The organism is Grimontia sedimenti (assembly GCF_011045095.1).
Classification (GTDB): Bacteria; Pseudomonadota; Gammaproteobacteria; order Enterobacterales; family Vibrionaceae; genus Enterovibrio; species Enterovibrio sedimenti.
On record NZ_JAALDL010000005.1, the window covers coordinates 173,015 to 230,685 of the forward strand.

47 protein-coding genes, 1 tRNA gene, 2 other RNA genes and 2 pseudogenes (1 of these 52 cut by a window edge) are annotated in these 57,671 nt (G+C 47.7%); 19 read left to right on the forward strand and 33 right to left on the reverse strand.

Annotated features, from left to right (window positions below; translation table 11 throughout):
- Nucleotides 1-364, forward strand: partial view of a DHH family phosphoesterase gene (locus G5S52_RS09385; protein WP_165013006.1) — the 3' portion only. 569 nt of this gene lie to the left of the window's left edge; 364 of the gene's 933 nt are visible here — the last part of the coding sequence; its start codon lies beyond the left edge, outside the window; the stop codon is at nt 362-364.
- 40 nt (nt 365-404) lie between these two features.
- Here G5S52_RS09385 and G5S52_RS09390 read toward each other — a convergent pair whose 3' ends face one another.
- A complete protein-coding gene (locus G5S52_RS09390; RefSeq protein WP_046304130.1) occupies nt 405-764 on the reverse strand; it encodes a HopJ type III effector protein in 360 nt (119 codons plus the stop codon).
- 355 nt (nt 765-1,119) lie between these two features.
- On the opposite strand from G5S52_RS09390, the gene G5S52_RS09395 reads away from it, so the two are divergent.
- From G5S52_RS09395 to G5S52_RS09405, 3 genes are all read left to right on the forward strand, one after another.
- Nucleotides 1,120-1,210, forward strand: a tRNA-Ser gene (locus G5S52_RS09395).
- Between the two features lie 44 nt (nt 1,211-1,254).
- A non-coding RNA gene (locus tag G5S52_RS09400) (RtT sRNA) lies at nt 1,255-1,401 on the forward strand.
- A gap of 44 nt (nt 1,402-1,445) precedes the next feature.
- A non-coding RNA gene (locus G5S52_RS09405) (RtT sRNA) lies at nt 1,446-1,599 on the forward strand.
- Nucleotides 1,600-1,811: 212 nt separating this feature from the next.
- On the opposite strand, the gene G5S52_RS09410 is transcribed toward G5S52_RS09405, so the two are convergent.
- The 7 genes and pseudogenes from G5S52_RS09410 to G5S52_RS09435 form a co-directional block, all read right to left on the reverse strand.
- Nucleotides 1,812-2,585, reverse strand: a complete 774-nt coding sequence (locus tag G5S52_RS09410; RefSeq protein WP_165013008.1) for an AraC family transcriptional regulator — start codon at nt 2,583-2,585, stop codon at nt 1,812-1,814.
- Nucleotides 2,586-2,594: 9 nt separating this feature from the next.
- A complete protein-coding gene (locus G5S52_RS09415) occupies nt 2,595-3,125 on the reverse strand; it encodes a YbhB/YbcL family Raf kinase inhibitor-like protein (protein WP_165013113.1) in 531 nt (176 codons plus the stop codon).
- A gap of 134 nt (nt 3,126-3,259) precedes the next feature.
- Nucleotides 3,260-4,216 carry a magnesium/cobalt transporter CorA gene (corA, locus tag G5S52_RS09420; RefSeq protein ID WP_002541617.1) on the reverse strand — a complete coding sequence of 319 codons (957 nt, stop codon included), beginning with the start codon at nt 4,214-4,216 and terminating at the stop codon, nt 3,260-3,262.
- 197 nt (nt 4,217-4,413) lie between these two features.
- A complete protein-coding gene (locus tag G5S52_RS23900) occupies nt 4,414-4,659 on the reverse strand; it encodes a ribosomal protein L7/L12 (protein WP_235956157.1) in 246 nt (81 codons plus the stop codon).
- A pseudogene (locus G5S52_RS09425) lies at nt 4,642-5,397 on the reverse strand (transporter substrate-binding domain-containing protein); the annotation flags it as partial. The pseudogene G5S52_RS09425 and the gene G5S52_RS23900, both read right to left, overlap by 18 nt.
- A 341-nt stretch (nt 5,398-5,738) precedes the next feature.
- Entirely contained in the window at nt 5,739-6,308 is a 570-nt protein-coding gene (locus G5S52_RS09430) for a hypothetical protein (protein WP_165013012.1), read from the reverse strand.
- A gap of 8 nt (nt 6,309-6,316) precedes the next feature.
- Nucleotides 6,317-7,321 (reverse strand): DUF4747 family protein, encoded by a 1,005-nt coding sequence (locus tag G5S52_RS09435; RefSeq protein ID WP_165013014.1) that lies wholly within the window; start codon nt 7,319-7,321, stop codon nt 6,317-6,319.
- Between the two features lie 274 nt (nt 7,322-7,595).
- Between G5S52_RS09435 and G5S52_RS09440 the strand changes: the two genes are divergently transcribed.
- Nucleotides 7,596-7,889 (forward strand): hypothetical protein, encoded by a 294-nt coding sequence (locus G5S52_RS09440; protein ID WP_165013016.1) that lies wholly within the window; start codon nt 7,596-7,598, stop codon nt 7,887-7,889.
- Between the two features lie 20 nt (nt 7,890-7,909).
- Here G5S52_RS09440 and G5S52_RS09445 read toward each other — a convergent pair whose 3' ends face one another.
- Nucleotides 7,910-8,392 carry an Lrp/AsnC family transcriptional regulator gene (locus tag G5S52_RS09445; protein ID WP_165013018.1) on the reverse strand — a complete coding sequence of 161 codons (483 nt, stop codon included), beginning with the start codon at nt 8,390-8,392 and terminating at the stop codon, nt 7,910-7,912.
- A 401-nt stretch (nt 8,393-8,793) separates the two neighbouring features.
- On the opposite strand from G5S52_RS09445, the gene G5S52_RS09450 reads away from it, so the two are divergent.
- A complete protein-coding gene (locus G5S52_RS09450; protein WP_165013020.1) occupies nt 8,794-9,390 on the forward strand; it encodes an OsmC family protein in 597 nt (198 codons plus the stop codon).
- A gap of 114 nt (nt 9,391-9,504) precedes the next feature.
- Here G5S52_RS09450 and G5S52_RS09455 read toward each other — a convergent pair whose 3' ends face one another.
- From G5S52_RS09455 to G5S52_RS09465, 3 genes are all read right to left on the reverse strand, one after another.
- Nucleotides 9,505-10,290 (reverse strand): suppressor of fused domain protein, encoded by a 786-nt coding sequence (locus G5S52_RS09455; protein ID WP_165013022.1) that lies wholly within the window; start codon nt 10,288-10,290, stop codon nt 9,505-9,507.
- Nucleotides 10,291-10,707: 417 nt separating this feature from the next.
- Nucleotides 10,708-11,163 carry a RidA family protein gene (locus G5S52_RS09460; protein WP_165013024.1) on the reverse strand — a complete coding sequence of 152 codons (456 nt, stop codon included), beginning with the start codon at nt 11,161-11,163 and terminating at the stop codon, nt 10,708-10,710.
- A gap of 43 nt (nt 11,164-11,206) precedes the next feature.
- Nucleotides 11,207-11,428 carry a hypothetical protein gene (locus tag G5S52_RS09465; protein ID WP_165013026.1) on the reverse strand — a complete coding sequence of 74 codons (222 nt, stop codon included), beginning with the start codon at nt 11,426-11,428 and terminating at the stop codon, nt 11,207-11,209.
- 431 nt (nt 11,429-11,859) lie between these two features.
- On the opposite strand from G5S52_RS09465, the gene G5S52_RS09470 reads away from it, so the two are divergent.
- The 5 genes from G5S52_RS09470 (at nt 11,860) to G5S52_RS09490 (ending at nt 15,575) form a co-directional block, all read left to right on the forward strand.
- Nucleotides 11,860-12,885 (forward strand): calcium-binding protein, encoded by a 1,026-nt coding sequence (locus G5S52_RS09470; protein ID WP_062660971.1) that lies wholly within the window; start codon nt 11,860-11,862, stop codon nt 12,883-12,885.
- A gap of 86 nt (nt 12,886-12,971) precedes the next feature.
- Complete coding sequence (locus tag G5S52_RS09475; RefSeq protein WP_235956151.1) at nt 12,972-13,724, forward strand: Crp/Fnr family transcriptional regulator; 753 nt, start codon at nt 12,972-12,974, stop codon at nt 13,722-13,724.
- 71 nt (nt 13,725-13,795) lie between these two features.
- On the forward strand, nt 13,796-14,422 hold the full coding sequence (locus G5S52_RS09480) for a nitroreductase family protein (protein ID WP_165013028.1): 627 nt from the start codon (nt 13,796-13,798) through the stop codon (nt 14,420-14,422).
- Nucleotides 14,419-14,889: a DMT family transporter gene (locus G5S52_RS09485; RefSeq protein ID WP_165013030.1), complete on the forward strand. Its 471-nt coding sequence runs from the start codon at nt 14,419-14,421 to the stop codon at nt 14,887-14,889. Before G5S52_RS09480 ends, G5S52_RS09485 begins: the two co-directional genes overlap by 4 nt.
- A complete protein-coding gene (locus G5S52_RS09490) occupies nt 14,886-15,575 on the forward strand; it encodes a GNAT family N-acetyltransferase (RefSeq protein ID WP_165013032.1) in 690 nt (229 codons plus the stop codon). The genes G5S52_RS09485 and G5S52_RS09490 overlap by 4 nt, the downstream gene beginning before the upstream one ends.
- A gap of 56 nt (nt 15,576-15,631) precedes the next feature.
- On the opposite strand, the gene gnd is transcribed toward G5S52_RS09490, so the two are convergent.
- The 3 genes from gnd to zwf are packed head-to-tail and all read right to left on the reverse strand — an operon-like array spanning nt 15,632 to nt 19,311.
- The gene (gene gnd / locus G5S52_RS09495) at nt 15,632-17,080 is read right to left on the reverse strand and encodes a decarboxylating NADP(+)-dependent phosphogluconate dehydrogenase (RefSeq protein WP_165013034.1); all 1,449 of its coding nucleotides are present in this window, start codon (nt 17,078-17,080) and stop codon (nt 15,632-15,634) included.
- 13 nt (nt 17,081-17,093) lie between these two features.
- Nucleotides 17,094-17,813 carry a 6-phosphogluconolactonase gene (gene pgl, locus G5S52_RS09500; protein WP_165013035.1) on the reverse strand — a complete coding sequence of 240 codons (720 nt, stop codon included), beginning with the start codon at nt 17,811-17,813 and terminating at the stop codon, nt 17,094-17,096.
- A 1-nt stretch (nt 17,814) separates the two neighbouring features.
- Nucleotides 17,815-19,311: a glucose-6-phosphate dehydrogenase gene (gene zwf, locus G5S52_RS09505; RefSeq protein ID WP_165013037.1), complete on the reverse strand. Its 1,497-nt coding sequence runs from the start codon at nt 19,309-19,311 to the stop codon at nt 17,815-17,817.
- Nucleotides 19,312-19,673: 362 nt separating this feature from the next.
- On the opposite strand from zwf, the gene G5S52_RS09510 reads away from it, so the two are divergent.
- Nucleotides 19,674-20,315, forward strand: a complete 642-nt coding sequence (locus G5S52_RS09510) for a glycine-rich domain-containing protein (RefSeq protein WP_235956152.1) — start codon at nt 19,674-19,676, stop codon at nt 20,313-20,315.
- Between the two features lie 205 nt (nt 20,316-20,520).
- The gene (locus G5S52_RS09515; protein WP_165013039.1) at nt 20,521-21,681 is read left to right on the forward strand and encodes a CHRD domain-containing protein; all 1,161 of its coding nucleotides are present in this window, start codon (nt 20,521-20,523) and stop codon (nt 21,679-21,681) included.
- Between the two features lie 288 nt (nt 21,682-21,969).
- Here G5S52_RS09515 and G5S52_RS09520 read toward each other — a convergent pair whose 3' ends face one another.
- From G5S52_RS09520 to G5S52_RS09560, 9 genes are all read right to left on the reverse strand, one after another.
- On the reverse strand, nt 21,970-23,790 hold the full coding sequence (locus tag G5S52_RS09520; protein ID WP_165013041.1) for a hypothetical protein: 1,821 nt from the start codon (nt 23,788-23,790) through the stop codon (nt 21,970-21,972).
- Nucleotides 23,791-23,990: 200 nt separating this feature from the next.
- Nucleotides 23,991-27,293: a calcium-binding protein gene (locus G5S52_RS09525; RefSeq protein WP_165013043.1), complete on the reverse strand. Its 3,303-nt coding sequence runs from the start codon at nt 27,291-27,293 to the stop codon at nt 23,991-23,993.
- Nucleotides 27,294-27,628: 335 nt separating this feature from the next.
- The gene (locus G5S52_RS09530) at nt 27,629-28,621 is read right to left on the reverse strand and encodes a hypothetical protein (protein WP_165013045.1); all 993 of its coding nucleotides are present in this window, start codon (nt 28,619-28,621) and stop codon (nt 27,629-27,631) included.
- Nucleotides 28,554-28,847, reverse strand: a complete 294-nt coding sequence (locus tag G5S52_RS09535) for a hypothetical protein (protein WP_165013047.1) — start codon at nt 28,845-28,847, stop codon at nt 28,554-28,556. Before G5S52_RS09535 ends, G5S52_RS09530 begins: the two co-directional genes overlap by 68 nt.
- A gap of 64 nt (nt 28,848-28,911) precedes the next feature.
- On the reverse strand, nt 28,912-30,279 hold the full coding sequence (locus G5S52_RS09540) for a calcium-binding protein (RefSeq protein ID WP_165013049.1): 1,368 nt from the start codon (nt 30,277-30,279) through the stop codon (nt 28,912-28,914).
- A 577-nt stretch (nt 30,280-30,856) separates the two neighbouring features.
- Nucleotides 30,857-31,342, reverse strand: coding sequence for an acyl-CoA thioesterase (locus tag G5S52_RS09545; protein WP_165013051.1), 486 nt, complete (start codon nt 31,340-31,342; stop codon nt 30,857-30,859).
- A gap of 104 nt (nt 31,343-31,446) precedes the next feature.
- On the reverse strand, nt 31,447-32,697 hold the full coding sequence (locus G5S52_RS09550) for an ABC transporter substrate-binding protein (protein WP_165013053.1): 1,251 nt from the start codon (nt 32,695-32,697) through the stop codon (nt 31,447-31,449).
- Nucleotides 32,698-32,699: 2 nt separating this feature from the next.
- Entirely contained in the window at nt 32,700-34,214 is a 1,515-nt protein-coding gene (locus tag G5S52_RS09555) for an ATP-binding protein (protein WP_165013055.1), read from the reverse strand.
- Complete coding sequence (locus G5S52_RS09560; RefSeq protein ID WP_165013057.1) at nt 34,204-34,911, reverse strand: response regulator; 708 nt, start codon at nt 34,909-34,911, stop codon at nt 34,204-34,206. Before G5S52_RS09560 ends, G5S52_RS09555 begins: the two co-directional genes overlap by 11 nt.
- Before the next feature lie 238 nt (nt 34,912-35,149).
- On the opposite strand from G5S52_RS09560, the gene ptsG reads away from it, so the two are divergent.
- From ptsG to G5S52_RS09575, 3 genes and pseudogenes are all read left to right on the forward strand, one after another.
- Entirely contained in the window at nt 35,150-36,616 is a 1,467-nt protein-coding gene (gene ptsG, locus G5S52_RS09565) for a glucose-specific PTS transporter subunit IIBC (RefSeq protein ID WP_165013059.1), read from the forward strand.
- Between the two features lie 168 nt (nt 36,617-36,784).
- Nucleotides 36,785-37,665, forward strand: a pseudogene (locus G5S52_RS09570) (DMT family transporter).
- A 128-nt stretch (nt 37,666-37,793) separates the two neighbouring features.
- Nucleotides 37,794-38,330, forward strand: a complete 537-nt coding sequence (locus tag G5S52_RS09575) for a hypothetical protein (protein WP_165013061.1) — start codon at nt 37,794-37,796, stop codon at nt 38,328-38,330.
- A 58-nt stretch (nt 38,331-38,388) separates the two neighbouring features.
- Here the strand turns inward: G5S52_RS09575 and G5S52_RS09580 are convergent, their stop codons facing one another.
- Together G5S52_RS09580 and G5S52_RS09585 are read right to left on the reverse strand one after the other, a co-directional pair.
- The gene (locus G5S52_RS09580; RefSeq protein ID WP_165013062.1) at nt 38,389-39,819 is read right to left on the reverse strand and encodes an ArnT family glycosyltransferase; all 1,431 of its coding nucleotides are present in this window, start codon (nt 39,817-39,819) and stop codon (nt 38,389-38,391) included.
- Complete coding sequence (locus G5S52_RS09585) at nt 39,816-40,829, reverse strand: glycosyltransferase family 2 protein (protein ID WP_165013064.1); 1,014 nt, start codon at nt 40,827-40,829, stop codon at nt 39,816-39,818. Before G5S52_RS09585 ends, G5S52_RS09580 begins: the two co-directional genes overlap by 4 nt.
- A 124-nt stretch (nt 40,830-40,953) precedes the next feature.
- Here G5S52_RS09585 and G5S52_RS09590 point away from each other — a divergent pair, with 124 nt between their 5' ends.
- Together G5S52_RS09590 and G5S52_RS24350 are read left to right on the forward strand one after the other, a co-directional pair.
- Complete coding sequence (locus G5S52_RS09590) at nt 40,954-41,640, forward strand: response regulator transcription factor (RefSeq protein ID WP_165013066.1); 687 nt, start codon at nt 40,954-40,956, stop codon at nt 41,638-41,640.
- On the forward strand, nt 41,637-42,896 hold the full coding sequence (locus G5S52_RS24350) for a sensor histidine kinase (RefSeq protein ID WP_165013068.1): 1,260 nt from the start codon (nt 41,637-41,639) through the stop codon (nt 42,894-42,896). The genes G5S52_RS09590 and G5S52_RS24350 overlap by 4 nt, the downstream gene beginning before the upstream one ends.
- Before the next feature lie 12 nt (nt 42,897-42,908).
- Here the strand turns inward: G5S52_RS24350 and G5S52_RS09600 are convergent, their stop codons facing one another.
- The 3 genes from G5S52_RS09600 to G5S52_RS09610 form a co-directional block, all read right to left on the reverse strand.
- Nucleotides 42,909-43,850, reverse strand: coding sequence for a DMT family transporter (locus tag G5S52_RS09600; RefSeq protein WP_165013070.1), 942 nt, complete (start codon nt 43,848-43,850; stop codon nt 42,909-42,911).
- A gap of 103 nt (nt 43,851-43,953) precedes the next feature.
- Nucleotides 43,954-44,670 carry an AraC family transcriptional regulator gene (locus G5S52_RS09605; RefSeq protein WP_165013072.1) on the reverse strand — a complete coding sequence of 239 codons (717 nt, stop codon included), beginning with the start codon at nt 44,668-44,670 and terminating at the stop codon, nt 43,954-43,956.
- Nucleotides 44,671-44,829: 159 nt separating this feature from the next.
- Nucleotides 44,830-45,855, reverse strand: coding sequence for a calcium-binding protein (locus G5S52_RS09610; RefSeq protein ID WP_165013074.1), 1,026 nt, complete (start codon nt 45,853-45,855; stop codon nt 44,830-44,832).
- Nucleotides 45,856-46,326: 471 nt separating this feature from the next.
- Between G5S52_RS09610 and trpB the strand changes: the two genes are divergently transcribed.
- Nucleotides 46,327-47,550 carry a tryptophan synthase subunit beta gene (trpB, locus tag G5S52_RS09615; protein WP_165013076.1) on the forward strand — a complete coding sequence of 408 codons (1,224 nt, stop codon included), beginning with the start codon at nt 46,327-46,329 and terminating at the stop codon, nt 47,548-47,550.
- 361 nt (nt 47,551-47,911) lie between these two features.
- On the opposite strand, the gene G5S52_RS09620 is transcribed toward trpB, so the two are convergent.
- The 4 genes from G5S52_RS09620 to G5S52_RS09635 form a co-directional block, all read right to left on the reverse strand.
- Complete coding sequence (locus tag G5S52_RS09620) at nt 47,912-50,578, reverse strand: DEAD/DEAH box helicase family protein (RefSeq protein WP_165013078.1); 2,667 nt, start codon at nt 50,576-50,578, stop codon at nt 47,912-47,914.
- A 160-nt stretch (nt 50,579-50,738) separates the two neighbouring features.
- The gene (locus tag G5S52_RS09625) at nt 50,739-53,963 is read right to left on the reverse strand and encodes a glycoside hydrolase family 3 protein (protein WP_165013080.1); all 3,225 of its coding nucleotides are present in this window, start codon (nt 53,961-53,963) and stop codon (nt 50,739-50,741) included.
- A gap of 359 nt (nt 53,964-54,322) precedes the next feature.
- Nucleotides 54,323-55,510: a mannose-6-phosphate isomerase, class I gene (gene manA, locus G5S52_RS09630; protein WP_165013082.1), complete on the reverse strand. Its 1,188-nt coding sequence runs from the start codon at nt 55,508-55,510 to the stop codon at nt 54,323-54,325.
- A gap of 113 nt (nt 55,511-55,623) precedes the next feature.
- A complete protein-coding gene (locus tag G5S52_RS09635) occupies nt 55,624-57,531 on the reverse strand; it encodes a PTS fructose transporter subunit IIABC (RefSeq protein WP_165013084.1) in 1,908 nt (635 codons plus the stop codon).
- Between the last annotated feature and the right edge of the window lie 140 nt (nt 57,532-57,671).

The window sequence follows — 57,671 nt, forward strand, 5'->3', positions numbered from 1 at the left end:
CTATTTCAGCCATCGCGAGAAGTTTCAGGAGCAAATCAGGCGTTGTGCTTCAGTGTGTGGGAATCTAGTGGTTCTGGATCTACGAAGAGAAGACACAATATGGGCAGGGAATCGCTTTGAAATCTATGCCCTTTACCCACAATGCAATATCTCCGTGCATGTGTTGTGGGGCTTCCAGAAGCAAAACACCGTGTTTGCGTGTGGCAAATCTATCTTTGATAAGTCATCACAGACAAATATTGGCGAGTTGATGCTGAAATATGGCGGTGGTGGCCACGAAAATGCCGGCACCTGTCAGGTGCCAAATGAAATGGCCGCACAGATTGAAGATGAACTCATCGTCCAAATCAACAAAGATGGGTAGCCATAAAGAATGACAAAGCCCCTCAGTAGGGGCTTTCTTTTTAACTGTCACTTGGCTCTTTCGGGGATAGTGGTAGCCTGTCGAAAGACACGCCTTTCCAACCGGAATGGATGAAGTTGCGAATGTTGAGATGATCTTTACCGCTTGGGTGCGCAAGAACATCTTCCCTGTAATACCTGCCAAAGCAAGCTAATACTGCGCGCTCATCCAGTCCATGAAGCTTACCAAAGGCAAATATCTTACATGAACCTGCGTTTTGACCTGCCTTGTTGGTCAAGTCACCGTTTATAAATTCGGCCGGTGAGTAATGGTAAAACCGGTCAATCACCGAGATGGTGTCTTCAAATTCAACAAGTTCAGGGGTGTTAGATAGCTTGAGTAAGAAATTACTGAGTTGCATGATAGTCCTAACTGCTGATTGCTTAATGAACTGGCTTCTACTGCGAACCTATTCAGCTAGGTATCAGATTATTCGCGTAAAAACCTCGTTAAAGCATTTCCATAACGAAGTGTTTTAACAGGATGATACATTAAAGTGAAGTATCAATTCTGTTTCCTTATTATGTTCGAAAACTTATGGCGGGTTGTCTTTAAAGTAAGGCAAAAATGAATCTGTTTCACTGTTGTTTTGTAAGATTGCGCTTGCTTTGGCATAGATTTAAAGCAGATTGATTTCAAAATCGTCAAACGGACTTTCTCAACGAAAAAAGGTGTTTACAGCTTTCGGAACTGTAGCTAATATTCGCCGCACTTACGGAGAGATGGCTGAGTGGTTGAAAGCACCGGTCTTGAAAACCGGCATACGTTAATAGCGTATCTAGGGTTCAAATCCCTATCTCTCCGCCACATTAGAAAAGGCCGCTGAATTATCAGCGGCCTTTTTGCATTTTTAACCCTCGCAAGAGATAGGGTGCAGAACCCTAGACTCTCTGGGTTCAGCCGAGCGAAGCGAGACAACGTTGTCCGGCGAAGCCGAGTAGGCAACGGCCCGAAGGGCAAGGGAGCTTGCGACCGAGTAAATCCCTATCTCTCCGCCACATTAGAAAAGGCCGCTGAATTATCAGCGGCCTTTTTGCATTTTTAACCCTCGCAAGAGATAGGGTACAGAACTCTAGACCCTATGGGTTCAGCCGAGCGAAGCGAGACAACGTTGTCCGGCGAAGCCGAGTAGGCAATAGGCAACGGCCCGAAGGGCAAGGGAGCTTGCGACCGAGTAAATCCCTATCTATCCGCCATATTCTGGAAGTTGGGCTGTAAAGCTGGATTTCATCAAGAATTGGAGCGGTAGTTCAGTTGGTTAGAATACCGGCCTGTCACGCCGGGGGCGCAGGTTCGAGTCCCGCTGGAGCGCCAGCCCGGCCGTTCCGCCAACGATTGAAGCCCTAGTCGAGAGACCGGTGCTTTTTTCTTATAGGCACCCCGGGAAGTGCTGCGCACGTGGGTTTTCCTACAATGTCTGAACATACTCTTTGGGTGTCAGCCCGAAGACTTCCTTAAACCTTTGCGAAAATCGCGCTTCAGATTGATAGCCACAGGCAAGCGCAATATTAAGCTGTGAGCGGGAATTCTGCATGAGTGAGAGGGCATAAACCATCCGGACGTTGGTCAGGATATGGCGAAACGACGTGTTTTCTGCAGCCAGCTTTCTCTTCAACGTCGCCGAGCTCATTGAAAAGTCGGCAGCAACGGATTCAACACTATGCACATTGCCCGGGTTCAGGCTCAGATAGCTCGCAAGTTTTTCGCTCAGAGATTTATCACTTCCGGGGAAGAGAAGGTGCAAAGCTTTGGCTTCCCGAAGTTCAGCGTAAAATGCCAACAGAAAGTGTTTTTGGGTTTCTTCAGACAGTGATTTTCCCGCCATTTCATACAAGATATCAAAACAGTACGCCAACTGCGGTGTGACAGAAAGACGCGGTTCTTCGGCTATTGGTGTTACCGAAGCATTGTTCTCGAGCCACTCGTTAGGCGGAGGCTCTAGAAAGGTCAGCGTTCTGGAAAAGAAATCGGTTTGTGAAGGTTCGTTGACGAACGTAAGGGTATGACTGGCCGGAACAACCAACCAGTCTTGTGAGGAATACTGACGAGAGCTATCTTGCCACCAAAGCTGTTTCAATCCTCGGTTTACCCAGATAACGGTAGGGGCATAGACAAGTACGTTTCGAAGAGGCTGTTTTGTTACGCCACGAAATTGCCCGTTTTTCACCAGTGCTCTCGTCATCTCGATTCCTTATTCGTTCACATAGGTAGCGGTTAGCGTTGCTTTACCCAATGCAGAAGCATTCAACATGTATCCAATCAGCGCGTTGGAAGGGTTCTCCGGCAACGCCAGCTTTTCAGAAGGCAGTGCCCAAACCGTAAATTGATAGCGGTGCATACCATGACCTTTTGGTGGGCAGGCACCACCAAAGCCGACAGCGCCATAGTCATTTTCCATCTCGCGTGCTTGTTTCAACTTGCCTGATGCACCTTGATTTAGCTGGGTGTTTGAAGCGGGAATATCGAGTGCCAGCCAGTGCCACCATCCACTGCCAGTTGGTGCATCTGGGTCGTATACCGTAATCGCAAAGCTTTTGGTTCCTTCCGGTGCGTCTTTCCAGCTCAGTTGTGGTGAGAGGTTATCGCCTGAACAGCCGAAACCTTGGAATACAAAAGTATCTGCCATTCTTGAGCCTTCTTGAATGTCGCTACTGCTCAGGGTAAATGCTTGGCTATTAAACGCAGCGGCGGCCAAAAGTGGGGCGATAAGTGTCAGTTTCATCATGATTCTCCTTGTCAATAAGTGGAACCATGATGCGGATTCTAGATAGGACTTTATTTACATTAAAGCTCAATATTCGAAACTTAGATAGGAATATTGAGCTTATTGGTGATTTCTGGGCGCTTTTAGAATGCTCACAACCATCCCTTCTTCTTGAAATAAACCAAAGGCGCAACACCAGAGGCGATCATCAATCCGATCGCAAAGGGGAAGCCATATTTCCATTCCAGCTCCGGCATAAAGTGGAAATTCATCCCATATATACTGGCGACCACCGTCGGTGGCAGGAAAACAACCGCTGCAATTGAGAAGATCTTGATGATCTGGTTTTGCTCGATGTTGATAAAACCCTGCGTCGAGTCCATCAGGAAGTTGATTTTGTCGAACAGGAAGGTGGTGTGGGACATCAAAGCGTCAATATCCCGGCCGATTTCGTGTAACGTTTCTCTGTGCTCGTTTCTGCTTTGCAGATGGCGAAGCAGGAAGGAAATCGCACGTTGGTTATCCATCAAACAAAGGCGCACTTTTCCGTTACTGTCTTCAAGCTTTGCCAATTGCTCAATGCTTTCTTCCAAATCGGAATCGTCATCTTCAAGCACAGCATGGCTGACTTTTTCCAACTCACGGTGCAAGTCTTCCAGCGTATCCGCATGGTTTTCGACTTTCTGCTCCAGCAAAGTCACTAAAAGGGTTTCTACATCTTTGCATCGAACTTGTCGCCGTCTTGCGCGAAGCCTGAGTAAGCGAAAATCGGCAACGTCGCCATCACGAATGGTTATCAGACGTTCGCTCTGCAAAATACAGGCGACGGTGACTGTGGTGTGCCGTCCTTCACTTTTTGATAGAAACAGAGAGTGAACATGCAGGCCACTCTTGTCAGCGAAGTATCTGGCAGAAGTCTCAATCTCCTCAACATCATCCGATTCAGGTAAATCGATGCGCAGCAGAGAGCTGACGAGTTCGCGTTCCGTATCGGTGGGATCGTGTGCATCTATCCATTTGGCCTGTTCCACCAACTGTTTGAGGTCAGCGTTTTCCCCAACAGGAATTTCCGTAATCGCGCCAGATTCAATCGTAAACAAACGCAGCATAATGACCCCTTAGCAATGCGGCAAATAAGAAAAAAGTGCAGGGCTGTGTTTTAATTCTGTGTTCAGATGGTGCTGACATTCAAGGTAAGGCGTGGGTATTGGCGTATACGTCACAGTAGAAAGACAGTTTGAATCGGGTGTTACTGAGGTGATTTTCAGGCTGGCGGAGCCGCCAGCCTTACTGATTGGTTTACGTTTTATTGAACCGGTTTGATGTCGATAGTGGCGCCTGCTGCTTCCAGCGCTTTTTCTAATTTCTCGGCCTCGCTTTTTGGTAGCTTCTCTTTGAGCACTGCAGGAAGGCTTTCTACCACAGATTTGGATTCAATCAGGCTCAGGCCTGTCGCGTCTTTGACTGCCTGAATGATGTCGACTTTCTTTCCATCTGCAGCGGTTAGCACTACGTTGAACTTCTGCTCTGCAATTAGCTGGTTTTTCTGCATCAGTTGTTTATCGATGCCCTTAAGCTTCATTTCATCAATCGCGAAGTTGACGGCATTCAGCAGGCCTTGTTCGCCTTTGGGAATCAGGTAGCCAAACTGGCTGCGGGTGAATGGCTCTTCGCACCGAGCCGCTTCCAATTTGTCGTTGGTGACTTCGTAGAAAAGCCCTTCAGGGGTTTCAGTCACCATGACATCCACGTCACCCGCAGCGACGGCTTTTGGCACATCCAGATTGTTTTCAAACTTGGTAAAACTCGCATTAGGTAAGTTCTTATCAGCAAACTTCTCGTTAGTGCCGCCAATGTTCACGCCGACGCGAACAGAAGGCAGGTTCACTTTTTCCAGAGAGTCATATTTTCCAGAATTGCCTTTCGCGACGAGGAAACACTTACCAAAAACCATGTAACCCTGAGTTTGTTCAGCGTTCAGCTGGCGTTGCATCCGGCGGGTAATACCGCCCATGGCAATGTCGTACTTGTCTTCTTTCAAGCCATCAAGTAGGCCTTTCCAGGTTGTCGATACAAACTCTACTTTTACGCCGAGTTGGCCTCCCAAATATTGTGCAACATCGATGTCATAGCCTGAGTAGTTTTGGCCATCATAGAAAGAGAAAGGTTTGTAATCGCCGGTGGTGCCTACGCGAATGACGCCAGCTTCGAGGATATCGTCCAGTTGATCTGCGACTGCAAAGCTGGAAAGGGTCAGAGCCACTGACGCGATGATGTGTGATGCTTTCATAGTGATACGTCTTTTTGGTTATTGGACGTTCTAATCTAGCAATCCTTTCAAAACGATAGGGTCTAACTAATGAGTATGCAACGCTTTTGCATTTTGAAATAACTAGCCTCTTATCCATTAACAAAGCATCAAGAATTGAACAGCACAGAGAATCTGATCGTGACGCCCGTGTTTAGGGCTTGGAAAGAGCGGAGGTTGTTGGAATAGATAATAAACGCCCGCCTGAAAAGGCGGGCGGGGCGGTATGAGATGCGAGAGGCTTTGCCGAAAAAATTAATAAATCCTTTTAGCTTTAGGTCTTGGCTTTTCATGCCGAGCTAAAGGAGGGATATCACTACTTCTTATTTTTGAATCATTTTTGAAGTCAGAAACAAAAATGACACCAACTCAATCGTCATCGCTAGTCCGTAAAACAATGCCCAATAGCTGGCAATTTTTAACCAGATCGTATCTGGAAATACCTTACATATTGAAGCAATCAGCATAACAAGAACATAAGTTATTAGTGGATAGCCCATATCTACAGGCACAATCTCAGGACCAATTGGTGAGCCTTCAGACTTCTTCTCTCTCAAAAATGTGAGAAAATCACTTGGCATGATAAACATGAGCGCATAAACACCTATTCCAAAACCTAGGATACTGGGAAATGCGCCGAGAATAGTGTCTGCAGGGATCCAAGTTGATGTGGCAATACTTTCGTCAGTTATAAAGTCTAACATCAAGACAAAAACTAGAACGCAAAAAGCTTTTTTAAAAATCCGGCTCCACCACTGACTCAGGCTTGCAATATGAATCTGTGCTTGGGGAGCGCCTCTTTGAGCGTAAGCGTTAGCGATGGCAAAAACCGCTCCTAGCACTGGAGTGCTAGTGAGTGTTCGATGCATTAAGCTGGGTTTTTGCTTAGCCATTAATCTACCTACTGTGTACTGCTGTTATCGTTTGATTCCAGCATTGATTTGTTCTGAGTGAGTATCTCTTTGGATACACGTGTACGCTCTTTTGCAATAGGAATCAATCCTAAGATACCGAGTGAATGATTTAGTGCGCCATCTGGTTGAGGAGGCAAAGATTCGCGTACCGGATGATCTTCCATGTGGTAGTGCTTTTTCGCTCCATCTTCAGCAATGTAGCGTGCTTCAGCGTTGCCGTATAATGTCGCGAGCATCATTTGAATTTTTGCCATTCTTGGCAAGTCGCTCATTAGGCTGTCTTTGAAGGATTTATACTTAGTCTCCCACTTTCCGACGCTCATATCCTTTAGTTCTTGTTCGGTTTGTTTGGCCTCGGGAAGTAGCGCATCGTTGATCAGGCTGTCGTAATCATCTGAATTAGAGAAAGTTACACGACCAGAATAAGACGAAATACCTTTCTTAGGTTCTTCGAAAAACTTTTGTACAGAATCTGCAGCGGTAAGCTCTTCGATCTCGAGGTTATGCTTCGGGAACAATCTGGTTGCATGTCCATCTAGCAAATCCATAAGTGCTTCGATCAACGGATTCTTAGAAGGCAATCCACGTGTATCGTGAATGGCCATGATGTGCCTTGCTGGGTCAAATACAAATTCAAGCGAGAACCTTTTGCTACTAGTATTACCGTGCGATCGATATTCTAACTCACCGCTTTCAGTATCGACTAACTCATTGACATCATCGAACTTTAAAAAGTGCCCGCGTACAAATTTATTAGGCTTATTCTTATCTTCGCTTGGAAAATTTTCAATATTGACTGAGAAAGGAGCAAAGTACATATCTCCTCTCATCTTTGAGGCGATGGAGCTTAGTTTTTCTCCATTTTGGCGAACTTTAGAAATTAGCTCATCCACTGCTACAAATAGCTCACAATAACCCTCAATGCCGACTTCATGATAGTTCTTTGTGTTAACGGGAAGTAATTGAATGTTATAGAATTTGTAAATTGCCACTTGTAAACCTTTTTGGGCATTGATGAATGTGTCAGTAAAATATCACTAACATCCTTTTATGCAAATGAATTTGTATTTCGACACGCTTTAACAATTTGATTTGCGACAAAGGCAGAGATATTTGAAACGAGAATTCTAGGTAATACTTGCTTTCTCATTTAAGGGTTATTCTTACGTTATCGACTCGATTTACGCATCAATAACAATAATTGAAACTTCTACTTCTCTTGCCAATTGATATTCTTAATACATAGATGTGAAGAGGGAAGAAATCATGATGAAAAACACCATTGGTTTAGTGATGATGCTGGTTGCGCTTGGTGCGTTTTTTATCAGTGCCTTTTTAGCAGATTCTGTGCTGATGGGTATCTCTATTATTTTGTTTTTGTTCGGTCTGATTTTCCATTTTGTCTACAACAGATCTGCAGAGGTCGATGACTGTGATACCTCAATACATATTGAAGTTCTAACTGAAAGAGCTGAATTGCATGTTGAAGATGAGTGGAGGAAACGTGACAAGATGAAAGGCTCTGATGCTTTCTCTGCGCCGGATGATTCGCATCACTAACTTGCTATTCCTATATTCGATCAACCTTTCTTAACAGGCTCCGGCAAATTGATCGGCAACGCGGTGGTATGCTTCACTTCATCCAACACAAACAGGGTTTGTGCTTCTCTCACCTCAGGAAAGCTTCTCAGTGTTTTTAACACAAAATGCGAAAGTTCTTTGTTGGTTCTGGCAACAACTTTCATCAGATGGTCGTAGGGGCCGGAAAGGGAATAGCACTCCAGGATCAGCGGGTGATCTTTCACTGCTGATTTGAACAAATCAAACGCCGCCTCGCTTTTCTGGTCGATGCTGACCTGAACAAAAGCCGTCACACCAAATCCTGCTTCTTCGGCATCAAGCATTGCGCCATAGCTTTTAATCACACCTGAATCTTCGAGGCTTTTTGTGCGTCGTAGGCAAGTTGATTCTGACATGTCAGTGGCTTTGGCTAGCTCCACAATCGTCATGCGTCCGTTGTCTTGAAGCTGTGAGAGTATCTTTTTGTCTTGATTGGAGAGCATGACGATTTCCTTCAGTAAAGTGTTATAAATTGAATGATAACACCATAAAACATGGTCTCAAGGATGACTTTGACGGCATTCTCCACCTGTTATTGGGTATGATTTGATCAGCCTCTAGCGCATATACCCAAACGACCCAGAGATACTCGTATTCAGAGGTCATCAATGCGTTCAATTCGAGGCAAATTTCACGAGGAATAGTGGTTCTATTTCCGTGGAATTTAACGAAGAAGTGGGCGCATTGAGGCCCTCCCTTCGGGCGAGTTGACTGACGCCGTGCTCATTGTTGTTCCTTTTTGATGGAGGTGACTACACCTACAAAGGAACGCCGCGATCACAACGCCAGTCAATCTCGCTGAATCCTGCATCTTCAGGTCGTTTGGGTATAGAAGGAGAATACAATGTCGAACGAAAAGTTCTTTCATGTTGGCGAGTTGAGCAGTGAGCAGCCCGCGACTACCCAATATCAACAATCTACTTTCTCGAAAGCCCGTCATCCGGAACCGTATCGCTTTGAAGTTAACTTAAGCGCTGAGGCAGGAGACATGCAGAAAAAGACGGGGGTGGTTTCCGTCAATATTCCGGGCTTCAGCCCTGTAAAACTCTATTGCGATGAACAGCCGCCAGTTGGCAAAGACACGGCGCCACCACCGTTAGCATTCTTTTCAGCGGGTATAGGCTTTTGTTTGATGACGCACCTGACGGACATTCTCACTGCCCGTAAAATTCAGGTAGATTCCTTAAAGCTTGAACAACGCATTGTGTTCAGAACCAACCTCGGTCATATGCGCGAGCATGGCTATATGACGGACGGCGGGTGCGACATTGTCGAAACGCACGTGATTATCGACAGTCCTGAGCCGGAAGAGAGAATTAAAGATCTGCTGGATGAAGCTGAAAATGGCTGCATGGCGCATTTTGCGCTGAGAAACCCTATCCCTTGGTCGACGCGACTGGTCTATAACGGTAAAGAGGCAATCAGCCGTTTGGGCGAGTAGACTTCAACACAAACATTGGGTGGCTTGTTATTCTGTGTTTGAGAGCCAATCATCAGACCTATATTTAGGCTCGTGCAGTTCAGTAATAGAAAACCTTTGAATAAACAACGTTAACTAAGCTACGGGTGGCCTATCTAAATCAGAGAAGGGAAACATAGAGTGTTTCTCCAATAAACCGATGAGCTTCTCAGTACCATTTTTTCTAGCGAACTCCAATTCGCTTTTATGAACTTGAACGATGAGCATCATTCCAAAATCGTGTTGTTGGGACGTGCTGTTTTGCAAACCTAACAAAATTGCCCCATACCAGTGTGGCCCTTCGGCGGACTCAATTGTTTGAAAAGGCTCAAGTTGCGTATTTTGTGCATATGTGGCGACGGTTTGTAAAACAGCAGAAAGCTGTTGATTGGCTTTACCAAAGTCAGAGTCACCAAATTTAATCTCCCCGCTTTCCGGCATTCTATGACGGGTTTGAATGACTAACTCATAGCGACCCATTGCAACAGAATAAGCGCCAGTGCCATCGTCCGTGGATAGTTGTTTTGTTGCAATTGATGTACCTCCTCTACCACTATTTGGGTAATAATACATGCAGTAGTTTCCGCCAGCGCTTGCTGGGATGATTGAGAAATAGTGCAGATGGTTTTCTTCACCAAAGAAACTTGCCATTAGCCTACTTTTTGTTTCAAACCATTCATTGTCACTAGGTTGATCACTGTTTTGGTTTGCTTCGCTTTTTGAATGAAGGTGGCTTTCTTTTTTAGCTGATTGAGAGGAAGGCTTTGTAGCCTTTTGGTTTTTTGGCTCTGATTTGCCTAGCGTATTTGTTGTATTTTCAGAGGTTATGTCTGCGGGCGCTTCTATGTCGGAATAATCTATATCGACCACTTCTTCCAGCAACTTTTTTCGCTTTTCCTCGGTATTACTAACATTTTTGTTGGCCTTTCTTTTCTTAAGAAAATCAAAAAACTCACGTTCAATTCCTAAACTTTATTTCCCTACTAACTATTTAATTACATGGAAGTTTCTGCCTCAAGGTTGATGACGCACCAAAGTTAATATTTTAACTGGATATCGCGTAAATGAGACCGACTGAAATAGCAATCCAGAGTTGAATATATGCAAGTTTGCCGGATGTACAGCTAACGTATTTGCTCAGAGAGCTGATTTAAGTTTTGCCATAACAACCAATACGGAAAGGTGTAAGGAGAGATTCAGTGCTCCTACTAATGAATTGTAAAGTATGAGTTTCCATCTCATTAAACATCCAGAGGGTAACCCATTGACGACCTTCTGGATGTTGGGATTTATTACTAATCAGTCAACAGCAGCAATGCATTCCACTTCGACTTTGGCACCCAAAGCTAATCCGTTTGCGCCAAACGCGCTTCTCGCCGGGTACTTGCCAGAAAAATAGGTTTTATAGACTCCGTTGAATGTCGCCCACTCTGAAATATCAGCCAGCATGACGGAGCATTTCACTAAATCACTCATGCTGTAGCCATTCGCCTCGAGTGACATTTTGATGTTTTCCATTGTTTGTCGAGATTCAGCTTCAATGCCACCGGGAGCCAACTCCAACGTCCCTGGCTTAATGCCAATCTGCCCCGAAAGATAAATGGTGTCATCGACGCGAACGGCCTCTGAAAATGGAAGGTTGGTTGGGAGCACTTTGCCGGAGTTGAGATATTCAATGTCGTCTGATTGTTTAGCGAAAGATGGGAGAGCGAGGAAGCTAAAGCTGGTGGCAACTAACAGCAAGATATTTCGCATACTGGTGTCCTTAGGTTTGATGATTTGGCGATAAGCGTCGTGACTATGAAGGTGAAAGCTGACGCTCGGAAAACGCTATCTCCACAGGAATGTCTAGATAGCGAGTAATGAGACGAGAGAAAATGTCATCCAGATGCGCCAGTTTCTGCAGACAGCTATCCAACGGATGATCACTCCGCATGGTGTGGTTTGAACTTGGGCTATCAACGCCGCTGCAATTTAGTCTGACTTTCTGGTCTTTTCCAGAATCTGACAGAGGAATCACAACATTTCGCCTAGCCAAGACGGTGAGGTGTAAGCAGAGATTCAGTACTCCTACTAATGAATTGTAAAGTATGAGATTTCATGCATTTTAAAACACTGAAAATTTGGTACGCTCTCAGTTTACGCAATTCGCTGTCTTTGCTGTGTGACTATTTGGTCAGTCAGAAATGTCAATTTATTCACATAAAAATCAATTAATTAAAAAACTCATTATTCGCCAATGTTTCAATGGCTTGCTGTTTGTTGGTCTGTATCTAGATTATTTTACTTAGTACTTTTTTCCTTTCGCACTGTCAGATTCCTGTCAATGACCTTCTGGTGATTCATTAGTGAGAACTAATGGAGTGATTCCTCTGATTTAATTGGGTTGTCGATGCCGCTGTTTCGCATCGTCAGCAAATCATTTGGATAACTAGGACCGAGGGAAGAAACATGGCAACAATAGTGGGCACAAATGACAGTGAAACCTTAGACGGAACAGACTCTAATGACTGCATCTACGCGTATGACGGCGATGACACCATCAATACTGGAGACGGTGTAGATTATGTCTATGCAGGTAATGGTAATGATGTGGTATTCGGCGGCGCACACAGCGATATCGTTTATGGCGGCTGGGGCAATGACAACATATATGGCTACGGCGGGAACGACTATCTCTTCGGTGAAGGCGGTAATGACCGCATAAAAGGCGGCGACGGTGATGACTGCATTAATGGCGGCACGGGAGATGATATCCTCTTCGGTGACAACGGCAACGACTACATGGTCGGTGGTGATGGCAACGACAATATGTACGGTGGCGAAGGTCACGACAAGCTCTACGGCGGCGAAGGTGATGACCACATTCAAGGCGGTGGTGGCAACGACTTCATCGATGGCGGAAACGGTAACGACTATATCTGGGGCTTAGAAGACGATGATGTCATCTATGGCGGTTGTGGTGACGATATTGCCTTCGGTCAAGGCGGTAACGACTACATCAAAGGTGGTTACGGTGACGACATGCTGTTCGGACAGGGCGGTAACGACAAGCTAATCGGCGGCTGTGGTAACGACAAACTCGAAGGTGGTGATGGCTGTGACAAGCTCTATGGCGAGCATGGCAATGACGACCTTTGGGCGGGTGCGGGTGACGATTGCCTGTTTGGCGGCAGCGGTAATGACATCCTTGCTGCTTCTGCAGGTAATGACCACCTCTGGGGTGGCAGCGGTAAAGACCTGTTTTTCTTCAATGAAAACTACGGCACCAATACAATTTGGGACTTCTGCTACTGGCAGGATACGATTCAGATTGATGATGGGCTGGCAACGTCTGTCTCTGAGATTAATGTGTCAGTGAACTCACACGGCACAACACTTGGCTTCTCTGATGGCACAGAAGTGCTGCTCAAAAGCTGGTACCACGGCCTGAATCATGTTGATTTGGACTTTGTCAGCGGCCTATATGACGTTTAACGCACTTATACGAACTGATTGAACTGGCTAGGTTCATTTAACCGCTTTTCAATCGTTAAGGCTCTGGGGTTGTATCTCAGAGCCTTTTGTTTTTCCGCATCATGTTAACCCTTCCGCAGAAACAGGGCTTTTTCGTCAATCCCAGTTTCACCCACCGAGTCTTTTCTATATTAAGTCTTTGGATCAGCTGGCTCATTTCAAGCGTTCTTAACTGCGCGTACGTTGCCGAAAAGAAAATGAATAAGGATATTCTTATGCTCCCTTCGTTCGAACACTTACAAAAAACGGTGCGCCGCTATTATGCGATTGATGAAGCGTCAATGCAGGCGCTCATGGCCTGCTGCAAGGTGACAAACATTGGCAAAGGAGTAACGCTTTACGATATCGGGCAAACTCCCACGTATTTTGCTTTTCTTCACAAAGGTCTGATGCGCGCATTTTTGCTGGATGAAGAGGGCAACGAATACAACAAGAACTTCTTTGATGAAGGCAGGTTTCCCGGTTGCATGAGTGCGCTGCTTCAGCAAAAGCCAAGCCGAATTGCCATTCAGGCTTTGGAGCCTTGTGAACTGGTCGAAATCGACTTCCAAAAGTTTCGCACCGCGCTGTTTACGCATCCGGATTTAATGCGTTTTCATATTCACTATTTGGAGAAGCACTGGCTACTGGAAAAGGAGCCGAAGGAAATCAGTTATCTTGAGCATGAAGCCAAAGACAGATATCAGGCGTTTCTGACCGACTTTTCTGCAATTGCCCCCAGATTACCGCAATACCACATCGCAAGTTATCTCGGCATTACTCCCACTCAGCTGAGCCGGATTAGAAAACAAATTTACTAAATCAACATATGTAAAGGCGTCTGGTTTCTGCATTGCGTAATCTCTCTCCATCAACGCAAGGAGAGACAGAGATGAACGTATTAGATGCATTGAATTGGCGCTACGCCGTCAACCAGTTTTCAGAACAAACACTCAGCCAGGAAGCTATCGATGGGCTTATCGAAAGTGTTCGTTTAGCGCCTTCTTCGTACGGCGTTCAACCGTTTAAATTGTTAGTGGTTGAAAACCCAGCGTTGAAACAAGCTTGCTTAACGCACAGTTATGGCCAGCAGAAAGTCATTGATAATTCTCACCTTCTGGTTCTGGCACACAAGACCTCGCTCAATGAGGCAGACATTGAAGACTTCATTGAACAGCTAGCTGCCAATCAGAACCGTCCAGCGTCAGACTTACGCGCTTATCAAGATCAAATTGCCAGCAGCTTGCTGGGACTTAGCCAGCCGCAACAGGCCGCGTGGGACGCACAGCAATGCTTTATCGCATTGGGAACATTGGTCAGCCACGCTGCCGTTGAACAGATTGATGCATGCCCAATGACAGGGTTTGATTCAGCAGGGCTCAACGAAGTGCTGGGTCTGGATAAGCAAGGGCTGAACGCTGTGATTATTTGTCCTGTTGGCGTGCGTTCGGGCACTGACCGCACAGCGAATCGCCCCAAGTTTCGTTTGTCCCGTGACCAACTGGTAGAAACGTTATGAGCAGCTTAACGCTAATGGCACTTGCCGCCGGTGGCTGCATTGCCATTCAGGCGGCGATGAATGCGCAATTGGGTCAAATGCTTGGTAACAGCTGGATCGCAACCAGCTATGCCTTCCTGACCAGTTTTGTTCTCGTGAGCCTCGCTGTTGCGGTGCTTTACAACGCGGGTGGGATTTCGGCCTCAAACACAGGTCTGGATTGGGAAAAGCTGACCCAGATCCCTTGGTATCTATGGTTGTCCTGTGTATTCAGTGTGATAGGTGTGGGTAGCTTGTATTTTCTTATCCCTAAAATGGGGGTAGGGAACCTGATGAGTTACTCGCTGGCAGGGCAAATCATTATTGCCATGTTGCTGAGTCACTTTGGCGCATTCGACAGCCCAATCAAATCTATCTCAACGGTCAAACTATTCGGCGCCGCATTGCTGGTGCTGGGTATTGTATTAATCAACAAGGACTTCTCATGAACGCTGCGTTGCAAGCCAACCTCGATAATTTGAATCTCTACTGGCAGGCGCTGGGTGCTGAGCAGGAAGGAGAATTGTTTGTTCATCCGAGTTGGCCCAATAAGCGCTGGAGTCCCGGTTTGAGCCTTCATGGTGTGAATTTCTCTTCGGGGCAAAGAGCATCCACGGTAGATGAGTTGGATGATAAATGTCTTCAATTGCTTAGCGCTCAGCACAGCCTCACGTTGTCAGTGGCGATGCAATTGGTGGTGATGACCTTCGAATTACCGCAAGACGCAGAATTTGAGTTTGGACAAGAGATTGAAAGGGTATCGACGCCAAAGCAAGTCACGGACTGGACCGCCGCCTGCTCAAACGCTTTCAACTATGTGATTGATGAAGCGGTGATTCAGCACCTCAATGCTGATAGCAACAGCCATATTTTTGCACTCTACAAAGAAGGTGAAATCGCGGGCACTGTGATCCTCTACAAAACGGGAAACACCTTGGGTATTCATCAACTGGGTACACTGAGAGAGTTCAGGAAGATGGGTGTGGCCTCTGCGCTGATGCAACACAGTTTGGCACTGGCGAAAGAACTCGGTTGCGAATATGTCACCCTTCAGGCATCCAAAGCCGGGCTGCCACTTTATGAACAATTGGGTTTTCAGCAACTGGCGATGTTAACCAGCGTATTGGCGGAGTAACCACCAGAAAAGAAAAAGGAGCCATTCGGCTCCTTTTTGCGTTCCAGCAACAGGGATTAGCTGTTGTAAGTGGTCGATACGGTGTCGCCGCCTTTACCTGTCCAGTTAGTGTGGAAGAATTCACCACGTGGACGGTCAGTACGCTCATAGGTGTGCGCACCGAAGTAGTCGCGCTGTGCTTGCAGCATGTTCGCTGGCAGGCGTGCAGTTGTGTAACCATCAAGGAAGGTCAGTGCTGAAGACAGGCCTGGTGATGGCAGACCGATTTCGAAGGTCTTCGCCACGACTTTACGCCATGAGCCCATGCAATCTTCCAGGATGTTCTTGAAGTACTCATCAGAGCCCAGGAATTTCAGGTCTGGATTCGCTTCATATGCGTCGCGGATGTTGCCAAGGAACGCACTGCGGATGATACAGCCACCACGCCACAGCAGGGCAACGTTACCGTAGTTCAGATCCCAGTTGTATTGCTCAGACGCTTCGCGGATAAGCATGAAGCCTTGTGCGTAAGAGATGATTTTTGCAGCCAGCAGTGCTTTACACAGCGCTTCCAGCCAAACTTCGCGGTCGCCTTCTACTGGAGCAATCTTGTGTTGGAACAGAGCAGCGGCTTCTTCACGCTCTTCTTTACGTGCAGACAGAGCGCGTGCAAATACAGATTCAGTGATCAGCGTCAGTGGAATACCGAAGTCCAGCGCATTGATGCCTGTCCATTTACCGGTGCCTTTCTGGCCTGCGGTATCAAGGATTTTCTCCAGCACGATGTCGCCATCTTCGTCGCGGTAGCCCACGATTTCAGAACTGATTTCCATCAGGTAGCTGTCCAGCTCGGTCTTGTTCCATGCAGTCATGGTCGCCTGCATTTCATCGTGGTTCATGCCCAGACCTTCTTTCATGAAGTGGTAAGCTTCACTGATCAGCTGCATGTCGCCGTATTCGATACCGTTGTGAACCATTTTCACGAAGTGGCCTGCACCTTCACGGCCAACCCAGTCACAGCAGGCTTCGCCGCTGTCGGTCTTCGCTGAAATCGCTTGGAAGATAGGCTTCACTGCTGGCCAACCCGCTGGGTTACCACCTGGCATGATAGAAGGTCCAAAACGTGCACCTTCTTCGCCGCCTGAAACGCCAGCGCCGATAAATACCAGACCTTTTTCTTCCAGGTCTTTCATGCGGCGTGTGCTGTCTGGGTAGTTAGAGTTACCGCCATCGATAATGATGTCGCCTTCGTCCAGCAAAGGAGTCAGGGCGTCGATGAACTGATCAACCACGTCGCCTGCACGTACCATTAGCATCACTTTGCGTGGTTTTTCCAGTTTCTCAACTAAATCTTCCAGTGAGTATGCGCCAATGATGTTGGTGCCTTTTGCTGCGCCTTCAAGGAACTCGTCAACTTTTGACGTAGTGCGGTTGTAAGCAACCACTTTGAAGCCGTTGTCGTTCATGTTCAGGATAAGGTTCTGGCCCATTACCGCCAGACCAATTACGCCGATATCGCCTTTCATTTCTATAAACTCCTTACGCCAATGCCTTCGCGGCAGCAGCATCTAAATACCATTCAGTTGTGCCATGTGTTGATTGAATATGCGCTGCCGGATAAGGCAGGTTTGCGTCGGCGTTTTCACCGTGAATCGCTTCAATCATTTCTGCTTTGCCCGCACCCAGTACCAGGTAGCTGATGCGGTCCGCATTATTCAGCAGACATGCACTTTTCGAAACACGCAGCTGTCCTGATTGCGGGTGCGCCGCAACCACAGTCAGTGCAGGTTCATCGTAGTCAGTTTGACCCGGGAATAGGGACGCTGTGTGGCCGTCGTCACCCATGCCAAGCAAGATCCAGTCAAACGCAGGCAAGCCGTTTTTCTCTGGCACTTCTGCTTTGATTTCGTCAGCCAGTCGCTTGGCTTCCTGCTCTGCATCGTCTTCACCACGAATGCGATGAATGTTCTCAGCAGGGATCTCGATGTGGCTGAACAGCAGGGTGTTGGCTTCGCCGTAGTTGCTTTCAGCATCATCCGGTGCCACGCAGCGCTCATCACCCCACCAGAAGTGGAGGTTTTGCCATTGAATGCTGTTCGCCCATTCTGGCTGTGCCAGCAGTTTGAACAGTAGCTTCGGTGTGCTGCCACCAGAGAGTGAGATATGAACGGGACGTCCTTGTTCACTCAGGCTTTTCATTGACGACGCAAGTTCTAACACCACGGCGTCTGCATTATCTAAAATGCGGAATTCCTTCATTTCACAGCTCGCAATATTCTGTATTGGTTAGGTTTTTACATGGGTAGCGCCACTCGCGTCCATCGCGTTTCAGCAGCGCATCCGCTTTTTCTGGGCCCCAGGTGCCTGCGGCATAACCGAACAGTACATCTGGGTCTTCCTTATAGCGCAGAATGGGTTCAACAAACTCCCAACATGCTTTCACCGCGTCAGAGCGGGCGAAAAGCGTAGAGTCGCCTTTTACGGCATCCAACAGTAAGCGCTCGTAGGCGGTCAGAAGCTGTGCTTCTTGCAGGTTCTGGTAGTGGAATTCCATTGAAACTTCTTTGGCTTCAAAGCCTGCGCCTGGTTTTTTCAGGCCGAAGCTCATCAGAATGCCTTCATCCGGCTGAATACGGATGATGAGTTTGTTCTCAGGAGCATTGGCGCCAAACACTGGGTGAGGGGTTTTCTTGAAGTGAATAACCACTTCGGTCACACGCGTTGGCAAGCGCTTTCCTGTGCGCACATAGAAAGGCACGCCATTCCAGCGCCAGGTGTCGACAAACATCTTCAAGCCGATGTAAGTCTCGGTACGTGAGTCTTCCGCTACGCCCGGCTCTTCGCGATAGCCTAACAGCTTTTCACCGCGAACGTTGGAGCCCGTGTACTGACCCAGTACCAGATTGTTCTTCAGATCGTCGTTACTCAGTGGACGGAAGCTCTGCATAACCTTGGTGACTTCATCACGAATGGAGTCAGAGCGGATAGCCGCGGGTGGTTCCATCGCAACCATGCCCAGCACCTGTAGCAGGTGGTTTTGCAGCATGTCGCGCACCGCGCCTGAACCGTCGTAGTAACCGCCACGTCCTTCTACACCCAAAAACTCAGCGCCAGTGATTTCAACGTAATCAATGAAGTTACGGTTCCACAGTGGCTCAAACATGCCGTTTGAGAAGCGGAATACCAGCAGATTCTGAACCGTCTCTTTACCCAGATAGTGGTCGATGTGGTAAAGCTGCTTTTCGTTAAAATTACGGTGGAGTTTCTTGTCCAGCTCTTCTGCAGATGCAGTGTCATAGCCGAAAGGCTTTTCAACAATCAGGCGTTTCCAGCCGTTGGATTGGTCGTGCAAATTGTGGTCTGCCAGACACTCTGGAATGACGCCATAAAGGCTTGGCGGCGTCGCCAGATAGTAGAGATTGTTGTTGCCGGTGTGGTGTTTTTCGCTCAGCTCGTCCAGGCGGGTAACTAGTTTGCTGTATTCGCTGGACTCAGCAGGATTGATAGGAAGGTAGTATAGGTGTTGGCTAAAACGCGCGAGAACGGCTTCATCCACCTTCTCATTTTCTCTTAAAAACGCGGCGAGTTTGTCGCGGAAAGCGTCGTCAGAGTAGTCGGTGCGGCTAACGCCAAGAATCGTAAAGTTCTCTGGCATCATGCCATTTGCATAAAGGTGATAGAGTGCTGGGATCAGCTTGCGCTTAGCAAGATCACCGGACGCACCAAAAATCACAATATTGTTGTTTTCTTTCGCCATTTGGATTTCCCTGCGATGGGCGATTAATCAGTCTCGAATGGAGAAACGTGCCCAAGGTCGTGAGGCCAATAAAATACCAGCATTTTCCCCAAAATATGATTGTTTCTTCCTATCTTTTTAATAGGCAGTGCCTTTAACGCTTCATTTGTGTACGAACTTGGGTGAATGTGTATGAGTTTACGTTCATATCTTGTGAGCTTGGTTCCCAAGGCGTCGGCTTGAACTTTAGGCTGAAACCGATCCACTTCCACGTTCATTATTCTCGCTGATAGCTATGATTTTCACTTAGTTTTGAGAATTCGCCCATTTTATCTGCCGTTATATTCCGTTAGCGTAGCCAACAAAAGGGATTGGAGCGTGATATGGAAATCTGGCTCATAGGAACTGTTCTTGTATTGTTCACAATGTTGATCGTGAAAGGCCGCAGGCGGCGAAAAGCACAGCGGGTATTTATTGGCACATACCGTTTCAATAAAGTGATCAAAACAAAAGTGCACCAGCGTTATCCTCATCTGACGGATGAAAATCTGTCATTAGTCATTGATGGTTTGAAAGAATATTTCTTTCTTTGTCATGAGGGTAATAAACGCATGGTCGCGATGCCTTCACAGGTTGTGGATGTCGCTTGGCATGAGTTCATTTTGTTCACTAGAGAATACAAAGGATTTTGTGACAAAGCATTTGATCGGTTTCTGCACCATACGCCCACCGAAGCGATGGTGACACCAACGATGGCTTTGGACGGTATTAAGCGGGCATGGCGACTATCTTGCGCTCGTGAAGGTATCAATCCGACGAATCCGTCAAAACTTCCGCTTCTTTTCGACATTGACTCAAGGCTAAATATTGACGATGGTTTTAAGTACTCGCTCGACTGCCAGAGGAGTAACTCAAATACCTACTGTGCCAGTCACATTGGCTGTTCTTCTGGCTGTTCTTCTGGCTGTGCGGGGGGAATGGGTTGCTCAGGAGATGGTGGCGGCTGTGGTGGTGGGGGAGACTGACCAGACATGATTTTAGCGCTCTCCTCTGCAATAGACCTTTACAGACTTTTGTCTCGATAACGCGTTATACATTTCACTCCTGATTATTCACTAACGCTTTGAGGGTCATGGTGCAAATGGCTGCATCTACCCGAATCCTATCTTCGTCTTCAGAAAACAGGTGAAAGAAGAAACCTGATCATTTAGGACAAAATAGGATTTTAGGATGAAAAAGTTAGTGGTGTTGATGGCAGTGTTTCTGTTGTCAGCGTGTGGATTTGAGGCAACGCAAACGTATCACTTAACCTTGAGTGGCAGCCAGGCAGTGCCGCTCAATGATTCAGAACTGTCTACAAAGGCGCGTGTTCAACTTGATGAAAAACGCAAAAAGCTTCGGGCCAGGCTGTATATCGATGGCATCGAAGGCTTTAAGTTTGCCCATATTCATAGCGGTGGAATAGGGGAGGCTGGCGGTGTGGAATACACCTTTGAAGCGCCGAAAAAGCAAAAATGGACACACGGTGAAAAGCGCTATTTGGTGGTTCGTGAGAACGGCTTAAGCTATGCCGAAGTGGAAGCGCTGAAGAACGGCGATTGGTACATCAATGTTCACACCGAAGCGGTGCCTTCCGGCGAAGTGCGCGCGCAAATTGTGCCGAAGACTATCACTATTCTCTCCTTCAAAGCGGATGGCAGCCAACAGGTGCCGTCTGTAGCGACTGATGCCAGTGGACAAGGGTATCTGGCTTATAACAGCGTCGAAGAAACGCTGAATCTAAGGGTGAATTCGCAGGGCATTGAAGATGCAGTCGCAGCCCATATCCATACTGGTCGCGTTGGCAGCAATGGCGGCGTGCTGGTGGTGTTGGATCAAAACGCGGAGGATCCCAACGTGTGGACGGCGCCTGAGGACACGCCATTAAGCGAAGAAACGTTTGAAGACATGCTTTCAGGCGCCTTTTACACCAATTTCCACACGCCAGCGAACCCGCCTGGGGAAATCCGTGGGCAGATTTTCTCGCCTGACTATTCCATCTACACCTTCCCATTGTCAGGCGATCAGGAAGTTCCGCCTGTTACGACAGACGCCAGCGGTGATGGTTATGCCTTGCTAAATGATGTAAACGGTCACCTGTATTTAAGATTGGTTACCCAAGGTGTTGAGGATGCAGTGGCGGCTCATATCCACCAAGGTATCGCTGGCACTAATGGCGGCGTCGTGGTTGGTTTGAAACAAAGCGTGGATGACGTTAACGTATGGCAAACGCCAGTAGATACCACCTTGACCGAAGTACAAAAAGCAATGTTTCAGTCAGGCGGGCATTACGTGAATGTGCATACACCTGCGGTTGGAAGTGGTGAAATTCGAGGGCAGATTGAGCCTTAGTTTTTCGGTTTTACCTAGACAAAGCGGTGCAGAAGCATCGCTTTGTTCTACTCTACATCTTGGCTTTTTATTGAGCCTTCTCTCTAACGCTTGGTCATAAACCTCTATTTTATTGGATAACTATTACTCCAAAAAATCTGTCAACTACTGCAGTATTATGGATGTAGGCTCGCTTTGTTTTGTTAATTGGCAAGGATTATTGAAAAATGTCGAGGGTTGAGGCTCATCTCGAGCCTCAAATAAAAAGCTAACAGCGACATAGTTGGTTGTTAGCTTTAAGTTTTTGGTTTACTGCGGCAGCATTAACTTTTGAGCAACGAGATAGCCTAGACTTGACTTGCCTGATACCCATAGGCTCCCATCTTTGTCAACATGTAGCCCTGAAGCAATTGATAGACTGCTAGGGAGAAAAAACTCTTGAACTTCAGAGTTATTCTTATTCGCTATAGTTAGATAATTTACACAGTCATCTACACAATCTTTCCTGCTCCGTTCAACATAGATATAATTTCCAAAATCCATTTTTAAAGCTGACACCAAGAATCGATTTTCTTCTTCATGTTCGTGATTAAACCAACTCGGGCGTGGGATTGGTTCTATTTCAATCATGATATCATTGTTACTAGAGTCTTTTTCAAATCTTCTTCCGCATCTATTTAGTATGATATCTTCAGTAGATAAAAGCTCATTGCATTCATAGGAGTAAGGATATTCTATACTGTTGATGTCTTGTGCCTCTATATTTCCCTCTCGGAACCTTGCTATGGTGTTCTTATTTGACTCGGTTATACCTGAAAATATATCTCCGTCAAGGCTCGTCAAACTAATCCTTCTAACTTCCGATGTCGATATTTCAGAGTTGCTTTTTATTTCATTTCCAGTTGATATGTTTATTTCTGTTAGATGTGAATCGCTATACAATTGATTGGTGGAAGATAAAAATAAACTGTCATTAATAAATAACGCATCACTTGGTGAAGGAACACTGTTGATATACTCTATTGTAATAGATTCTTGTGGTGAATCGAGATCAGGAGTCAGCTTATAAAGTGCGCTTCGATCGTTAGATGATCTCAAGTAATATATTTGACCTGAGATATCATCGACATGAATCTTTCCGAGCTTTTCGAAAATAGAGGGTCGTAACGGTATTATTACTGTCTCACCACCACTAACTGGCTTTATCATTAGGTTTCTACTGGTTTCAGAACTAGAGCCATAATATATAAAGGCGTTGTAAAATCGACTGTATGTTAGATGGTTGTCTTCATCATATCGGCCAACCAACGCTTTTGGGAGTTCTGAGCTAATTGTTGAAAGCTGTTCACTCTCGAACATCACCGAAATTAATATATTGTCCGAGTTTGAGCCATAGCAGTAATCGGAATAACATAGGTTAACTGATAAAGTATACCCCTGATCCATCGTATAGTAAGACATTGTATTTAGGCTTTCGATAGTAACAGGACATGTTGCTTCAGTTCTGTCAGAGTTTAAAGGACACTGGATCACTGAAAATGAAGCATCTCCAGAAAATTCCACATAGGAGTTTGAGCTTCTGTGAGAATTTTCTATCGGTATTTTTATATCAAACACCATCTCAGTTGGGTCATCGATTCTACGTTTCACAGTATACGAGCGTATTGTATTACTTGAGATGGTAGGGAGCGTCGTATTCACATTGAGAGTTATGTCGAAAGGAGAACCTTCTATCGTGCTGTTACAGTTCTCATCATAACAAAAGTACAGTGTGAGCACTTCCTTGTAGTCGCCTCCAGGATTTGACTCAGGCAAGTAGTAGTCAAAGCTAACGTTAGACTCTCCTCCAAGGACAATTGATAGTGATAAGTTGCTAATTCCTGATGAAGAACCAAAGTTACTTCCCACGTACAAATAAACTTCACTTGTAGATTCAGGTATTGATACTTCTATTGGTAGATTGAAGGAGGCATATCGGTTCTCAGTTGTTACATATAGATCAATTTCTGATTGAAGAGGTAAAATAACTGAACTTGAACCGTTATTATCTGCTCCCCCTCCTGAACCAGAACCTCCACCACAACTAACAACCAGCAAAACAGAGAATAGAGTTAAAACTAGATTTTTCATGACTGCCAACTTCCATGATTCTGGTGAGACTTTCTTGCTAACCAATGAGCTTTTATTAGAACTCCCTTGTCTAATTTGATGCTACTAAATGCCCATCAGCTTGAATGACTTAGTTTTGATACGCGGTGTAAGATTTTTTGAAGTCTAAGGTGGAAAAACAGCGCCAATCGGCGCTGTTTTTAAAACAATAAAGTGATGCATCAAGACAGATAGAAGAAATCAAAATCAGCAGCGCTGATGTCTTCAGCGTTAATGTTTTTCAGTAGTACATTCACGTTGTCATCAACATATTCCGTCTCTCCGCCGAAGTCGAATTTATGGATCATCTGAATCAAGGTGTCATCGCCTTGCTGTGTGATGATGAAATCGTCAAAATTCATTGAGAGATAGGAGTAGTCATTGAATGCTATTTTATCGATACCAATTTCAAAATCGGTGATGGTGTCCATTTCAACGCTGCTATCGTAATCCTGTCGCGAGTCACTTAAGACAAAAGTGTCTGCACCTTGTCCGCCAGTGAGGGTATCGTAACCTTCGTCGCCTTGCAGCCAGTCATCTCCGTCGCCTCCTTCCAATATATCGTTGCCCTTTCGCCCAAACAGGGAGTCATCACTGGCACCACCGACGATGTGGTTGGCGGAGTTTCTGCCAATCAAAGTGAAGGAAATCTGCTCATCCGAAATGTCATCAAGCTGAACATTTTGAAGGGTGGAGATGGCTGTTGATGAGCCTTGAATTACGACGTCATTGCCTACTTGCTTAATCAAATCACTTCCTCTAAATATGTTGTCTTCATTAGCGAGGAACCAGATAGTTTTGTCATCCAGCAAGTGGGTAATATTCAGCGAATCAACGGCCGCTTCAAAGTCGGTGATGGCGTCTTCATATCGGTAGTTATTAAACGAGTTCCAATCATAGCTGTTAAAGCCAGCCAACTCAGTACTGAAATGACCAATCACAAAGGTGTCAGCGCCTTCACCTCCGGAGAGTTGGTTCTCTCCCTCTCCAGCATGGAGCCTATCGTTACCTTGACCACCGTCAAGGCTATCGTTACCACCATCACCAGACAGCTCATCATTGCCTTCACCGCCGAGGAGTGTGTCATGACCTCCGCCTCCAATCAGAGTGTCATTGCCGCCACGGCCTTCGAGAGTGTCGCTGCCGGAGTTGCCATTAAGATAGTCATCACGGTTGCCACCGATAAGTGTATTCCCAATACCGTCCGATGCAGCGCGTAGGAGAAGTGTGATGTCATCTAATGCTATTGAGTCTGGATCAACGCCTTCTAAATAGATTTCAAAGCCTAGGTCAGCTTTGAGGACCGTTCCATTTTCGTAGGCGGTAGGTGCCAAGCTTGATGGTGAGAAAGTCAGACTCGGTCTCTCTGAATAATCAAAACCGTAGTAACTGATAGTCGCTTTAAATATCAATTGGTCTTCGTTAACGTCAAAGTCCTTAATTGTCGTGATACCACTGGACCCAAACTGGAGATCGAACGTATCGGCACCTTCACCACCCACCAAAATCTCTTTTTTACCGTGACTGATTAGAGTGTCATTTCCTGCTCCACCATCCGCATAGTGAGTCGCGGTGATGATGTCGTGCCGTTTATCACCGAAAACCCATTGGTTTGATTGAAAGCTACCGCCATAGTGCCAAGACTCTCCAATGTGCGCTCCCCAGGTACTCAGGGAATCATTGAAGGTCGATGTGCTTGTAAACGAAAAATCGTCGGCGGATAACAAGGAAGCGTTGGTATTGTTCAGGGTAATGGTGGAGCCATTAGACAGGGTAATCACAGCTTTTGAGCCAACTTGCTCGATAACCAGATCATCAAAGTCAGAGGCAATCGCTGTATCGATGGCGATGGTATCAATGCCAATTTCGAAGTCGGCTATTTTGTCATGCCCAGTGAAATAGGAGGGTATCGAATTTGCACTTTTGGCGAGGTCAAAATACAAGGAAGTGCCAAAATGGAAAGTGTCCGAGCCTGCACCGCCATGAAACCATTGATTATTGGCATTGCCGGAAAGGATATCATCCCCTGACCCAGCGAACAGGGCAGCTCCATTTCCTAGACTGCCGACAACGTGGAGGACATCATTTCCCTCGCCCCCCAATAGCGTGTCTTTGTTGCCAAGGCTCGCTAATACGTCATTGCCACTGCCACCCCTTGCAACATCATTTCCATAGCCTTCCACCCAGTCATCACCCGCACCCCCTATAAGAGTATCGGATGAGCTTGAATCTCCATGAACTCTGTCATTTCCGCTGCCACCAATCGCCAGTTCAGACTCAAAAATCACATCGTTGCCAGTACCACCCATGGCGAGATCCTGGCCATCGCCACCATTTAGGTAGTCGTTTCCATCTCCCCCAGAAAGTGTGTCATTACCTCCAATGCTGTTGACTCTATTAATCTCGTAGTCACCATAAAGAATATCGTCGCCATCTCCACCATTAAGCGTATCGTTGCCGGTGACACTACTACGTGAGACGGTTTGATAGTCACCGTATAGGGTATCGTTACCTGTTCCGCCGTTCAGAGTGTCATCACCATCGTCGTTGGCGGGGCGCCAATCGGCCCTAAACGATTCGCCGCCATACAAGGTATCGTCGCCGTCACCGCCATTCAGGACATCATGATCACCGCCGCCACTGAGTGTATCGTTACCGCCACCGCCAGTGAGGGTGTCATTATCGTTATCTCCATCCAGCGTAGATCTATCATTCCCATAAACAGTCAGATTATCGTTCCCATCACCACCTGAGAGAGAGCCTCCATCTTCGTCAATCAGAATGTCGTCTCCAGCCTCTCCGTAGAGGGAATCCCAGCCCTGATTACCATGAAGTAAATCGTTACCTTGCCCCCCATAGAGTGTGTCATGATCTGCACCTCCATTCAGGATGTCGTTTCCGTCACCGCCATAAAGCCTATCGTTACCGGCATCTCCACTCAGAGAGTCATCACCTTCATCACCATAGAGGGTGTCTCTGCCATCGCCACCATAGAGCTTATCCTGGTCGGCACCACCGTATAATTTGTCGTTGTCTTGCTCGCCGAAAAGCTCATCATTACCTTCGCCCCCATGGAGAGTATCGTTTAGGGTGCCACCGATTAGTTTGTCGTTGCCTTCCTCACCATAAAGCTTGTCGTCACCTATGCCGCCATATAACTCATCCTCTCCCAGGCCACCATATAAGGTATCTTTGCCACCATCGCCATAGAGGAAGTCATTTCCACCATAGCCATAGAGCTTATCGTCAAGACTGCCACCATATAGCTCGTCGGTGCTCTCGTGACCATAAAGGGTGTCTTTTCCACCGAGTCCGTAAATACGGTTACTACCTTCGACACCGTAGAGGACGTCGTCGTTTTCTGTACCGGTAATCTCGTTATAGGTAGTGGTTGTATAAACGAAATCGGTGAGTTCAAGGTTGGCTGAACTGAGCGTGAGTGAATACGTTCCTTCATTGGAAAGACTTGGTGCTTGAATAGACATACCTTTCTCCATGGAATGCTTTCCGTCGGCGGTAATATTTAACGTCCAAGACGGAATGAGAAGTTTTAGAATCTTGGCTGATAATTGTTTTTGGCCATTAAAACTGATTACAAAACAAAGCGCGTTAACAAGTCTGTATTAGTATTTGGACAGGTGAGCATTGAATGGTGGCTGTTCACAAATTGAAGCAAAAAGGAGCATAGAGAATGGATGTTCAACAGGAATAGTGAGCATTGAATAGGTTTGGAACAGGGAAAAGAAAAGGGGGTAATAGACCCCCGTGAAAAGACCCTATATCCAAAAAAATTGCCGGATAGCCCGGCAAAAAGTTTTGGTTAGAACTTTAAATTATTTCGGGCATTTTGCATGTTACTGCCCGTTAGAAAAGTTGGACTCTCTTTGTTCATCGCTTTAATTTTGGGAAGTTCTCCCATCTGCGCATTGAGTACGTCGGCAGCATGATTGAGTGCAACCCATTGATGGTCTATTGTCGTTTCGGTTTGCACATAGATATGATGCCCGGCGTCACCAAATTCTTTCAGGTAATGAGTTACATCATCAGTGTTGCTCTCATCTCCAATATCATTCATTCCCAAGGAGTTGTTGCCGAGGATGCAGTTTGTGCCTGCCTCATCAATACATTTTTGCATTAACTCTTTAGTGAACGCTGGTTTTGTTGTCCAAACCAATTCGTCATTAACAACCTCGTAGTCATTCCACATGTTGTACGCCATGGCTATGGGGGTTTTGTCCCATCTCTTCGCAGCAACTTTTATTTGCCAGCGAAGGCATGATTTGTCGCTTTCAAGGGTCATACCTCCGTTTAACAATGATTGCACGTTGTGTTTTCCGTCAGGTCGGCTGTAATCGCCTTTGTTGCGCCACATTGTTTCTGCGTGGTGGGTCATGCAGCCAGAAACAGCGAGCTCCCTAATAACAGAAACATTGTCGTATTTATCAGCAAGTTTCTCTTGTAAGTCTCTCCAGTGTGTTCTGAAAGATTGCTTCCAATGGGAAGGAATGATGCCTTGCTTGTTATTTTTGAAATAGGCTTTTACGCCGCACATTTCTTCCGCAGTAGCGTTCTGTCCCTTCTCACAATTCTTCAGCTTGTATTTCCCATTGTGCTCATGATAAGTGAGCCATTTTGGAGAAAAAACACCTGAGAAAACACGTAATTTGATGCCAAGAGTATTCGTTGTTTCAGGGTCATTGTTCCACTCGTTGACGCGTGCAATCGCCTGATCAATGACATTATTTTCAGTGATTGGTCCAGCTTGTTTTTTTTTGAAGGTGACGCCACTCAACCTGAACAACAAGCCCATCAATGAATTCACCAATAGGCCTTTGTTCTATTTGCCCATCACTTGTTTCAACAGAAACGAGTTGATAGGGGTCGTCGTATCCATTTCGATCAGAGGTAAAGTTGTTGACTGAGCCATCAACATCACCACGCAATACGAAGCCTGTAATACGTTCTTTAGATTCTGCAAAGGCGATGTTTGCATTCAAAACGAGTAACAGCGTTAAGGCTGACTTTACGAAGCTTTTCATTGGCTCCTCCTTGAACCAAGCAGAATGCTGGGGAAGTTTGGAACCCCAGCATTCAAATAGTGAATTAAACGAAATCAAACATATCGCTTGTCACTTTGTTGGCGTTGAAGTCTTCCAACGTCACTGTTGTGTGGTTGCCCAGATCAAGCACGGTATCGGCACCAACCTGAGTAATACTTACTTGATTGAATTTCGTCAGCAGAGAGCTATCGATTTGTATTTTGTCGCCCTGACCTTTGCTGAAATCAGCGATGGTGTCATTGTGATCACGATATTCGAAGAAGAAGGTATCTGCGCCGAAACCACCAACTAGGTAGTCATCGCCGTTGCCACCAACGAGCAGGTCATCACCATTCTCGCCGTATAGACAGTCATCTTCGCCGCCACCATAAAGTTTGTCGGAGTTTGCGCCGCCCTTAAGGATGTCGTTACCCATGTGACCTTCGAGAATGTCAGCATGATAACCACCGTCCAGATAGTCATTGCCTTTACCACCATTCAGGTAGTCTTCACCGGCTTCACCATACAGGGTGTCATGACCTTCCGAACCGCGGAGTTCATCATTGTTGTTGCCGCCATACAGGGTGTCATTTCCCGTACCGCCATGCATGTAATCCAACATATTACCGCCGTACATGGTGTCGTTTCCTGCACCACCTAGCATCCGGTCATCATTGCCTTCGCCGTGCATGATGTCGTCGCCGTCGCCACCGACCAGGTAGTCGTTGCCACCGCCGCCATAAAGTTCATCGTTACCGACATCACCGTAAAGTTCATCACCACCGCTGCCGCCGTAAAGCTTGTCATCGCCTAAGCCACCGCCCAATTTGTCAGCGCCGTTTTCGCCTCTCAGCTGATCGTTGTCGGCGCCACCATAAAGCTGGTCGTTTTCGCTACCACCCCAGAGTGAATCTTGGCCTTCGCCACCACGGATAAAGTCATCGCCTTCATTGCCCCACAGTACGTCATTGCCTTCATCGCCATTTATCTCGTCGTTGCCTTCATTACCGAAGAGGACATCATTACCCAAGCCGCCACTAACAAAGTCATCTCCTTCGTTGCCTCGTGCTTTGTCGTCGCCATCACCACCATAAAGGTTATCTTGGCCTTTTCCGCCATAAAGATCGTCAGTGCCGGTTCCGCCATACAGGTTATCGTCACCATCAAAGCCCTCAACTCGGTCATCGCCCGAATCACCGTAAAGGTTGTCGTTCGACAGACCACCACGTACCCAGTCGTTCCCCGCGTCACCATGCACTTCATCTGTGCCTTTACCGCCGATAACAGTGTCATCACCATCACCGCCATAGATAAAGTCTGTGCCGTCCCAACCTTCGATGTAGTCGTTTCCACCGTTGCCATAGATAAAATCGACGCCATTTGTGCCGATGATGTGGTCATCATTTTCTGTTCCATTGATGATGTTGGCCATTTGATGCTCCGTTTGTCTGATTGAGGAAAAATCGATCGCGATGTAAGCGCTTTCTTGCCAGCGGAATCTGACGTATCAGCGGATGAGTTTCCATAGTAAAAAGTTTCAGAAATGAGACGTTTTTTTGTCGAATTAATTGCCGGACTGTTTAAAGGGGGAATGCGGTGGAAAATGCGCGGTATTTTTTAGTTTTCGCTAAAGAAAATAAATAATTCTATAAAAATCAGATGATTTACTTACTTTTCCGTTTGTAAATTTGATGTTGTTACTAAGAGGATTCTAAAAAAATTAGTCATTAGAAAATAAGAAAGTATGGAATATGAATGAAATGTTGTTGGAAGAGATGAAAAGTGGGAATTTTTTACCATTTTTCTGGGTATTTCGTGTGAATCATTCGAATTAATTGTTGATATGGTACGTTTGAATATATATGTGAGTCTATTGATTACTCTTTCAGTTTTTCATTTAGTTGGTTGATATGTATAAAATAAGAGGCTGGGGAGCCTCTTATTTCAGAATATTTTAATGCTCTTAACTTCAACAATATAATTGAACAAGCTTGGGCAATAGTCTCTCGCTACTTGAGAAGTTTTACATGCGCTTCCATCTCTTCGCCGATTTGTTTACGCATGTTCATCAGGCGAATAGCAGATTGCTCAAGCTCTTTGTCTTCGTCAGTTTCCGGCACCCATTTCGGGATAGGCGTTGGCTTACCGTTTTCGTCCACGGCCACCATAATGACGATACAGTGGGTGGTGAGACGGTTATTCATCTCTTTTGGGTCACTTGCCTGCACATCAATCGCAATATGCATGGAAGATGTGCCCGTGTAGATGACTTTGGCACTGACTTCGACAAGGTTGCCAACGTGAATCGGTTGCACGAAGCGAATACCGCCAGCGTATGCCGTTATGCAATATTTGCCACTCCATGCTGCTGCATTTGCGTAGGCTGCAAGGTCAATCCATTTCATCACGGCACCACCGTGTACCTTTCCGCCAAAGTTAACGTCTCCGGGCTCTGCCAGAAAACGTAATGTCATTTCCCTTTGTCCTGCACTCATTCTTTGTCCTTACTGCATGAGATATCTTGGGTATATTCTATTTATAACAAACGCAGTAAAGGCTGTAGAGCTTTATCGAAATTTCTTATGGTTAGCGATTAACGTTAGCCATTGAAGTGCACACTGGCAGCAATTTTCATTAACTGGCTAATGGCTTCTTCTTCGGTAAAGGTATCGTCGTTGAAATAGTGGTTAATCAGCTCAAGCATGGCTTCCTGAAGTTGGGGGGCGACAGCCATGGAATCGGACATGCTGGGTAGTAGGGTGGCGTTTGCTTCGGCATGAATAAACGCTTGTTTGGACGCTTTGGCGCAGAGATCAAATGGCGTCATGTCGACATCTTTGAGAATGGGAATTGAGCCTTTCTTCTGGTTAAAGCGGGACTGAAAATCAGAGGAAACCAGGGTGTTTGCCAGTTGATTCGCCATGTTTTCAGACCCTTCTGTTCTCAGCCGGAATAACACAAAGCTATCGACATTGTAGATAAAGGTATTGGCAGTCCCCGGCGCGGGCAGGCAGTCATAATCTTGATTAGGGGTGAGCTTCATATAACTGAGCTCACCCTTTACCCAGTCTCCCTGAAGCTGCATGGCGGCTTTCCCCTCTGCCAAATTCAAGGTCGCGGTGTCCCATGAAACGGGTAGTGATGGGTCAGTCATATAAGGCTTGAGGCGACGGAATGTCTTAAATAGCTCAACGGTTTTTTGATTCGTCACCAAAGCATCATCAAACTCAATCAGGAGTTCGCGATAGTAATCGCTGCCATAGAGGCCCAGTGCGAGCACTTCAAACAGAATCGCCAGTTGCCAAGGCTCATTGCCAATGGAAAGGGCGGGGATCCCTTGCCCTTTCAGCGCTTCAGCGACGGTGAAAAACTCATCCCAATTCGTAGGTGGGGTGAGTTTATGTTTGTCAAAAACAGCCCTGTTTACCCATAGCCAGTTCACGCGGTGAATGTTGACAGGGGCGGCGACAAAATGATTTTTGTAAGTGTTGATGCTGGTAGCAATATCAGGGAGTCTTTCGTCCCACTTTTGCTCGATGGCGACAGAGTGTAAGTCAGAAACAAACCCCAATGTCGCCCAGGATTGGATTCCCGGCCCTTCAATCAGCGCCATTTCCGGCGGGTTTCCAGCAATGGCTCTGGCTTGTAAGACGGTCATCGCAGTATCGCCACCACCGCCATGAACGGGCGAACTTTTTAAGGCAATACCTTGTTGTTCGAGCGCAGATTCCAGCTCTGCCAATGCCTCACGTTCGCCGTTCGATGTCCACCAGTGAAGCAACTCGACGGCATTACCCACTGAGGGGAAACTGGCTGCCAGCAAAGCCGTGGCGAGAAGGGTTCTTTTCATTGTTATTCCTCTCTGGGTAGCGACAGAGTGACAACGAGGCCACCATCTGCGTGATTTTGCAAAACCAACTTGCCAGCATGACCACGAACAATATTGCGCACGATACTCAGCCCAAGCCCTGTGCCTTCTTCCTTTTCCTGATGAATGCGGAAGTAGGGTTCGAACACGCGCTCCCGAAGTTCATCCGGAATACCGGGACCATGGTCTCGGATTTTGATGACCAGATTACGGGGAGTATCCAGCACGCTGACATCCACGTGTCCTCCATATTTCACGCCGTTCTCTATCAGGTTGTGCAGCATTCGTTTTATGGCAACGGGTTTACACAGAAACGATTGGGAAGCAGAGCCCAAAACGGCGACCTGACTTTCTCCAGAGCCATAGAAGGCGCTGATTTCCTCGAGGACAGCGTTGATATCCACCCATTCGACCTGTTCGCGGATATCTGTGTCTTTGATGTAGTGCAGGGCACCTTGGACCATAAACTCGAGCTCGTTGAGTGAACGTTCAAAACGGATTTTGGTTTCTTCATCATCCAGCATTTCCGTGCGAAGTTTCAGGCAAGCAATAGGGGTTTTGAGATCATGGGATATCGCGCCGAACAGCAAATCCCGGTCACGTATATAAGCGCGGATGCGACGGTTCATGGTGTTGAATGCATGGACGGCGGCAATGAGTTCGCCGCTGCCTTCTTCTTTAATAATGGGCGCATCCATCTTGCTTCCCATCAATTTGGCTGCGCGGGCTAGATTCTTAATTGGCTTGATCTCCCGGCGCACGATCAGCCAGGTACAAAGTAAAACAAACACCGAGGTCAGCAGGATGAAATTAAGCTGGCGAGCATCGAGAAAGCGTGATTCCAGCGAGACATAGGGTGCAGGAAGGTTGGTGGCCAGATACAACCATTGTTCCGGTGCATCGGGCGCGCTTTGCTTATTGGGGAGCTTGAACTGCATCACCAGCACGGGTGGGTCATCTTTCACCTTTTCGATAGTGTAGCGGGCAAAGGCGCGTGGAATATCGTCAAGTGGCACTTCGGCATCGTAAACCCGCAAATCGTCGCGCTTGCTGAAGTTAATGTCGATAGACATTTGCTGGCCAAGCGTTCTTTTCAGCACGTCGCTGACGGTTTGTTCCAGGTCCCGTTTTCTCTCCGATGCCGCTAATCCTCTAGCGTCAATTCTCTTGCTGTTGAGCGAGATAAAAAAACGGGTTCCGCCCATGCTGCGATTTTGCTCAAGCACCAAATGGCGGCTCGACTTGGGCAATTTTCGGTAGTAAGAGACAGTGAACGCAGCATTGGAGGCAATGCTTTCCAGCGAGGTTTCCAAGCCTTCTTGTTCCTGCAAATAGCTGTATCGATACCAGACCGCGCTGGTCAGTGCCTGCGATGTCAGAATGACCAGAGAAAGCATCAGAATAAAACGGCTGGCGAGACCCAACGGCCAGATTCGGTTGAACAACTGACCCTTCGTTTCTTGCTTATCGTCTTCTTTAGGCTGAGGCTCAGGCTTCATGAATCACATCTGCACTCAGCATATAACCTTCATTGCGAAGTGTGCGGATCAGCGAATGGTCCTGATCTTCCAGTTTGGCGCGAAGACGACTGACTTGAATATCTATACCGCGTTCGAGTGGCATGGCTTCACGGCCGCGAATAGTTTCAGAAATAATGTTGCGGCTAAGGGGTTGGTTAGGGTGGCGGAGGAAAAGACTAAGCAAAGAGAAATCAGCGCCAGAAAGCGTGGTTTCATCACCGCTCGGCGTGACCAGAACCCGTGCCAGCGTATCGAGCTTCCAATCCAGGAAACAAATATAGCGCGCACCCTCTAAGCCCTGATTGAACTGAGAACGACGCAGCAGCGCTTTGATTCGCGCCAGCAATTCGCGCGGGCTGAAAGTTTTGGTGATGTAATCGTCTGCGCCCAGCTCAAGCCCAGTGACTCGGTCGATTTCATCCGTCACGGCGGTGAGCATGATGATAGGAACGTTGGAGGTTTTTCGGATTTGGCTACAGAGCGTGAAACCATCATCCCCCGGTAGCATCACATCGAGGATAATCAGACTCGGCTCTCCCTGAGCCAGCACCTTGTGCATCTGCTCGCCATCGACGGCGGTCACAACATCAAAGCCTGATTTTGTCAGGTAAGCACTGAGCGCATCTCTCAGTTCTTCGCTGTCATCGACAATCAAAATCCTTTTCTGAAATGCCATGAATCATCTCCTTGTTTTCCTATGCACAATCATGGCATTGGGGAAAATTTGGACGGGGGATGGGCGGCGATTATGCGAACGGTTTCACAGCTTTTTTCTGGGGCAATTCGACTATGTAACCGTGTTGATACAAACCGATTTCCAAATGATACCTGCGGCGTATCTCAGCGAAATAAGATGAAAGCATCCCGACACATTGAGGCCGGGAAACACACACTTCATTTAAGAGGGATCTGTTATGTTCAGCTCATTCTTTGGACAAGCACAAAAAATCGGGCGTTCGCTGATGCTGCCTGTCGCTGTGTTGCCAGCGGCGGGTTTAATGCTCGGTGTCGGTAACTTTGGTTTAACACAACAACTGTTCTTTCCAGATGCATTCTGGTCAATCATGATGCAATCTGCGGATATGATTTTCGGCAACATCACACTGCTATTTGTCATTGGTGTCGCGATTGGTTTGGCAAAAAACAACGATGGTACTGCCGCACTGGCTGCTGTGGCAGGGTGGATTGTGTTCAACGCCGCCATGGGCCAAACCGTTGTACTTCGAGGCATAGAGGAGCATCAGGGCTATCTCACCCAAATGATAGGGATAAACAGCCTGAACACCGGGATATTCGGTTCGCTCCTAATTGGTTCGTTTGCGGCTTACTTCTTTAACCGATTCCACACTATCAAGCTGCCAGACTATCTCGCCTTCTTTGCCGGCAAGCGTTTTGTGCCGATCATTACTGCCTTTGTGTCACTGTTCCTGGGTATCGCCTGTGCCTTTGTCTGGCCGCTGGTGAGTGCCGGTATTTACGGTGGTATTGATGCAGTGAGTGGACTTGGTCAACCGGCTGCATTCGGCATTTATGGCTTTGTTGAACGTGCGCTGATCCCACTGGGCTTACACCATGTTTGGAATGCGGTGTGGTTCTTTGAAGTAGGCAGCTTCGTCAACGAAAACGGCGATGTGGTTCGCGGTGAGCTGCAACGATTCTTCGCCGGTGACAAAACAGCAACCGGTCTTGGTGGCGGCTTTATGTACACCATGTGGGCTTTGCCAGCGGCTGCATTGGCGATGTATCACTGCGCTGCACCAGAGAAAAAAGTCATGGTAGGTGGCTTGATGGCATCCGCTGCGTTCACTTCATGGTTAACCGGCATTACAGAGCCTGTGGAATTCACCTTCCTGTTCGTCGCACCGGTTTTGTACTTTGTACACTGTGTGCTGACGGGCATTGGCTTTGCCATCACGAACTACTTTGAAATCCTCCATAGCACCGATTTCGCACATGGTGCGCTGCAGTTCTTCCTCTACTGGGGGTTGTCAGAGAATGCAGCACTTTACGCCATTATTGGTCCTCTTTGGGCGGCGCTTTATTACTTCCTATTCCGTTTCGCGATAACCACGTTCGATTTGAAAACGCCGGGTCGCGAAGGTGAAAGTGAAGCAGAAGCTGCAACATCCAACGTTGTTGGTGAAGAACTGGCTCACAACTTGGTGTTTGCTATGGGCGGCAAGAGCAATATCCAGAATGTGGATGCCTGTATCACTCGACTGCGTGTGAACCTGAAGGACATCAAGCAGGCCAATATCGACTCAATTAAAGCGCTGGGTGCTGTCGATGTAGTAGTGGTTGGTGACAATTTGCAGGCTATCTTTGGTACTCAATCTGACAACATAAAAACGGATATGACTGCGGTACTTGGTTCCTCCTAATTCCCCCAGGAGGGCGGGGTGTCGCTCATATAGGGGCTGGCGAGCTCCTTCTGACTCTTGCGGTGCTTCGGCACCGCTTTTTTTGTTATTTCTCGCAATTTCAATGTTCACCACCGAAACGGAGTGGGATAATACTCGCCGCTTTGTTCTTTTCATTTTTGGTGTGGAATGTTGTCTGAAAGACGCGCTTCTTTGATTTTGTTGTTTGCTACCGTGTTGGCCGCCTGGGGCTGGATTTTCTCAAAAGAGGCAATTCAAGGGCTCCCGCCGTTTGGTTTTGTTGGCCTTCGCTTTATTGCGGCCTCATTGTTTTTAGTTCCTTTCTGCCTAAAGGCATTCAAACGCTCAGAAAAGGCTGATCTCATCGCGCGGGTGGTGTAGGGAGCATCCTCTCTTGCGCTCTGCTCTCGTGGATTTATGCCATGTCTGTGAGTACCTCAATCGGTGAGGGTGCATTCATCATGAGTCTGTCCATGCTGTTTGTACCACCTATCGCGTGGTTGCTGTTTAAGCAGGCACCGCCGCACATCTTTTGGGTGTCGATGCCTATTGCGGTATGTGGACTGGCTCTGCTGTCACTCGGTGGTGTGGGTTGGCAGTTATCTGCAAGCCAAATCTGGTTCCTGCTGGCAGCACTTTGTCTGGCGATTCATTTCAATGCCAACAGCCGTTACGCCCAGCGTATCCCTGCGTTAGTACTGACCTGCGTGCAACTGTTTGTGACAGGTGTAGTGGCAACGATTGCCTCACTTCTCACGGAAACTTGGCCAGAACATGTGCCTTCAAATATCTGGGTGTGGTTTGGACTGAGTGTGCTTGTCGCGACCAGCTTTCGTTATCTGATGCAAACCTTGGGGCAGAAAGGCGCGAGTGCAGCAAATGCAGCAATTATTATGATTCTGGAACCTGTTTGGACGGTGATTCTGAGTGTGGTGTGGTATCACGAAGCCATGCCAGCCCACAAGATTGCGGGTTGTTCGCTGATTTTGGCATCCTTGCTGATTTATCGTGGGGCGCAGCCTATAAGGCGTTGGCTAAGGAGAGCCTGATTTTGTTGAAAGGCAGAGTCATGTTGTGCCTTTAGTCTCAAACATCATTCATTTGCCCCGATAGTCCCTCTGTACGATGTAAAGTATCCATTCAATGGATGAATCATAAAAAGGAGCTAGAAGGATCTATGAAAAAGTTACTTGTTGTAGCAGCAGCGTTGGCGCTAAGTGCTTGTTCAACCATGCAACCACCACGATACGCCGTATCAGTGGACAATATTCAAAAACTTAAGCAGCTGGAAATGGTAGAAGGCGAGTTTGTCTCATTAAACCAAACAGCAGGATTCTCCGCTAACTGCCGCTTAATGGGGCCAATTGAGCCTGCGGATGGCTTGTCCATTCCTGAGTTCATTACGAAAGCATTCAATGATGAACTTAAAATGGCTGAGCGATTCTCTTCAGATGGTGTAGATATCACAGGCGAAATTACCAAAATCGAGTTTTCGTCGATTACTGGATTAACGAACGGTTACTGGGATATTGGTTTGTCTTTGAAGTCATCTAATGGCAAATCGTTAGATGTCAGCAATAAGTACGTCTTCAAGAGCGGCTTTGATGCGATTACGGCCTGTAATGCGACAGCTGATGCACTTTCACCCGCAGTTCAGGATCTGATTAAGGCCACCATCCATAAACCGGAGTTTGCAGCGTTGATGACGCAATAAGAAGCAAAATCTCTATCGGGTTTAATATGGAAAGCGGCTATTTAAGCCGCTTTCTTTTTTAACTTTTATCCGGCGTGCAGTAAATCAACACCCGCTTTTCACTGTTTCCGCGCTTTTCGCAGTTATCGAAGACATTCGCTTCTTTGGTGGAGTGAACAATAAACGCGGGTTGGTTTAACCCTTCAATGGTAGCGTCGAGTTCACCCGGCGCCTTGCGCGCTTTTCCATCCGAATAATACTGAGCAGAAAAAGGTCTGTGGCCGACGTAATACAGGTCTGAAAAATGCGCTTCAGGCTGCTTTTGCCAAAGCGACATCAGTGAATTCTCACCAGTTTTTCCAGTGATGCCGAGTGATATTGCTGTGGCTGCTCCCATGACGAGTGCTGGCGTGATAAAGCCTGTTAGATAGACCTTCGACGTCAGCGGCTTTTCGCTCTGATAGGCTGCAATAAGGAGTGCAAAGGCAGGAATTCCCGGCATGACATAGCTTGAAAGTATGTTCCCCGCGAAAGTGAACAGTAGCAATGGGGCGAGCATCCAGCACCACAGAAACTGGATATAGTTGTTTGAGATACTTTCCGAGCCAGCGCGGAAGCGACGGAAAAGCTGGTAGAAGAAAACGGGTGTCCACGGAAGCGCTGCAAGAATGGCGAACAGCCAGATAGTGCCACGAGCTTCGTTGTGGGCAGTGCCGTAGAGATCGCCTTCCCAACCGGAAACCACGAACCGCATAAAATGCTCGCCAATCAGGAAGTAATTCAAAAAGCCCGGCGTTTGCCACTCGGCAATCAGGTACCAAGGCAGCGCAATGGCTAACATCAGCAGGAGTCCGCTTTTCCAAGGTAGCACTCGAAATGGTTGCAGCCAGCGACCGCCAATGCATATCCAAAGCCCCAGACTGATACCAACCAATACCAGCGTCAGCGGACCTTTTGCCAGTAAGCCAATGGCCAAACCAACGAAGAACAGGTAACCGGCAGTTTTGGATTGACGTTCCAGCGCTAGCCAATAACTGGCCATGCTGATGGTAATACCTAACGTTAAGGCCGTGTCTGTCATTACAGCGCCAGAAATGACGATGAATAGTGCACAGCTCGCCAAAACAGCGGCCGCCAGCGCAGCTTCAGAGCGAGGTTTTCCCGCGTTTACGGCGAAAAGGTAAACCAGCCCAATGATCCCCATACCGACTAAGAAATGAGGGAGTCTCACTGCAAATTCGTTGTTGCCAAAAAGGGCAATGCCGCCTGCACTCAGCCATGTGAATAGTGGCGGCTTACCCCAAAAAGGCACGTCATAGTCGAACATCGGGGTCACCCAGTTTTGGGTTTCGAACATGATGCGCGCCATTTCACCATATCTTGCTTCTGTGGTGTCCATCAGAGGATACATAGCGAGGGAAGCTAAACGGACAATCAAAGAAACAGCGATCACCGCGGTCGCCAATTGCCAAAGGCTCAAAGATGAAAGTTTGTTGAAGAGGGTTTTCATTGTGTTTTCTCAGTAACAGCTTTTGATGGATGTGTTGCGGGTGCGGTGAAATGGGTATCAACCAAATACAGGGGGCGCTGTTTGGATTCGATAAACAACCGGCCGATGTATTCACCCATCAGACCTATGGAGAGCAGTTGAATGCTGCCAAGAATGAGCACGACTAAGATCATGCTTGGATACCCCGCCACAGGGTCACCCCAGATCATGGTTTTCAGGAAAACCACAGCCGCCATGGCCGCTGCACCAAAGGCAGTGGCAACGCCTGCAAAAGTCGCAAGACGCAAAGGTTTGGTGCTGAAAGACGTAATGCCTTCCACGGCGAGGTTAATCAGCTTGGAGGTATTCCATTTGGTTTGGCCGGCAAGACGCGGGTCGCGGTCAAACTGCAACACGGTGCGACGGAAACCCGGCCAGGCAAAAAGCCCTTTCATAAAGCGGGTACGCTCTGGCAGATCGTTGATGGTGTCGACGACACGGCGATCCAGTAGTCTGAAATCACCGACGTTTTCTGGAATTGGCACATCACAAAGGCGGTTCAGCACCTTATAGAAGATGGCAGCGGTGTAACGCTTAAATGCGCTTTCTCCCAACCTTTCACGGCGCTGCATATCGACAACGTCATAACCTTGTCGCCATTGTTCGATCATGTCTGGAATGAGCTCTGGTGGGTCTTGTAAATCAGCATCCAGGAGCACAACGGCTTCACCCGCTGTGGCTTTGATGCCGGCAGACATCGCCGCTTCTTTACCAAAATTGCGGCTGAGGCGGATCAGGCTGATGTCGTGCAATTCAGATGACAGTTCCGACAGCATTTGCGCGCTGTCATCACTGCTTCCGTCATCGATGTAAATGATTTCGCAGTGAGCACCTAGATTATCGAGGGTGGCAACTACGCGGTCATGGCATGCCTGAATCACCGATTCTTCGTTGTAAAACGGGATCACGACTGAAATGAGTGGTGTTATCCGTTTGTCCGAAGCCGGTGAAATGTAGTGAATTACTGTCATCGTCGTCACTCCTTGCTATGTTGAAAGCAAGGTAACGGCGAGCCGTGAAAAAAGCGTTATCGACTTTTTTTCTACATTTTTTATGTGAGAATGACGGTGTAAATCAGCGACATGATGGTGAAGAATGAAAATTTTACTCGTTGAAGATCATGCAGATATTGCGGGTGTGATTTTTGATTACTTTGAGATTCTGGGTCATACCATGGATCACGCTTTGACAGGCTCCCAGGGATTGTCGCTGAGTTGTGATCAGCATTACGACATCATCATCCTTGATGTGATGTTGCCAAAAATGGATGGCATGACGGTATGCAAAAAGCTGCGAGAAGCGGGCGTTGATACACCGGTCTTGATGCTTACCGCCATGGGTGAGAACGATGATATTGTGTCTGGCTTCGATCATGGGGCGGACGACTATTTAGTGAAGCCCTTTGACTTAAAAGTCCTCGAAGCCCGTGTGAATGCTCTGCATCGTCGGCATTCCGGGGACGTATCCGCCAAACGCTTAACCTTTGATGAACTGTCACTGGATTTGTCTTCCTTCACCGCAAGTCGTCGTGGCTGCCAATTCGTGCTTAACCCTTCGATGTTCACCTTATTGCGTCTTTTGATGAGCCGTGCCCCCAAAGTGGTGACTAAAGAAGAACTCATTACTGCGCTTTGGGGCGATGACGAACCGGAAGGAAATGTGCTTCGTAGCCATGTCTACCAGCTGCGTAACCTTATCGACAAACCGTTCGAATTTGGCTACATCCGCACCGTGCCGAAAGTGGGATACCAGATGGTGAAAAGTGAAGAGGATGCAGCGTGAGCAAGATTAAATCAGCCAAGCAACTTACTTTCACCTATTTCTCCGTTGTCGCTTTTGCCATTATCACTATCCACTTCACTGTCTTTGAAACCACGGTCGAGAATCTCGAGCACTTTACCGCTCAATACCGAATGGAGCAGATAGCGCAGGGCTTATCTCCCGACATGCTCGACTCCGACACCGTGCCACTCAATGCATTTACCACCGCTTATGTTGGATTCGATAACGTTCCGGAGAGTTTAACGGTTACGCCCGATTTGCCGCTGAATGTAGCAACCGAAATCTACAAACGTGGCTTAGCGCAAGCAACGGATTTCTTCATCATGAAGGTCAACATAGAGCATCAAGGTATTTGGAAAGATGTGTACATCGTCAATTCAGACCCTATCTTTGAGCTCAGTGAAGATAAGGCGATGAAGTCGCAAACGAATCAGTTGCTGCTTTCTTTTGGGTTGCTCATCCTGAGCTTGCTGGTGGTCCTCAGGATCTCTGAACGCCTGACTTCGCCGTTATCTTCGCTGGTGCAGCAGCTTCGCGATAAAACCAAAGGGGATGTGTCACCCTTGTCCTTGCCTGAGACCGGGAAAACGGTGGAACTGGTAACACTAACGGACAGCATCAACACTTATCAGTCGCAGATCGCTGAAATGCTGGAACGCGAGCGGGCTTTTAACCGATTCGCAAGCCATGAATTGCGAACTCCTTTAATGGTGATGCAAGGTAGCCTGACATTACTTGAGCATTCCAACGATCCCGATTTTGTTGCCAAACAGCGGGTTCGTATGTTGAACGCTGTTGAGGCCATGCAGGAATATGTCGAGACGCTGCTTTCGTTGACGCGGGACAGTCACGATGAGGTGGAGCCATGGGAGCTCACCAAAGCCGAAATTGAAAAGTTGGCTGAACACTTCACGACCTTGCTGGAAGGAAACAAAGTGACTGTTGAGGTTGTAGAAGAAAAAGCGCCGACGCTGACGGTGTCACGTAAGCTGGTCGGCATCCTCATCGGCAACCTGATAAAAAATGCCTTCACATACACCACTGAAGGGAAAGTCACCATTACGCTGACGGAAGACAGTGTTCAGGTGACAGATAGTGGGATTGGCCTGCAAAGTTCTGGTCAGGTGCCAAAAGGCTATGGTCTTGGGCTTGTGATTGCCAACGAAATTGCCCGCATACATCACTGGCAAATTTCGTTGGATGACAATGAAATGGGTGGCTGCACAGCGCAAGTTATCGGGCTTTCTCGAGCATAAATTTATGTTCGATTAGATTGCCTCAGGAAATGGCAATTCAGTGGGTTTCCTTTCCGTCGCCTGCAACACTAGGCAAACCATGATAAGTGCCATGCCCACCCAGCCAATAGGCGCGATGACCTCACCGACGATCAACACCGCGAAACAGGCTGCTACGACAGGTTCAAACAGCGTCAACAAGGTGGCTTTGCTAGCGTCAACGTGACGCAGTCCAAATCCGAAAGCGAGGTAGCCAACAAACATGGGGACCAACGCCATATAGAGTGAGACGCTGGTATTGTTCCAACTAGAGAAAAGGTTATCGCCAGTGAAGAGCAAGGTCGGCAGTAGCAGTAATGCACCCAAGCCAAAAATCGCCGCCATGGCTGAATCAGATTTCACACCAGTATCAATCAACTGCTTTGCCACCCAAGCGTAAGTAGCGTAGGAAAGACCTGCTACTAGGCCCAACAATACACCGAACAATTTTTGGCTGTTATCAGAAGCAACGGCAGCGTGACCGGATTCCGCAAACGTCAGCATGACGATACCGACAGTACCAAGTAAAAAGCTCATCACCCAGCGGGAACTTACTATATTGGCTTTGCCGAAAAGACGATTGATGACGACCGTCATAAAAGGGGCGCTGGCAATCGACACCACAGTACCCACGGCAACACCGGCCATGCGCATAGAAGAGTAAAAGGCGAGGGGATATACCGCGAGTGCGACAACCCCAATGAACAAAGAGGCACGAGACTGGAGAATCCGAGACCAATCGGCTTGAAGTGGCTTTCTTGCCATGAATGCAAGTAATAACCCACTTACTCCCATAGAAAAAGCACCAATACCCAAGGGGCTGATGTCTGGCGCGAAAGCCGCTGCGGTCCCGGTTGTCCCCCAGAGGATCGAGGAAAACAGAATGGCCAAACTGCCGTGAAGCGCGCTGTCTATATTTGGGAGGAAGCCTTTCATTTTTCAATCATCCAATGCTATTTGTTCGAATGAAAACAAGGATAGTGTTGGTTTGGCTGATTAACTTTGCTGAAAGGACGTTTCTTGCCGCTAAAAGGGCGCTTTATTCCCTGTTGCCCGCGAAGACTCTGGGTGACATGCCGAAGTGCGCGGAAAAGCGGCGGCTGAATGCAGAAAGATCCCCATAGCCGACCTTCTCAGCGACCAATTGTACGGGCAAGTCTGTATGTGTCAGCAAGGCTTTGGCTTTTTCCATGCGTTGTAAGGTGATGTATTGAAAAGCGCTCATGCCTAACATCTCCTTGAATCGCTTTTTAAATTGGGTGGAGCTCAAGCAGGCAATCTCAGCCAGGGATTCTATCGAAAGCTCGGCATCCAAATGCTCGACAATGTGTGATTGGACAGCGCGGATTCGGGGATCCGGCACTTCGTTGTTTTCCTGTTGCGCGAGTAAGCGAGAGAAAACATCAAATACAGCGCCTTCCAGCAAATCATCCACCTCATGCTCCAACTGTTTTTCTACGAAATAGAGGTAGCTCAATAAGGGGGCGCTGATGGAAAACACCGCGAAGTCAGGTGCCGTGATGTTTTTCGGCAGATCAGTCATGTCCGCCACGATAAACCGGGCGGCTTCATTGGCGCGGAAGTGATGAAAAGTGCCAGCTTGAATCACCACGCATTCGCCAACGCTAACCCCACCGGAATAGTTATCAAGCTCAATTTGGATCGTGCCCTGAAGAGGCAGTACAAGTTGATGATAGTCATGTGCGTGGCCTTGCCGCTGGCGGGTATAGGCGCGAATGCTGAGGCTGTTTTCCATGAATTCCGTATCATCCTTGAACGTGAAAAGTACGTTGCTATGACCCCGACAGTAAGACAAAAACAAATACGCCGCAAACCATCCTTTCGAAATTCCAAAAGGGGACGTAAAACAAACAAGGCGGCCAGAGCCGCCTTAATGGTGAGTTAAACGAAGGGCTTAAATAAGCTCGCAACCCGTGACGAAGTCGATACAGTTTGCGTCGAAACAACCCCACACGTTGTTTACCTGGACGGAAGTGCCATCACAGAAGTCCAATGTAATACAACCCCAAGACTTGGTGATGTTGATCTGATGGATGGATGTTGCCAGAGAGTCATCTATCTGGATTTTGTCGTCCCAGCAGTTGAAGTCGGTGATCTTATCGTGACCATCATGAGCATCAAAATAGAAGGTATCTTTGCCGAGGTTTCCGGTCAAAATGTCATTGCCCTGACCACCTGCAATCAGATCATTACCCCAACCACCATCGAGTTTGTCGTTACCGCAGCCACCGTCAAGGGTGTCATTGCCACAGTCGCCGTCCAGTTTATCGTCACCGTTTCCACCAACCAGTTTATCGTGTCCCCAGCCGCCATTCAGGTAGTCGTTGTGGTCGCCACCGTGCAGATAGTCGTTATCACAACCACCGAACAGTTGGTCGCATCCTGCGCCACCGAATAACTGATCATCGCCATAGTAACCGACCAACTTGTCATTACCGTTGCCGCCTTTCATGACATCATTGCCGCAACCACCATCAAGATAGTCATGACCGTCGCCACCGAAGAGAGTATCGTGTCCATCGCCCCCCCAAAGTTTATCGTCGCCACAACCACCCTGGAGGAAATCGTTACCCCATTCGCCCTTTAAGGTGTCATTACCATTTCCGCCATAAAGCGCGTCGTCATCACAACCTCCGTAAATCAGGTCGTGTCCATCGCCACCCTGAATGGTGTCGCAACCATTGCCGCCCTCGAGTTTGTCGTCACCGCAACCGCCTTCAATCCAGTCGTTACCATTACCACCTTTGATGTGATCACTACTGTTGCTACCAATGATTTTGTCATGACCGTCACCACCGTCGATAAGACATTCATTCCCATAAGCAACGATGTAGTCATTGCCGCCCTTGCCGTAAATCCAGTCCACGTTGCAATTGCTGATGATGGTGTCAGCACAGGTAGATCCATATATGGCTGTCATTATCTATATCCCTCTATCTACATTATTGACGTTGTTTGTGCCCAAATGCATGAAAGGCCATACCAATATGACTTATTAAATAGGCATTAATCTGTGTCGAGGATAAGAATTATCCTGCTGAATAAAAAGGTAATATGAGATTCTCAGGGCTGGGTTGTCACCTGTCGGTAGGCTTGAATTTGTCTAGCTTTACAGTCATTTGTGGGGAATAGACACATATAAAGTGCGAGGTGATACAACAGTCTTACTAACGCAATGTTTTTATTAAGGAAATAATGAAATTCTAATTCACAGTACCATAAACAGCTGTGATTTGTGATACGCCCCGCGATTGATTGTCACAAAACTGTCGATTTACCGTATTGCTTCTTCTTTAATCAATATATTTTGTGTGGACTATTCATCAGCCTTTACGCCAACTTTCAAGAAGGCATAAAGGGATCATCCAAGGACAGAGATCAGGAGTGACCCATGCAGAATACCTTTGAACACGCGCAGCCAGATGCACAGGGATATTTTGGGGAGTATGGCGGCAGTTTTATCCCGCCTGAGTTGGAATCTATCATGATTGAAATTGCGGCTGCCTATGAAGAATGTCGCAAGGATCCTGCCTTTAAAACTGAACTGGCTCGGCTTTATAAGCATTTTGTCGGTCGTCCAAGCCCTATCTTTCACGCTGAGAACCTTTCCGCCAAATACGGCACCAATATTTATTTGAAGCGTGAAGATCTCAACCACACTGGCGCACACAAAATTAACCACTGTTTGGGTGAAGCTTTACTGGCCAAAAAATTGGGTAAGAAGAAGTTGATTGCCGAAACAGGCGCGGGTCAACACGGCGTAGCGCTGGCAACGGCTGCCGCATTGGTAGGGTTGGAATGTGATATCTACATGGGTGAAGTCGATATTCGCAAGGAGCATCCGAATGTCGTCCGTATGCGTATCCTTGGCGCGAACGTGATTCCCGCTACCCATGGCCGCAAGACACTGAAAGAGGCGGTAGATGCTGCGTTTGAAGCGTACATGAAAGATCCTATCAGCCAGATTTACGCCATTGGCTCTGTAGTGGGGCCTCATCCATTCCCGATGATGGTGCGCGATTTTCAATCCATCATCGGCAATGAAGCCAAAGTGCAGTTTAAAGAGATGACAGGTGGCCTACCCGATAATCTCGTTGCTTGTGTAGGCGGGGGGTCCAATGCGATGGGTTTGTTTACCGCTTTTCTGGAAGACGAAGAAGTAGCCATTCATGGCGTAGAACCAGCTGGTCGTTCGCTGAATGTGGAAGGAGAGCATGCGGCAACCTTGACCCTTGGTGAGCCTGGCATCATGCATGGGTTCAAGTCATATATGTTGAAAGACAAAGATGGCGAACCGCAGGAAGTGTATTCCGTAGCGAGCGGATTGGATTATCCATCGGTCGGTCCGCAGCACAGTTACCTGAAAGACTTGGGGCGCGTAAATTACGGCACGGTGAGCGACGATGAAGCAATTGACGCTTTCTTTGAATTGTCGCGTTTGGAAGGGATCATCCCTGCTATCGAATCCTCCCATGCTGTGGCCTATGCGTTGAAGCTGGCGAAACAGGGAGAGAAAGGCTCAATCCTGATTAACCTTTCTGGCCGGGGCGACAAAGACATCGACTTTGTGGTGGAAAACTTCGGTAAAGACTACGGTATTGAATCGCTGATTTAATGTGAGTGATCAGAATGAGAAACGCCCGCGACTATCGCGGGCGTCTTTTTGTGTGGGTGCAACAAGCCACCTGCATGGCAAGGGATAGGTGGCCTGTTGCGAACTCTGCGTGGATAGATATCTAAGCAGAGTGCACAGCAAGCTGTACGCCTCTGATAGTGAGCGGCTAACTGATTGAATACAATGAATTGTTACTAAAGTCAGACAAAATTGACGCATCCAGAGAACAAGAGCTAATGATTTTGTGTCAGAGTATGGTTCTTTTTTGGTTAATTAGTGTTGAGTTTCGTATACCTGTTTGTATTAATATGAAGGCAATTGATCGTCACAAGATGCATATATGTTTGAATCCTTCACCGTTCTAGTTCCATCGATCCTGACGTTTCACTTCATTTTCGAAGTTGGATGAAAAAGCCTTCATCTTTGCCTGCAGCAATGCTTGCCTGCCTTCGAGGGTTCTTGTGTATATCAGTTCGGAAAGGCTGAGGTGCTGACACCAAGCCTTATAGAAGATCATCGCAGTTTCTTTCTTTGCACCAAACCGAAGAGGAACAGCATGGTAATCGTCGCGCTTGGTGCCTAGAAATTTGCCTTCCCGAATCACCAAATACCTTGGGTTGTCGATCGGCGAAAGGATTTCATGCATGCAATCGGCGAATATCGAAGACTCATAGAAACTGCAGCCAGACAGGGAGAGATAAAATTGCCCATCTGCCGTTTCGTAGACATTGACTTTCATTCTGCGGATAGAGGTTTCTACAAATCCTGCCTGACAAAGCGCTTCTGCCAGTGCCACACCCATTTGTTTGAGTGCCCCATCTACGGGCAAGAAACGTAGCAAGGTTTTGGTGGTCGCGACGGTTTGCGGAAATTTGTAGATAAGGGTGGCAGTGAGTGCCATAGCCAGCAATAACAATATGTTGCTAGAGCTTTGGAATAAGTGCACCGTCCAAAAAAAGGTGCCGGACAAAGCGATCAACAGCTGTGAAAATAAATAGCGCCAGCTGTTTTTTAGCATGTATCCACGGAGCGACTGAATTTGTGGTGTTTTGACAGATGGTAATACCCGCGCAGAGCCTTCAACAGTTAGCGCCTTCTTCCAGCGCTCACCCGCGCGCTCAATATCGTTAAAGCGCTGGGTCATTTGCGAGTTGTTGGCGAAAATCGGCGAGGTCCCTTTTTGGACATAATCATGCTTTAGCCATCTCGCTGCCATACGATCAAAGCCACTTTCAATGGTATCGTCTTTCTCTGATAGGCCGACAAAAGTATCGAAACGTCGTTTGAGATTGTCGTAGTCAGACCAACCGGAAAAAGCCTTTACGTTGATGGCGGCAAGATGCCAAATCGAACTGATTTTATCCGGCGCGCTCTTGTCGATACGGATAGCCCGCCCGCGCATTTGATTGGTGAGCATAAACGAACCGACTGAACTGGCGAGGATCAACGAATTGATTGCAGGTGCATCCCAACCTTCGCCCAACAGAGAACGTGTGCCGACAAGCACCTTGAGTTTGCCTTCCATCAGCAGCGCGGTAAAAGCGATGGTCAGCTGGTTTAGTGGTGCAGTCACTTTCTGATATTGCCCCTCATTGCCCATGGCTTGGGTTTTGACTTTGTCATGACCAATATGCGCGATGAGGTCGGGCAATAGTGAAGTGGGAATAATGCTCAGCCTTCCGGTCAGCAGACCTACCTGCTCACGAAAGGGGGAGTCTGAGGTGATGGTTTTAAACACGGGCCAAGCGCCGAGATTGGTCTCTCCAGCATCGATTTCTGATGTCAGGTTTTCGTCGCGGATATAGTCAGTCAAAAAGACCTGCCGCAAGGAATCGCCACGTTTTTTCAGTTCAAGGTGATGAATCTTGCTGCAGGCCTCTACCTTGGCACCGCTTAACGCAAGCGATCGATCATTGCGACGTGAACGCTCAAGTGATAATTCGCGTTTGTAGAGGAGCTCATTGGCTCTGAGCTGCTTCTTTAAATCATCGATAAATGACTGATGCTCTTCGCCATGCTGGAAGGTATTGGAGAAGAGCACCGTTTCAATTAATACCTGCCACCAATGTCGACCAAGCTCTGGAATATCAGTGGCTGTAAGGTCCAACAGTGTTTTCAGCTGCGCATCGAGGGGCAGGTTTTTGGCTTTCAGAAAACTCAGCAATGCGATGGCGATTTCGGGTTGCTTGATCACTGCCAGCTCAAACTCGCCTTCACCCAACCAGGGGTGGGCAAGCACGACGGCTTCGAAGGTTGGGTTGCCGAAAAGTGATTGGCAAAGCGTAGACACCTGCTCATCGTATTCTTCGATTTGTTTGCTTTCTTTTTGGGTCGCATTGCAGGCCCAGACATAATCCTGATGGGCGCAGAGAGTGCCGGCTTTCACCAATTCGGGGACTGAGATTTCCTCATCAATCGGGCCGCATAGCTGTTCATATCGCGTCCATTCATGACCTTGTGCATCATAAGGAGGCGTCGCAGTCAGGGAAACCAGCGTGATGTCGGGGATTTCCTGACACACTTTTTCGAGTGCTCGCCACCACTCATTGCGAAGGTGATGGGCTTCGTCGAGGATCAGGACTTTAATCTTGTGGGTTTGCAGAAGCTGAATAAAGCAGTCAACTTCTTCGCTTTCCAATCCATCGTCGTCTTCAAGCGTCGCGGCTTCGTCATCTTCACTGTCCAACACGTCAGAGAGCTTGGTATGCAAAGCCTGATAGGTGATCGACGTGAGCGTCTTTGGTTCTGTAATAGAATTGCTGACCCAAGGCAGTTCGCGGACATTGTCGGATTCGCAGAAATCTTTTAGGCGATCAATCCACTGGTCCCGAATGACACGGGTTGGGGAAAGCACCAGTGTCGGTTTCGCTAATAAGCGGAACACTTCCAAACCTAAGGTCGTTTTACCTGCACCAGGGGCGGCAACAATATGAAGCCGCTGATCGTTGAGATGCTCATGAATGGCATCGAGCACGCGGGATTGATAGTGACGCCACGGATAGCAAAACGACATAGATTTGAACGGCATGGATTCCTTTCCACATAATCTTCAGACATCAAGATGTTAACGTATCAGACACGTCTTCTCTTTTGCATGGGCTGGAAAAACGGAGGTTAGTCGGGGGAATTGTCGAGAAAGACAAAAAAAGCCCGCCGAAGCGGGCTTTGATGACAATTATTGAGTGAGCTTATTGCTCCAGTTTGATGTTCCTGATGCGGTAAACCACACCAGCTTGCGAAGCATTCCAGTCGGACAGCGTTGCAAACGGCGTGTTGACCTTGGTGATGTCTAGCGCGCCTGTGTTCAGTTCGGCAACCGGAACCATCACTGAGTGCCATTGACCAGTAGCCAGACTGCCCAGCGGGTAATCGTTACCAGACCCTGCCGTTGACTCCATTTTCACAACAACCTCTTCGGTTTGCGTTTCACCTGAATTTGCAGGCTCACCATAGGTTTCGATGTAAATATCGAATGTCAGGTTGCCTGACAGGAAGTTGGAAAGGTTCAGTGTTTTACCTTTCACCAATACCAAACCTTTGTAGAACTCTGGGCTGGTTGCATCGTAAGTGACTGTGAACTCATGGGTTGCATCAGATGGGTCATTACCTGTCACCACAACGTGGTCACTGAGGTTTTCCCATGTGTCTGTGCGTGCTTGCCAGGTTGTGATATTCGGCTCCCACGTTTCCCATACATCGACGATATCGCCTTCAAGTGGTGGCTCAACCGGCACTTTCAGCTCTTCACAGGTAATGGCGTCTTCAGCCGCATCCAGACTGCGTGGCACATAGCGAACCTCACCCAGATTGAACTCGACTTCCTCGTCGGCATAAATCAGGAATGGGGTATTGAGGATCTGGAAGGCCATGCCTTCATCAGCAAAACACTGCAGCGGGATCTTGATGGTCGTCCACTTGGTTTCATCCTGACCGCTTGGCGCAGGCAACACTTTGTGGATGGGAACCTGACCCAGACACGGCCACTCACAGTGGGTTGCCAGAATCATGCTTTGCGGCGCGGTGGATTTCATGTCGATATCAAACTGCAGCGTCGCATCCGCATTCAGATAGCTTTGCTTGTCGACAACCTGCTCATCCGCAGTCTGCATGTAAACCTGCGCTGGCGCTTCACCCGTGAACTTCACATTGATTGCATCCTGCTGGTGGAGATGATCAATCGGCGTGGTGGTGATTGAGCCAATCGTGGTTGGTGTACCGTTAGACACAGTCACTCCGACCCAGCCATTCGATGAGCCTGCAATGCGAGGTGTAAATTCGTCATCGGCTGAACGACCAAAGATTTCCAGATTGGTGGTCGCAATACCGTCATCTGGTGCATCCAGACCACAACCGTATTCACGCGGATCAAGTGGCAGGTTATCCAAGTCGATATTCAGCTTGCTGCTTTTCTTCTTGTTGTAAGAAAGGCCATAGCCGTAAGCGAACAGCGGCGCATGGTCACCTTCGATATCCTGCTCCATCTCCGGTGTTTCATAGTCCATCAGATTCGGTGCTTTGCGGTTGATGGTGGTAGAACATTTGGTGTTCGGCCAAGAGAATGAAAGGCGTCCACGAAAGTCTTTGTCATCAACACCAAACAGCACGTCAGTGATACCACCCGCTTCCGTGCCTGGCAGCCATGCTGCTACAAAGGCGTCAGAGTGGTTGATCTCTTCATTCACGTAAAGTGGACGGCCAGAGAAGAACACGGTGACGACTTTAAAGCCTTGCTCTTTGAGCGATTTAATCAGACGAAGATCTGCGCCATAAGAGGATTTCAGCGTGGCGTATTCCAGCGTCTTAGTTTTGTTGATGTCGCCAAACATCTCGGCGTAAGGGTCTTCACCAATCACCACGACAGCAGTGGCATCCTGAGGTGCGGAAGAGACATCCGTAAAGACATTCTCTTCGCCGACCTGCGCCTGCATCGCCATTAGCATGGTGGTTGCGCCAGGGAAGTCACGCTCGAGCGTATTCTCCGTGCCTTGCCAGGTGAGAGACCAACCGCCGGTTTGTTTCTGGATATCGCTGGCTGCACTGCCGACCACCAGATACTGTTTCTGGGAAGACAGAGGCAGGGCATTATCTTTGTTCTTAAGTAGAACCAAAGATTGGCTGACGGCTTTACGCGCCAGCTCACGGTGCGAATCCGAGCCCAGAATGTCCTGTTTACCAGCGAGACGACGTTCGGTTGGCTGAGGCTTCTCCCAAAGGCCTGCGCGCATTTTCACGCGAAGAATACGGGTGACTGCATCGTCAATGCGGCTCATTGGAATGGTGCCGTCATTCACTTGATCGATCACATTGCGATAGAAGGCCTGCCAATCTTTACGGGCTGTCACCATAAAGATGTCGTTACCAGCGAGCACGGCTTGAGGACAGTTGCCTGCGGTACAGCCGTTGATTTCACTGTGACCATTCCAGTCGGTGACAACCAGCCCATCAAAGCCCATTTTGTCTTTCAGCACATCGTTGACGATGTACTTACTGCCATGTAGCTTCTTGTTGTAATTGTCGGTGTCCATCACATCGTAGTTGGCTTCGTTATGCCAAGAGTTAAACGATGTCATGACCACTTGCGCGCCAGCATCCAGGCCCGAGAAGTAACCCGTTGCGTGAATATTACGAAGGTATTCTTCGCTGTATTCATTCATGCCACGGTCAACACCGTCAGTGGTGCCGCCATCGCCCAGCCAGTGTTTCACGTTAGAAATCACGTGGCGCTGGCTTTTCAATCCTTTCTCTCCACCTTGAAGACCTTCAACCATTTTTCCGGCGTATTGATAGACGATTTCAGGGTCTTCTGAATAGCCTTCGTAAACACGTCCCCAGCGATAATCGCGTGGCGTGGCGACGGTGGGGGCGAATGTCCAATCAAGACCGGTTGCGGCGACTTCACGAGCCGTGGCTTTACCTATTTGTTTGATCAGTTTCGGGTTGTTGGCCGCACCTAAACCGATGTTGTGTGGGAAGACGGTGGCTTTGAAAACATTGTTATGGCCGTGGACAGCATCGGTTGCCCACATGAAAGGAATACGGAAACCACGGTCTGCGTATGCTTCTTCAAGCGCAAGGTAGTATTTATCTGATTCGTTTGCCCAATCTTGGGCTGTGGCGTATTTGTTGCCGTCAGGCCAGCCACCGCCACCATTGAGAAGAGAACCCAGTTTGTATTCTTTCGCTTCTTCAGGGGTAACACTGCGAAGGTCGGGTTGGATCATCTGTCCGACTTTTTCTTCCAGCGTCATTTGCGCGAGTATTTCCGCGACCCGGCTTTCTATTTCCGGGTCTTTTTTGATTGCGCTGTTGATCTGTGGCCAATCCGGGTAGTAAGGGACTTTCGATTCAAGAAAGCACCCCGACAGAATGGCCAGTGACGTTACTCCTGACACTATGATTTTTCCTTTGAGCATAGAGCCCCTCCGAGGGTAGTCAGTTCTATTTAGACAGCGTGCTCACTATCTTGCCAGCATATGAAAGCGCTTTCTTTGAGTGCAAGATAACTCCCTCGAGCACACTAACTCCTGAGACACTTGGTGTTCAGGAAGCTAGGCATGGTAGGGGCTTTTTCTAATGTTAAACATAGTAAATTAAACAAATATCTTAGCGCATTTGGCTTTAGCAACACTTTCTCAGATGGTGGAAAAGCGTTGTTAAATTGATTGTTACGCATCTCGTTGACGCATATGAAAAAGTTGGAATCGGGTAGAAGCAGAAAAGAAGCCCAACAATTGCCGGGCGATCTTACTTAGGGGGATTTTCTTAGGTGTGATTAGTTATAAGCGCGGGCAAAAAGACCTTCGCAGCTGGTCTGGTAATCGCCGACATACGCTGGAATGAAAACGGATTCGCCCTTACTCAAAGTGACGCTGTCACCATTCGAGTGGGTAAGAGTCAGTGGTGCATCTACAGCAATCAGGATTTCAGCGCTCTGTGTGCTCAGTACTTCATTTTTGGTGTTGCGGTAAACACTGAATTTGAAATCCGGCACAGGAATCGGGTAGTGCTGCGCATTGCCTTGAATGTTAGGTGCCAGCAGGATGGCTTCTTCTGGCATTGGCAAGCATCGTGTGCAGGAAATCAGTTCCGGTACATCCATATGCTTTGGTGTCAAACCTGCGCGAAGCACGTTGTCTGAGTTCGCCATGATTTCCAGCCCCGTACCTTTTATATAAGCATGCGGCGTGCAGGCATCAAGGAACATCGCTTCGCCCGGCTGAAGTGTCAGCGTATTCAGGATCAGCGGCGAGAACAAACCAATATCGCCTGGGTATTGCTCAGATAGCGTCAACAGCAACGCAAACAATTCATCAGTTTGGTTTGCATCTGCATAGGTCAGTAGTTTAGATACCGCTGCGTCTTTGGCTTCGCCTTCCAGAGAAAGCAGCGCACCGAAGAAATCACTCAGACCTTGTTCGCTTTGGTTGTCTTGCAATGCACTTACCAGTGATGCCAACTCTTCAATGTTGAGCTGGTGGAAAAAGCCCAGAATATCGCTGTAGTCGCGGAAGCCGTTCATCGCCGTGTAGCCAGTCAGCGCGAAAACCAACTCCGGTTTGTGGTTAGGGTCTTTGTAGTTTCTAAAGCTCGCTGACAGGGGAATACCTGCCGCTTCTTCTTTTGCAAAACCGGCTTCCGCCTGCGCTTTGCTAGGGTGAACCTGCACCGACAGCGCTTTTTCAGCACACAGCACTTTGAACAGGTAAGGCAGCTCACCAAATTGTTGGGTAGTGGATACGCCCAGAATGTTTTCCATATCTGAACTGATGAAATCTGACAGCAGGGTTTCTTTGTTATCGACAGCGATTTTTGAACAGCCATTTGGGTGAGCACCCATCCAGATTTCCGCTTGCGGTTTGTTCTCTGGGTTTGGCATATCAAACAGTTCAGTCAGGGAAGTGTGACTGCCCCAGGCATAGTCCTGGATAACGTTTTTCAGAGGGAAAAATTGAGTTGTCATTGTTCTTCTTTAAGCCTTCGAAATCTGGCAAGGAGTCTATCAAATTATGACTGTGTGTAGCTGACTTTGAACAAATAAAACGCTCCCAGTAGGAGGGAGCGTTCTTCGTCAGTTTATGCAGTTGCTACTTCGTTTTGCGCTTTCGCCTGACGCATTTTCTTCAGGGATACTGCAACCAGCGCGGTCACCACTGCACCCACTGCCATACATGCCAGGGCCAGTACAGGTTTGTTCATTGCACCCAGAAGGGCAACCACTGGACCACCGTGCGCCACGCTGTTAGTGATACCGAAGGAGAAGGCCATGACCGCAGCAACCATTGAGCCGATGACGTTCGCAGGAATCACTGACATTGGGTCTTGTGCTGCGAAAGGAATCGCACCTTCAGAGATACCGACCAGACCCATCGCACCAGATGCTTTACCCGCTTCGATTTCAGACTGTTCGAAGATGTTGAACTTGCGGCCAATAACCGTAGCCAGTGCCATACCCAGTGGAGCAACAGGGATTGCACATGCCATCGCACCCATGAACTGTGTTTGACCACTTGCAATCATGCCGACAGAGAACAGGAATGCCACTTTGTTGAATGGACCGCCCATGTCGAAGCCAGCCATACCACCCAGCACAATACCCAGCAGGATAACGTTACCTGTGCTCATGTTGGTCAGCATAGTATTCAGGCCCTCCATCAGTCCCGCGATTGGCGCGCCGATAACGAAGATGAACAGACCAGCAATGAACAGAGAACCTGTGATTGGTGCAATCATGATTGGCACCAATGGCTGGATAAACTTGTGATAGTTACGGGTAGCTACCCATTTCACGAAGTAACCCACCAGCAGACCTGCAACGATAGCACCGATGAAGCCTGTACCCGCCTCTGCGCCATAGAACGAACCGTTGTTGGCAATCCAGCCACCAATCAGGCCAGGAGCCAGACCTGGGCGGTCAGCAATCGCGTAAGCAATGTAACCGGCAAGGATTGGGATCATCAGGGTGAAAGCGACCACACCCACATCCAACACTTTGTTCCACATGCTGCCAGGAGGGATCGCCATGCCTGCTTCGGTAGGCTGACCACCAATTGCGAGAGCCAGTGCGATCAGAAGACCACCGGTTACTACGAATGGGATCATGTGAGACACGCCATTCATCAGGTAGCGATACAAATCAGAGCGTGCCTGAGAAGCTTTGCTTTCGGTTGATTCAGATGCTTTTTCATCTGCTGAAGCAACATATGCAGGTGCTTCCAGCGCTTGATTGATCAAGCCTTTTGCATCTTTGATTGGCGCTTTAACTCCGGTTTTGATCAGACGTTTGCCAGCAAAACGGGTCATGTCCACTTGCTTGTCACAGGAAACGATAATCGCTTCTGCGCGGGCAATTTCTTCTGCAGTCGGGCTGTTTTTCACGCCGATAGAACCGTTGGTTTCTACCTTCATTTCATAGCCCAGTTCCGCTGCTCCTTTCTCCAGTGCTTCTGCCGCCAGATAAGTGTGTGCAACACCTGCAGGACAACCCGTCACACCAATCAGCAAACCTTTATTGGCTTCTGGTGTTTCCATTTCTTGTTTTTTCTCAAGTAGCAGAGCGAGCGCCTCTTTAGCGCTTTCGGCTTTCATGAAGCTTTCGATAAAGCCATCTTCAATCAGTTTTGAAGACAGTTCAGCCAGCACTTCAATATGGTGGTTTGCGCCGCCGTCTGGCGAAGCAATCATGAAAAAGAGTTTTGAAGGCAGACCATCTTCAGCGCCGTACTCGATGCCTTCGCGGCTGATACCGATAGCGACAGCAGGCTCAATTACCGCAGTACTCTTTGCGTGCGGCAGGGCAACGCCATCTTCGAAGCCGGTGTTACCCAGTTCTTCACGGGCGTGAATATCAGCCAGGAACTGTGCTTTATCGTTCACTCTGCCCTGAGCATGCAGAAGTTCAATCATTTCTGCAAAAACGTCTTCTTTGGACGTTGCTTTCAGGTTCAGGCAAATCAGATCTTCATTGATTAGCGATGTAATCATGATGTCTATCCCTCAAAAGTTTTTGTTTTTAACGGCTCTCACCAATAGATATATTTTCCCGTTTTCGCATGTACTGTTTGAAGAGGAGAGATAAGGCTTTTACTGGATATTTGTAACATTGAAATTGAGGTGTGATCTTG

Coding starts and splice junctions, on each gene's coding strand:
- G5S52_RS09390 (WP_046304130.1), bottom strand. CDS start 764: ATGCAACTCAGTAATTTCTTACTCAAGCTATCTAACACCCCTGAACTT.
- G5S52_RS09410 (WP_165013008.1), bottom strand. CDS start 2,585: ATGACGAGAGCACTGGTGAAAAACGGGCAATTTCGTGGCGTAACAAAA.
- G5S52_RS09415 (WP_165013113.1), bottom strand. CDS start 3,125: ATGAAACTGACACTTATCGCCCCACTTTTGGCCGCCGCTGCGTTTAAT.
- corA (WP_002541617.1), bottom strand. CDS start 4,216: ATGCTGCGTTTGTTTACGATTGAATCTGGCGCGATTACGGAAATTCCT.
- G5S52_RS23900 (WP_235956157.1), bottom strand. CDS start 4,659: ATGCAGAAAAACCAGCTAATTGCAGAGCAGAAGTTCAACGTAGTGCTA.
- G5S52_RS09430 (WP_165013012.1), bottom strand. CDS start 6,308: ATGGCTAAGCAAAAACCCAGCTTAATGCATCGAACACTCACTAGCACT.
- G5S52_RS09440 (WP_165013016.1), top strand. CDS start 7,596: ATGATGAAAAACACCATTGGTTTAGTGATGATGCTGGTTGCGCTTGGT.
- G5S52_RS09445 (WP_165013018.1), bottom strand. CDS start 8,392: ATGCTCTCCAATCAAGACAAAAAGATACTCTCACAGCTTCAAGACAAC.
- G5S52_RS09450 (WP_165013020.1), top strand. CDS start 8,794: ATGTCGAACGAAAAGTTCTTTCATGTTGGCGAGTTGAGCAGTGAGCAG.
- G5S52_RS09460 (WP_165013024.1), bottom strand. CDS start 11,163: ATGCGAAATATCTTGCTGTTAGTTGCCACCAGCTTTAGCTTCCTCGCT.
- G5S52_RS09470 (WP_062660971.1), top strand. CDS start 11,860: ATGGCAACAATAGTGGGCACAAATGACAGTGAAACCTTAGACGGAACA.
- G5S52_RS09480 (WP_165013028.1), top strand. CDS start 13,796: ATGAACGTATTAGATGCATTGAATTGGCGCTACGCCGTCAACCAGTTT.
- G5S52_RS09485 (WP_165013030.1), top strand. CDS start 14,419: ATGAGCAGCTTAACGCTAATGGCACTTGCCGCCGGTGGCTGCATTGCC.
- G5S52_RS09490 (WP_165013032.1), top strand. CDS start 14,886: ATGAACGCTGCGTTGCAAGCCAACCTCGATAATTTGAATCTCTACTGG.
- gnd (WP_165013034.1), bottom strand. CDS start 17,080: ATGAAAGGCGATATCGGCGTAATTGGTCTGGCGGTAATGGGCCAGAAC.
- pgl (WP_165013035.1), bottom strand. CDS start 17,813: ATGAAGGAATTCCGCATTTTAGATAATGCAGACGCCGTGGTGTTAGAA.
- zwf (WP_165013037.1), bottom strand. CDS start 19,311: ATGGCGAAAGAAAACAACAATATTGTGATTTTTGGTGCGTCCGGTGAT.
- G5S52_RS09510 (WP_235956152.1), top strand. CDS start 19,674: ATGGAAATCTGGCTCATAGGAACTGTTCTTGTATTGTTCACAATGTTG.
- G5S52_RS09515 (WP_165013039.1), top strand. CDS start 20,521: ATGAAAAAGTTAGTGGTGTTGATGGCAGTGTTTCTGTTGTCAGCGTGT.
- G5S52_RS09520 (WP_165013041.1), bottom strand. CDS start 23,790: ATGAAAAATCTAGTTTTAACTCTATTCTCTGTTTTGCTGGTTGTTAGT.
- G5S52_RS09525 (WP_165013043.1), bottom strand. CDS start 27,293: ATGTCTATTCAAGCACCAAGTCTTTCCAATGAAGGAACGTATTCACTC.
- G5S52_RS09535 (WP_165013047.1), bottom strand. CDS start 28,847: ATGAAAAGCTTCGTAAAGTCAGCCTTAACGCTGTTACTCGTTTTGAAT.
- G5S52_RS09540 (WP_165013049.1), bottom strand. CDS start 30,279: ATGGCCAACATCATCAATGGAACAGAAAATGATGACCACATCATCGGC.
- G5S52_RS09545 (WP_165013051.1), bottom strand. CDS start 31,342: ATGAGTGCAGGACAAAGGGAAATGACATTACGTTTTCTGGCAGAGCCC.
- G5S52_RS09550 (WP_165013053.1), bottom strand. CDS start 32,697: ATGAAAAGAACCCTTCTCGCCACGGCTTTGCTGGCAGCCAGTTTCCCC.
- G5S52_RS09555 (WP_165013055.1), bottom strand. CDS start 34,214: ATGAAGCCTGAGCCTCAGCCTAAAGAAGACGATAAGCAAGAAACGAAG.
- G5S52_RS09560 (WP_165013057.1), bottom strand. CDS start 34,911: ATGGCATTTCAGAAAAGGATTTTGATTGTCGATGACAGCGAAGAACTG.
- ptsG (WP_165013059.1), top strand. CDS start 35,150: ATGTTCAGCTCATTCTTTGGACAAGCACAAAAAATCGGGCGTTCGCTG.
- G5S52_RS09575 (WP_165013061.1), top strand. CDS start 37,794: ATGAAAAAGTTACTTGTTGTAGCAGCAGCGTTGGCGCTAAGTGCTTGT.
- G5S52_RS09580 (WP_165013062.1), bottom strand. CDS start 39,819: ATGAAAACCCTCTTCAACAAACTTTCATCTTTGAGCCTTTGGCAATTG.
- G5S52_RS09585 (WP_165013064.1), bottom strand. CDS start 40,829: ATGACAGTAATTCACTACATTTCACCGGCTTCGGACAAACGGATAACA.
- G5S52_RS09590 (WP_165013066.1), top strand. CDS start 40,954: ATGAAAATTTTACTCGTTGAAGATCATGCAGATATTGCGGGTGTGATT.
- G5S52_RS09600 (WP_165013070.1), bottom strand. CDS start 43,850: ATGAAAGGCTTCCTCCCAAATATAGACAGCGCGCTTCACGGCAGTTTG.
- G5S52_RS09605 (WP_165013072.1), bottom strand. CDS start 44,670: ATGGAAAACAGCCTCAGCATTCGCGCCTATACCCGCCAGCGGCAAGGC.
- G5S52_RS09610 (WP_165013074.1), bottom strand. CDS start 45,855: ATGACAGCCATATATGGATCTACCTGTGCTGACACCATCATCAGCAAT.
- trpB (WP_165013076.1), top strand. CDS start 46,327: ATGCAGAATACCTTTGAACACGCGCAGCCAGATGCACAGGGATATTTT.
- G5S52_RS09620 (WP_165013078.1), bottom strand. CDS start 50,578: ATGCCGTTCAAATCTATGTCGTTTTGCTATCCGTGGCGTCACTATCAA.
- G5S52_RS09625 (WP_165013080.1), bottom strand. CDS start 53,963: ATGCTCAAAGGAAAAATCATAGTGTCAGGAGTAACGTCACTGGCCATT.
- manA (WP_165013082.1), bottom strand. CDS start 55,510: ATGACAACTCAATTTTTCCCTCTGAAAAACGTTATCCAGGACTATGCC.
- G5S52_RS09635 (WP_165013084.1), bottom strand. CDS start 57,531: ATGATTACATCGCTAATCAATGAAGATCTGATTTGCCTGAACCTGAAA.